Source organism: Streptococcus sp. Marseille-Q5619 (assembly GCF_946901205.1).
In the GTDB taxonomy this organism is placed as follows: Bacteria; Bacillota; Bacilli; order Lactobacillales; family Streptococcaceae; genus Streptococcus.
Window position 1 is genome coordinate 1 of sequence record NZ_CAMPPO010000001.1, and the last position, 57,671, is coordinate 57,671.

At 40.4% G+C, this 57,671-nt stretch carries 50 protein-coding genes, 1 tRNA gene and 3 pseudogenes (1 of these 54 running past the window's edge); 44 read left to right on the forward strand and 10 right to left on the reverse strand.

Annotated features, from left to right (window positions below; translation table 11 throughout):
* The 24 genes and pseudogenes from ply to ftsY all read left to right on the forward strand — a co-directional run.
* Window positions 1-809: pseudogene (gene ply / locus OC530_RS00005) on the forward strand (cholesterol-dependent cytolysin pneumolysin); the annotation flags it as partial.
* 9 nt (window positions 810-818) lie between these two features.
* Window positions 819-1,565: a peptidoglycan recognition family protein gene (locus OC530_RS00010; protein ID WP_262078421.1), complete on the forward strand. Its 747-nt coding sequence runs from the start codon at window positions 819-821 to the stop codon at window positions 1,563-1,565.
* Between the two features lie 19 nt (window positions 1,566-1,584).
* Entirely contained in the window at window positions 1,585-1,803 is a 219-nt protein-coding gene (locus tag OC530_RS00015) for a YSIRK-type signal peptide-containing protein (protein WP_014017271.1), read from the forward strand.
* A gap of 235 nt (window positions 1,804-2,038) precedes the next feature.
* Window positions 2,039-5,530: a DUF1542 domain-containing protein gene (locus tag OC530_RS00020; RefSeq protein ID WP_262078422.1), complete on the forward strand. Its 3,492-nt coding sequence runs from the start codon at window positions 2,039-2,041 to the stop codon at window positions 5,528-5,530.
* A 212-nt stretch (window positions 5,531-5,742) separates the two neighbouring features.
* Window positions 5,743-6,591: a DNA-processing protein DprA gene (gene dprA, locus OC530_RS00025; RefSeq protein ID WP_262078423.1), complete on the forward strand. Its 849-nt coding sequence runs from the start codon at window positions 5,743-5,745 to the stop codon at window positions 6,589-6,591.
* A 594-nt stretch (window positions 6,592-7,185) separates the two neighbouring features.
* A complete protein-coding gene (locus OC530_RS00030) occupies window positions 7,186-7,338 on the forward strand; it encodes a hypothetical protein (protein WP_031222468.1) in 153 nt (50 codons plus the stop codon).
* 68 nt (window positions 7,339-7,406) lie between these two features.
* A complete protein-coding gene (locus OC530_RS00035; RefSeq protein ID WP_262078424.1) occupies window positions 7,407-8,450 on the forward strand; it encodes a TIGR00341 family protein in 1,044 nt (347 codons plus the stop codon).
* Between the two features lie 166 nt (window positions 8,451-8,616).
* Window positions 8,617-10,704, forward strand: a complete 2,088-nt coding sequence (gene topA, locus OC530_RS00040; protein ID WP_112443772.1) for a type I DNA topoisomerase — start codon at window positions 8,617-8,619, stop codon at window positions 10,702-10,704.
* Window positions 10,705-10,808: 104 nt separating this feature from the next.
* Entirely contained in the window at window positions 10,809-11,168 is a 360-nt protein-coding gene (locus tag OC530_RS00045) for a YbaN family protein (RefSeq protein ID WP_054392652.1), read from the forward strand.
* A gap of 93 nt (window positions 11,169-11,261) precedes the next feature.
* On the forward strand, window positions 11,262-11,894 hold the full coding sequence (locus tag OC530_RS00050; RefSeq protein WP_262078425.1) for a copper homeostasis protein CutC: 633 nt from the start codon (window positions 11,262-11,264) through the stop codon (window positions 11,892-11,894).
* A gap of 43 nt (window positions 11,895-11,937) precedes the next feature.
* Complete coding sequence (locus OC530_RS00055; RefSeq protein ID WP_262078426.1) at window positions 11,938-12,594, forward strand: MmcQ/YjbR family DNA-binding protein; 657 nt, start codon at window positions 11,938-11,940, stop codon at window positions 12,592-12,594.
* A gap of 303 nt (window positions 12,595-12,897) precedes the next feature.
* Window positions 12,898-14,460 carry a 2-isopropylmalate synthase gene (locus OC530_RS00060; RefSeq protein ID WP_102211156.1) on the forward strand — a complete coding sequence of 521 codons (1,563 nt, stop codon included), beginning with the start codon at window positions 12,898-12,900 and terminating at the stop codon, window positions 14,458-14,460.
* Window positions 14,461-14,471: 11 nt separating this feature from the next.
* Window positions 14,472-15,509 (forward strand): 3-isopropylmalate dehydrogenase, encoded by a 1,038-nt coding sequence (gene leuB, locus OC530_RS00065; protein WP_262078429.1) that lies wholly within the window; start codon window positions 14,472-14,474, stop codon window positions 15,507-15,509.
* Window positions 15,506-15,775 (forward strand): DUF1294 domain-containing protein, encoded by a 270-nt coding sequence (locus tag OC530_RS00070; RefSeq protein ID WP_262078430.1) that lies wholly within the window; start codon window positions 15,506-15,508, stop codon window positions 15,773-15,775. The genes leuB and OC530_RS00070 overlap by 4 nt, the downstream gene beginning before the upstream one ends.
* A gap of 3 nt (window positions 15,776-15,778) precedes the next feature.
* Window positions 15,779-17,161: a 3-isopropylmalate dehydratase large subunit gene (gene leuC / locus OC530_RS00075; RefSeq protein ID WP_262078431.1), complete on the forward strand. Its 1,383-nt coding sequence runs from the start codon at window positions 15,779-15,781 to the stop codon at window positions 17,159-17,161.
* Between the two features lie 9 nt (window positions 17,162-17,170).
* Window positions 17,171-17,764: a 3-isopropylmalate dehydratase small subunit gene (gene leuD, locus OC530_RS00080; RefSeq protein ID WP_262078433.1), complete on the forward strand. Its 594-nt coding sequence runs from the start codon at window positions 17,171-17,173 to the stop codon at window positions 17,762-17,764.
* A gap of 27 nt (window positions 17,765-17,791) precedes the next feature.
* On the forward strand, window positions 17,792-18,571 hold the full coding sequence (locus tag OC530_RS00085; protein ID WP_262078434.1) for a Sua5/YciO/YrdC/YwlC family protein: 780 nt from the start codon (window positions 17,792-17,794) through the stop codon (window positions 18,569-18,571).
* Between the two features lie 200 nt (window positions 18,572-18,771).
* Window positions 18,772-19,758: a GMP reductase gene (locus OC530_RS00090; protein ID WP_000931164.1), complete on the forward strand. Its 987-nt coding sequence runs from the start codon at window positions 18,772-18,774 to the stop codon at window positions 19,756-19,758.
* Window positions 19,759-19,823: 65 nt separating this feature from the next.
* Window positions 19,824-19,895 (forward strand) — tRNA-Arg (locus tag OC530_RS00095).
* 179 nt (window positions 19,896-20,074) lie between these two features.
* Window positions 20,075-20,773, forward strand: a complete 699-nt coding sequence (gene rnc, locus OC530_RS00100; RefSeq protein WP_000661480.1) for a ribonuclease III — start codon at window positions 20,075-20,077, stop codon at window positions 20,771-20,773.
* Entirely contained in the window at window positions 20,764-24,303 is a 3,540-nt protein-coding gene (gene smc / locus OC530_RS00105; RefSeq protein ID WP_262078438.1) for a chromosome segregation protein SMC, read from the forward strand. The genes rnc and smc overlap by 10 nt, the downstream gene beginning before the upstream one ends.
* Window positions 24,300-25,094, forward strand: a complete 795-nt coding sequence (locus tag OC530_RS00110; RefSeq protein WP_262078440.1) for an HAD family hydrolase — start codon at window positions 24,300-24,302, stop codon at window positions 25,092-25,094. The genes smc and OC530_RS00110 overlap by 4 nt, the downstream gene beginning before the upstream one ends.
* Window positions 25,094-25,912 (forward strand): Cof-type HAD-IIB family hydrolase, encoded by an 819-nt coding sequence (locus OC530_RS00115; protein ID WP_000763438.1) that lies wholly within the window; start codon window positions 25,094-25,096, stop codon window positions 25,910-25,912. The genes OC530_RS00110 and OC530_RS00115 overlap by 1 nt, the downstream gene beginning before the upstream one ends.
* Window positions 25,913-25,915: 3 nt before the next feature.
* Window positions 25,916-27,178, forward strand: coding sequence for a signal recognition particle-docking protein FtsY (ftsY, locus tag OC530_RS00120; protein ID WP_262078443.1), 1,263 nt, complete (start codon window positions 25,916-25,918; stop codon window positions 27,176-27,178).
* 43 nt (window positions 27,179-27,221) lie between these two features.
* Here ftsY and zwf read toward each other — a convergent pair whose 3' ends face one another.
* The 3 genes from zwf to OC530_RS00135 form a co-directional block, all read right to left on the reverse strand.
* Entirely contained in the window at window positions 27,222-28,709 is a 1,488-nt protein-coding gene (gene zwf, locus OC530_RS00125; protein WP_262078445.1) for a glucose-6-phosphate dehydrogenase, read from the reverse strand.
* 150 nt (window positions 28,710-28,859) lie between these two features.
* Window positions 28,860-29,600, reverse strand: a complete 741-nt coding sequence (locus OC530_RS00130; protein WP_001096329.1) for an amino acid ABC transporter ATP-binding protein — start codon at window positions 29,598-29,600, stop codon at window positions 28,860-28,862.
* Window positions 29,600-31,765: an ABC transporter substrate-binding protein/permease gene (locus tag OC530_RS00135; RefSeq protein WP_262078449.1), complete on the reverse strand. Its 2,166-nt coding sequence runs from the start codon at window positions 31,763-31,765 to the stop codon at window positions 29,600-29,602. The genes OC530_RS00130 and OC530_RS00135 overlap by 1 nt, the downstream gene beginning before the upstream one ends.
* 171 nt (window positions 31,766-31,936) lie before the next feature.
* Here OC530_RS00135 and OC530_RS00140 point away from each other — a divergent pair, with 171 nt between their 5' ends.
* From OC530_RS00140 to OC530_RS00150, 3 genes are all read left to right on the forward strand, one after another.
* The gene (locus OC530_RS00140; RefSeq protein WP_262078451.1) at window positions 31,937-32,890 is read left to right on the forward strand and encodes a CPBP family intramembrane glutamic endopeptidase; all 954 of its coding nucleotides are present in this window, start codon (window positions 31,937-31,939) and stop codon (window positions 32,888-32,890) included.
* A gap of 76 nt (window positions 32,891-32,966) precedes the next feature.
* Window positions 32,967-34,955 carry an excinuclease ABC subunit UvrB gene (gene uvrB, locus OC530_RS00145; RefSeq protein WP_262078453.1) on the forward strand — a complete coding sequence of 663 codons (1,989 nt, stop codon included), beginning with the start codon at window positions 32,967-32,969 and terminating at the stop codon, window positions 34,953-34,955.
* Between the two features lie 22 nt (window positions 34,956-34,977).
* Entirely contained in the window at window positions 34,978-35,445 is a 468-nt protein-coding gene (locus OC530_RS00150; RefSeq protein ID WP_262078455.1) for an 8-oxo-dGTP diphosphatase, read from the forward strand.
* On the opposite strand, the pseudogene OC530_RS00155 reads toward OC530_RS00150, so the two are convergent.
* A pseudogene (locus tag OC530_RS00155) lies at window positions 35,442-35,519 on the reverse strand (DNA-binding transcriptional regulator); the annotation flags it as partial. The gene OC530_RS00150 and the pseudogene OC530_RS00155 overlap by 4 nt on opposite strands.
* 134 nt (window positions 35,520-35,653) lie before the next feature.
* Here OC530_RS00155 and OC530_RS00160 point away from each other — a divergent pair.
* The 7 genes and pseudogenes from OC530_RS00160 to OC530_RS00190 all read left to right on the forward strand — a co-directional run.
* Window positions 35,654-36,628 carry a LacI family DNA-binding transcriptional regulator gene (locus OC530_RS00160; protein ID WP_262078457.1) on the forward strand — a complete coding sequence of 325 codons (975 nt, stop codon included), beginning with the start codon at window positions 35,654-35,656 and terminating at the stop codon, window positions 36,626-36,628.
* Entirely contained in the window at window positions 36,628-37,539 is a 912-nt protein-coding gene (rbsK, locus tag OC530_RS00165; RefSeq protein ID WP_262078459.1) for a ribokinase, read from the forward strand. Before OC530_RS00160 ends, rbsK begins: the two co-directional genes overlap by 1 nt.
* Complete coding sequence (gene rbsD, locus OC530_RS00170; RefSeq protein ID WP_050971367.1) at window positions 37,514-37,912, forward strand: D-ribose pyranase; 399 nt, start codon at window positions 37,514-37,516, stop codon at window positions 37,910-37,912. The genes rbsK and rbsD overlap by 26 nt, the downstream gene beginning before the upstream one ends.
* 13 nt (window positions 37,913-37,925) lie before the next feature.
* Window positions 37,926-39,404, forward strand: a complete 1,479-nt coding sequence (locus tag OC530_RS00175) for a sugar ABC transporter ATP-binding protein (protein WP_000687781.1) — start codon at window positions 37,926-37,928, stop codon at window positions 39,402-39,404.
* 1 nt (window position 39,405) lies between these two features.
* Window positions 39,406-40,350 (forward strand): ABC transporter permease subunit, encoded by a 945-nt coding sequence (gene rbsC / locus OC530_RS00180; RefSeq protein ID WP_023938584.1) that lies wholly within the window; start codon window positions 39,406-39,408, stop codon window positions 40,348-40,350.
* A gap of 101 nt (window positions 40,351-40,451) precedes the next feature.
* A complete protein-coding gene (locus OC530_RS00185; RefSeq protein WP_000691495.1) occupies window positions 40,452-41,417 on the forward strand; it encodes a substrate-binding domain-containing protein in 966 nt (321 codons plus the stop codon).
* A gap of 77 nt (window positions 41,418-41,494) precedes the next feature.
* Window positions 41,495-41,635 (forward strand): annotated as a pseudogene (locus tag OC530_RS00190) (NUDIX hydrolase); the annotation flags it as partial.
* On the opposite strand, the gene OC530_RS00195 reads toward OC530_RS00190, so the two are convergent.
* From OC530_RS00195 to coaB, 5 genes are all read right to left on the reverse strand, one after another.
* A complete protein-coding gene (locus tag OC530_RS00195; protein WP_262078467.1) occupies window positions 41,632-42,147 on the reverse strand; it encodes a transcription repressor NadR in 516 nt (171 codons plus the stop codon). The pseudogene OC530_RS00190 and the gene OC530_RS00195 overlap by 4 nt on opposite strands.
* Before the next feature lie 11 nt (window positions 42,148-42,158).
* Window positions 42,159-42,686, reverse strand: a complete 528-nt coding sequence (locus tag OC530_RS00200) for a hypothetical protein (RefSeq protein WP_262078469.1) — start codon at window positions 42,684-42,686, stop codon at window positions 42,159-42,161.
* Window positions 42,687-42,864: 178 nt separating this feature from the next.
* Complete coding sequence (locus OC530_RS00205) at window positions 42,865-43,428, reverse strand: ECF transporter S component (protein ID WP_061424598.1); 564 nt, start codon at window positions 43,426-43,428, stop codon at window positions 42,865-42,867.
* A complete protein-coding gene (gene coaC, locus OC530_RS00210) occupies window positions 43,412-43,963 on the reverse strand; it encodes a phosphopantothenoylcysteine decarboxylase (protein ID WP_262078472.1) in 552 nt (183 codons plus the stop codon). The genes OC530_RS00205 and coaC overlap by 17 nt, the downstream gene beginning before the upstream one ends.
* An 11-nt stretch (window positions 43,964-43,974) precedes the next feature.
* Window positions 43,975-44,664, reverse strand: a complete 690-nt coding sequence (gene coaB, locus OC530_RS00215; protein ID WP_262078474.1) for a phosphopantothenate--cysteine ligase — start codon at window positions 44,662-44,664, stop codon at window positions 43,975-43,977.
* A gap of 232 nt (window positions 44,665-44,896) precedes the next feature.
* Here coaB and OC530_RS00220 point away from each other — a divergent pair, with 232 nt between their 5' ends.
* From OC530_RS00220 to OC530_RS00245, 6 genes are all read left to right on the forward strand, one after another.
* Window positions 44,897-46,567, forward strand: a complete 1,671-nt coding sequence (locus OC530_RS00220) for a formate--tetrahydrofolate ligase (protein ID WP_262078476.1) — start codon at window positions 44,897-44,899, stop codon at window positions 46,565-46,567.
* A 160-nt stretch (window positions 46,568-46,727) separates the two neighbouring features.
* Window positions 46,728-47,903 (forward strand): A/G-specific adenine glycosylase, encoded by a 1,176-nt coding sequence (gene mutY / locus OC530_RS00225; protein WP_262078478.1) that lies wholly within the window; start codon window positions 46,728-46,730, stop codon window positions 47,901-47,903.
* 55 nt (window positions 47,904-47,958) lie between these two features.
* Window positions 47,959-48,663 (forward strand): response regulator YycF, encoded by a 705-nt coding sequence (yycF, locus tag OC530_RS00230; RefSeq protein ID WP_050259789.1) that lies wholly within the window; start codon window positions 47,959-47,961, stop codon window positions 48,661-48,663.
* Window positions 48,656-50,005: a cell wall metabolism sensor histidine kinase VicK gene (gene vicK / locus OC530_RS00235; protein WP_175880781.1), complete on the forward strand. Its 1,350-nt coding sequence runs from the start codon at window positions 48,656-48,658 to the stop codon at window positions 50,003-50,005. The genes yycF and vicK overlap by 8 nt, the downstream gene beginning before the upstream one ends.
* A 1-nt stretch (window position 50,006) precedes the next feature.
* The gene (locus OC530_RS00240) at window positions 50,007-50,816 is read left to right on the forward strand and encodes an MBL fold metallo-hydrolase (RefSeq protein WP_050302726.1); all 810 of its coding nucleotides are present in this window, start codon (window positions 50,007-50,009) and stop codon (window positions 50,814-50,816) included.
* 83 nt (window positions 50,817-50,899) lie between these two features.
* Complete coding sequence (locus OC530_RS00245; RefSeq protein ID WP_262078494.1) at window positions 50,900-51,673, forward strand: ion channel; 774 nt, start codon at window positions 50,900-50,902, stop codon at window positions 51,671-51,673.
* Window positions 51,674-51,931: 258 nt separating this feature from the next.
* Here the strand turns inward: OC530_RS00245 and OC530_RS00250 are convergent, their stop codons facing one another.
* On the reverse strand, window positions 51,932-52,918 hold the full coding sequence (locus tag OC530_RS00250; RefSeq protein ID WP_000204727.1) for an L-lactate dehydrogenase: 987 nt from the start codon (window positions 52,916-52,918) through the stop codon (window positions 51,932-51,934).
* A gap of 193 nt (window positions 52,919-53,111) precedes the next feature.
* On the opposite strand from OC530_RS00250, the gene gyrA reads away from it, so the two are divergent.
* The 4 genes from gyrA to OC530_RS00270 all read left to right on the forward strand — a co-directional run.
* A complete protein-coding gene (gene gyrA / locus OC530_RS00255; RefSeq protein WP_262078502.1) occupies window positions 53,112-55,580 on the forward strand; it encodes a DNA gyrase subunit A in 2,469 nt (822 codons plus the stop codon).
* The gene (srtA, locus tag OC530_RS00260) at window positions 55,580-56,323 is read left to right on the forward strand and encodes a sortase SrtA (RefSeq protein WP_130886013.1); all 744 of its coding nucleotides are present in this window, start codon (window positions 55,580-55,582) and stop codon (window positions 56,321-56,323) included. The genes gyrA and srtA overlap by 1 nt, the downstream gene beginning before the upstream one ends.
* A gap of 139 nt (window positions 56,324-56,462) precedes the next feature.
* On the forward strand, window positions 56,463-57,260 hold the full coding sequence (locus OC530_RS00265) for a formate/nitrite transporter family protein (RefSeq protein ID WP_262078506.1): 798 nt from the start codon (window positions 56,463-56,465) through the stop codon (window positions 57,258-57,260).
* Between the two features lie 145 nt (window positions 57,261-57,405).
* On the forward strand, window positions 57,406-57,671 hold the start of the coding sequence (locus OC530_RS00270) for an O-acetylhomoserine aminocarboxypropyltransferase/cysteine synthase family protein (RefSeq protein WP_262078508.1). Its footprint extends 1,015 nt past the window's final position; only the first 266 of its 1,281 coding nucleotides appear in the window; the start codon lies at window positions 57,406-57,408; the stop codon falls past the right edge of the window.

Here is a 57,671-nt window from a genome sequence, read left to right on the forward strand (position 1 = left end):
GCGTAGATGCTGTTAAAAATCCAGGAGATGTATTTCAAGATACTGTAACGGTAGAGGATTTGAGGCAGAGAGGAATTTCTGCAGAGCGTCCTTTGGTCTATATTTCGAGTGTTGCTTATGGGCGCCAGGTCTATCTCAAGTTGGAAACCACGAGTAAGAGTGATGAAGTAGAGGCTGCTTTTGAAGCTTTGATAAAAGGAGTCAAGGTAGCTCCTCAGACAGAGTGGAAGCAGATTTTGGACAATACAGAAGTGAAGGCAGTTATTTTAGGGGGCGATCCAAGTTCGGGTGCCCGAGTTGTAACAGGCAAGGTGGATATGGTAGAGGACTTGATTCAAGAAGGCAGTCGCTTTACAGCCGATCATCCAGGTTTGCCGATTTCCTATACAACTTCTTTTTTACGGGACAATGTAGTTGCGACCTTTCAAAACAGTACAGACTATGTTGAGACTAAGGTGACAGCTTACAGAAACGGTGATTTACTGCTGGATCATAGTGGTGCCTATGTTGCCCAATATTACATTACTTGGGATGAATTATCCTATGATAATCAAGGTAAGGAAATCTTGACTGCTAAGGCTTGGGACAGAAATGGGCAGGATTTGACGGCTCACTTCACCACTAGTATTCCTTTAAAAGGGAATGTTCGCAATCTCTCTATCAAAATTAGAGAGTGTACCGGACTTGCCTGGGAATGGTGGCGTACGGTTTATGAAAAAACTGATTTGCCACTAGTGCGTAAGCGGACGATTTCTATTTGGGGAACGACTCTTTATCCTCAGGTAGAGGATAAGGTAGAAAATGATTAGGAGAGAAGAATGTTTGCGACAAAAAGAGTGAATGGCGATTTGTTTTCAGGACTTATCACAGATGTGGATGAGGAAATCATGAATAGCGATCAAAATCGCCTTGATATTGATACTATTGTCATCCACCATAATGGTGGGCTGAGTGATGAGGGGGCTAGAAGTACTTGGTATGTCTCTACAGGTCATGGCACATCTGCTCACTATCAGGTGACTCCTGATAAGATATGGGGGTGTGTTGGTGAAGAGAGCGTTGCCTATCATGCTGGCAACTATGAAGTCAATCAGCGTTCGATTGGTATTGAACACTTAAATAACCGTGGGGAACCTGACTGGACTATTGCAGAGGAAACCTACTGGAACTCAGCACGTTTGATTGCAGATATTTGTGATCGTTATAATTTGCCAATCAATCGTGAGACCATCCATCCTCACCAGGAATTTACTGCTACAGATTGCCCTGGGGGGATTGATCTAAATCGACTCATCCAGATGGCGGCTGAGATTCATGCTGGCGATAGTTTCCAAGTCTCAAAAGAGGAACAGCCTCGAGATGGGAATGGAGAGTATCTAGTGCGTGTGGTGGAGGATGATCTCTACATCCGAACAGGCCCAGGTCTGGCTTATCCTGACCAAGGTTTTTGTCCTCTTGGGACTTTTACCATCATGCAGGTAGAAGAAGCAGATGGCTATACTTGGGGCTTGTTGAAGTCGGGTAGGGGCTGGATCGCACTAGACTATACAGAAGAAATCAAATAGAAAAAGGAAGGAAGAATGAATGAAACTAAAAAGTAAAGAAGAGCGCAAAGGGGAAAAGGTTTTTCGTTACTCAATAAGGAAGTACCACTTTGGTGCTGCCAGCGTTGCCGTTGCTGCGCTGATGTTTTTTGCCAACGGGACAGTACAGGCACAAACACCTGACATTTCTCCAGCGACAGAAAGCGGAACGACTAGAACCAGCGCCCTTGTAAGCGATTCCTCGGGGGGGGGTATCTGAAGAGCTAAGTGAAGAAACTCCTGATACAGACCCTAGTCAGCCAGAGCAACCTATCCAAGGCAATCGAGAAAACCAAGAGGCTTCAGATAAAAACAAGTCTCTAGTAAAAGATAGCGAAGAAGGCAAGGGAGAAAAACAAGCAGAAGAAGCAAGCCGTCCTACTGTAGATAAGTCACTTGCCGAGTCGGCACAGACCAGTCTGCAAGCTCTACTTGCCAATCTGACACTGGACTCCATGAAAGAACTTCATGCTCGTGTAGAAGCAGGTCTAGCACAAGCGAAGGCTGTTCTTGACAATCCAAACTCTAGTCAAGAGGAGGTCAATGCCCAAGTTCAAGCCATGAAAACCTTGACTGAGGAAGTCAACAAGGCTTTGGCAGGTGGACTCACATCCCCAGCTCAGCTTGGAGAAGGAAGTGGTGTGACTCAGAGTGAACCAAGCCCGACTCCTAGACGAGGGCGAGGTCGTAGGGGGCAACTAACTCCTCCTACAGCACCAGTGTCAACAGAAAATCAAGAAACCAAGGAAAGGGCGGAGGAAGTTACAGACTACACAAATGGTCAGGGAAGCTATCCTCTATCGGACAAAATCCATCATCTCCTCCAAGAACTGAAGACCAGCACTGAAAATCCAGAACAAGTCCAAAAACTCAAGGAAGCTTACGATAAACTCAACGAAGCATTGGGGCAATCAGAAAATGGGCTTGTCAATCAGGAGGTCTTTAATGCTGCACTTGAGGAGTATAAAAAGACAACCCAATTAAAGAATGGTGTGGAAAAAGGTAGCAGCGATAGTCCTAAATCTAGGAAAGCGAGATCTGCTGATAATTCCTTGAAAATAGGATTCGGTAAGGGTACAACTAGTGTTCCACAATATAGTGAAGAAACTCTACGAACGCTAAGTACAGGTGAAGCCTATGGAAATAACCTCCGAGTAACCGTCAAATCTTTCAGTGGTAAGACCGTTAGGAGTATTACAGTTAATGGTCTGGAAGGCACAGGACTATCACAGACAGGATTAACTCTTACAAACGGATTGGGATATGTAGATTTGCGAGGAAGGATGCCTGCTGATAAACATGGTTACACCAGAGTAACGGTTGTTGCGACAGATTCTTCAGGAAATACAAATCAGACTACACTAACTATTGCTAGACCTTTACCTGATGCGAGGATTACGACAACTAATAAGGAGTTAGAAGGTAAAGCCGAGACTCAGCCGATAATTTCGGGAACTATTGGTGTAAGAGCGGAACCTGGTAACACACCAGATGGCGCTGAGTTGATGGCTTATTTAGTACGTGGTGGTTCAACTAATCCTTATAGCTATAACAATGAGGCTCAGGGCTACCATACTATAGCAAAGACACGTGTCTCCGTTTCTGGAACTTTTAATTTTGTTCCACCTGAATACCGAGATTCAAAACTTGGCGAAGGAGATGTCAGAGTAGTGGTTGCCTACGTGAGGAAAGGAACAGATGAAACATTCAGTGAAGGAATGAAGTCTGGATTCTCGACAAATAGCGTTAGAGCTACAGCACCAATTGATAGGGATGGGGCTAAGCAAGAACTACAGACAAAAGCTAACGAGAAGAAGGCTACGATTAATGGTATCCAACATCTTACGAAAGAGGAGAGGGATGCGGCAATCAACAAAGTTGAAGCAGCCTTACGTGATGCGAAATCTAAAGTTGATGCGGCAACCAATCAAACAGGTGTTGAACAAGCTAAGCAGAATGGTCTGACTGCGATTGATAGTGTTGATAATCCAACCCCAGCAACGCATACAGCAGCCTACGAAAAACTTGATCAAAAAGCTAACGAGAAGAAGGCTACGATTAATGGTATCCAACATCTTACGAAAGAGGAGAGGGATGCGGCAATCAACAAAGTTGAAGCAGCCTTACGTGATGCGAAATCTAAAGTTGATGCGGCAACCAATCAAACAGGTGTTGAACAAGCTAAGCAGAATGGTCTGACTGCGATTGATAGTGTTGATAATCCAACCCCAGCAACGCATACAGCAGCCTACGAAAAACTTGATCAAAAAGCTAACGAGAAGAAGGCTACGATTAATGGTATCCAACATCTTACGAAAGAGGAGAGGGATGCGGCAATCAACAAAGTTGAAGCAGCCTTACGTGATGCGAAATCTAAAGTTGATGCGGCAACCAATCAAACAGGTGTTGAACAAGCTAAGCAGAATGGTCTGACTGCGATTGATAGTGTTGATAATCCAACCCCAGCAACGCATACAGCAGCCTACGAAAAACTTGATCAAAAAGCTAACGAGAAGAAGGCTACGATTAATGGTATCCAACATCTTACGAAAGAGGAGAGGGATGCGGCAATCAACAAAGTTGAAGCAGCCTTACGTGATGCGAAATCTAAAGTTGATGCGGCAACCAATCAAACAGGTGTTGAACAAGCTAAGCAGAATGGTCTGACTGCGATTGATAGTGTTGATAATCCAACCCCAGCAACGCATACAGCAGCCTACGAAAAACTTGATCAAAAAGCTAACGAGAAGAAGGCTACGATTAATGGTATCCAACATCTTACGAAAGAGGAGAGGGATGCGGCAATCAACAAAGTTGAAGCAGCCTTACGTGATGCGAAATCTAAAGTTGATGCGGCAACCAATCAAACAGGTGTTGAACAAGCTAAGCAGAATGGTCTGACTGCGATTGATAGTGTTGATAATCCAACCCCAGCAACGCATACAGCAGCCTACGAAAAACTTGATCAAAAAGCTAATCTTACCCTTGCTCTTATTGACGAAAATGCGAATCTCTCTCTATTTGAAAAAGAGGAAGCTAAAAACCAAGTAAGACAGGTTCTTCAAGACGCGCTTAAGAGAATTGATCAAGCCAAAACACAAGATGAAATCGATCGAGCGAAGCAAGAAGCTTTATCTAGCATGGATCAGATTCTAGCCGAGGCTATTGCTAAAGCTAACGTTCGAAGACTGTCTAGTCAAGATAAGGATGGTAGTCAAACACTGGCTTCTCCTTCGGATACAGATCAGTCTGGGACAAGTCCTGTGAATCCGCCAGCTGCTACAAGAAATCGAAGAACTCCTCCGCGCCGCGCTCGTAGAAGCGTTGGATTTGCAGGGAATTCCCAAACAGGTACAATTCCATCGGCTGTGGACAAGTCAGAACTTCGTACTCTGGTAGAGGATCTGGAACGTCGCTTGCAAGACTTAGCAGGTCTATCTCCTGAAGTACTTGAAGAAGCACAGCGTATTTTGGGAGAGGCGCAAGCAGCTCTTGATAATGAAAACTTAACAGCTCAAGAATTGGCAGACCTCCTTGCTAAAGTTAGACAGGTTCTCAATTCTCTACAAACTGGCACATCAGCTGATAAGAGTCAGTCTGCGTCAAACTTAAATAAAGAAGCAGAAAGTGCCAAGGGAGCTAAAAATGAGACAGAAGTCCCTCTATATGGTGTCTTAGGAGCTGCAGTTCTTTCTCTTCTAGGAGCTCTCCTCTTTGCAGTAGCTCGTAAAAAATCCTCTCAACTAGATAAGCTTTCAAGAGAATTGAATCAGCTTGTAGTGGAGCTAGAGGCTAGCAACAAGGATAAAAAAGGTCTAGGTAAGGCTAAGAAATTAGCTGATGAAGCACGACTCTTTGTAGATAGCCATCAAAAAGATTCTCAAAAAGAAGCAGAACTAATTTCTGAAATCAAGACTGTTCTCAGTCAACTCAAAGAAGAAGTCTAGTTTTGAAGAAAATACTACTTTCAGGAACTGAGTGAGTAGCTTTGTAGCTATGATGAGGAAATAATAAAATCTCCAGATTAGGAACTATCAGTGAGTTCACTAGTCTGGAGATTTTTCAATATACTTCATTATTGGGGGATTACAAATAGTCGGATGTTTTTTTGATTTTTTTACGAATAGATAGATGAGTAGAAAAAGAAATGGAGCTATTTATGAAAATCACAAACTATGAAATCTATAAGTTAAAAAAATCAGGTTTGACCAATCAACAGATTTTGAATGTCCTAGAATACGGTGAAAATGTCGATCAGGAACTTTTGTTGGGTGATATTGCAGAAATTTCAGGTTGCCGAAATCCAGCTATTTTTATGGAACGTTATTTTCAGATAGACGATGCGCATTTGGAGAAGGAGTTTCAAAAATTTCCATCTTTCTCTATTTTAGACGACTGTTATCCTTGGGATTTGAGTGAAATATACGATGCTCCTGTGCTTTTATTTTACAAGGGAAATCTTGACCTCTTGAAATTTCCTAAGGTAGCGGTCGTAGGAAGTCGTGCTTGTAGCAAACAGGGAGCTAAGTCAGTTGAAAAAGTCATTCAGGGCTTGGAAAATGAACTGGTTATCGTCAGTGGCTTAGCCAAGGGCATTGACACAGCAGCTCATATGGCAGCTCTTCAGAATGGCGGAAAAACCATTGCAGTGATTGGAACAGGACTGGATGTGTTTTATCCTAAAGCCAATAAACGCTTGCAAGACTACATCGGCAATGACCATCTGGTTCTAAGTGAATACGGACCTGGTGAACAACCTCTGAAATTTCATTTTCCTGCCCGTAATCGTATCATTGCTGGACTTTGTCGTGGTGTGATTGTAGCAGAGGCTAAGATGCGTTCAGGTAGTCTCATTACCTGTGAGAGAGCAATGGAAGAAGGGCGCGATGTTTTTGCTATTCCTGGTAGCATTTTAGATGGACTATCAGACGGTTGCCATCATTTGATTCAAGAAGGTGCAAAATTGGTCACCAGCGGGCAGGATGTTCTTGCGGAATTTGAATTTTAAAAATGACCTAAGCTAGAATTCTGAGAAAAAATCAATTTCAAGATAAAATGAAGTAAATATCCCCACAATAAAATGCATAGTATCAGTTTTTTCAGCACTTGATATTATGCGTTTTTTCTAAGTGAATAAGTAGAGTGGAGGACTTTTCCCATAGGAAGGAAAGCAATTTAGTGTAATTGAGAAAGGAGGGTTGCTTGCGACTAATCTTGGTCAGCTTACTGTCAGAGGGGCTTATCATCTAAAATCTTGTCAGTAAGGAAAAATAAATTCTTCAAAAGTAGAGATTACAAGGCCTGTTTAAGAAAGAATTCAAAGACCTTGACAGATAAAAATAAAATGGTTATTATAAAAAATGGTCTGAAATTTATGATGATACTCTTCGAAAATCTTTTTACGTCAGTTCAGCTTTGCCTTGCTGTGTTTTGAGCAAGTTACGGTGAGCTTCCGAGTTTGATTTTCATTTACTAGAAATGAAACTGATGAGAGACATCAGTAGACATTTGCGTCAGGATGTGATGGAAAATGATAAAAAGACCTCATGAGATTGGCATATTAGGCTACTAAAGCATTGAGTTTGTTAGGATTTTATACTCAATGAAAATCAAAGAGCAAACTAGGAAGCTAGCCGCAGGTTGCTCAAAGCACTGCTTTGAGGTTGTAGATAAGACTGACGAAGTCAGCTCAAAACACTGTTTTGAGGTTGCAGATAGAACTGACGAAGTCAGTAACATCTATACGGCAAGGTGAAGCTGACGTGGTTTGAAGAGATTTTCGAAGAGTATTAGCGACTAGTTAGCTAGGAAAGGAAGATATTTGTGACAAATAATAAACTGTATTCGTTGGTAGAATTTAGAAATAAAATATACGAAGAATTAGAACTCTCCAGAAGTGATTTAGCGATTTTGCTATGTGCCATGCTTATCGCCTCTATCGGATTAAATATGGATTCGACTCCCGTGATTATTGGAGCCATGTTAATTTCTCCTTTGATGAGCCCCATTCTGGGAGTAGGACTCTCTCTAGCTATATTTGATTTTAAATTGTTAAGAAAATCTTTTAAAATCTTATCTATTCAAATTCTTGCTAGTTTAATAGCTTCAACACTTTATTTTTATCTCTCTCCCATTTCGTATGCTAGTTCGGAGATTGTTGCTAGAACCTCTCCGACTATTTGGGATGTTCTCATTGCTTTTGTAGGAGGGATAGCAGGTATTATTGGTGCTAGGAAAAAAGAGACCAATAATATTGTCCCTGGTGTCGCTATTGCAACCGCCTTGATGCCTCCTCTTTGTACGGTAGGTTATGCTATTGCTTCTGCTAATCTAAAATTTATCATAGGCTCCTCTTACCTATTCCTCATCAATTGTAGCTTTATTGTCATTGCGACTTATATAGGTGTCAGGTTGATGATGGTTAAGAAGCACTATTTTAGAGATAATGAAGAAGACTCTAAAATGCGCAGGATTTTGCTTTTAGTTGCTGTTTTGCTGATGATTCCGAGTTTCATCTCTGCAACGACTTTAGTCAGAGAAACGTTGAAAACAGAGTCCCTTAATAAATTTATATCAGAGCAATTTCAGGGGCATAATATTTTGAAAAAAACCTACTCTAAAAAGACTCATACTCTAAAGCTAACCATTTCAGGAAATTATTTGACAGAAGAAGAGCTTGATATGATTTCCAGTAAGAGGGGGGACTATGGTTTAAGTGATGTTTCTGTTCAAGTTTCCCAATTGTCTGATTCAGAACAGCTTAGCAAGGAAGAACTGGTGGAATATTTCTTCCAGTATATCAAGGATAAGGAAGCAAAAGAAAAGGAAAAAGCCAATAAATTTGATACAGAGTCTGAGGAGCAATAATTTCTTGAGAATAGCTGGTTTTTCTCGTGAGTCTTCTATGTATATCAAAGGAAGACTGAGGTCTTAAGCATAAAACTTTTCTTCTATTATAGTAGCTAAGTCTTGACAGGGTTCAAAAAATGGTTTACACTTTATAAAGTTTATTACTTTGAAAAGGTGTGATACTGTGGCTACGGCAACAAAAAAGAAAAAATCAACAGTTAAAAAAAATCTAGTAATCGTGGAGTCACCTGCTAAGGCCAAGACGATTGAAAAATACCTAGGCAGAAACTACAAGGTTTTAGCCAGTGTCGGGCATATCCGTGATTTGAAGAAATCCAGTATGTCAGTCGATATTGAAAATAATTATGAACCGCAATATATCAATATCCGAGGAAAAGGTCCTCTCATCAATGACTTGAAAAAAGAAGCTAAAAAAGCTAATAAAGTTTTTCTGGCGAGTGACCCGGACCGTGAAGGAGAAGCGATTTCTTGGCATTTGGCCCATATTCTCAACTTAGATGAAAATGATGCCAACCGTGTGGTCTTCAATGAAATCACGAAGGATGCGGTCAAAAATGCTTTTAAAGAACCGCGCAAGATTGATATGGACTTGGTCGATGCCCAACAGGCTCGTCGTGTTTTGGATCGCTTGGTAGGGTATTCGATTTCGCCTATTTTGTGGAAGAAGGTCAAGAAGGGCTTGTCAGCAGGTCGTGTTCAGTCTATTGCGCTTAAGTTAATCATTGACCGTGAGAATGAAATCAATGCCTTTCAGCCAGAAGAATACTGGACAATTGATGCTGTCTTTAAAAAGGGAACCAAGCAATTTCAGGCTTCCTTCTATGGAGTGGATGGTAAAAAGCTGAAACTGACTAGCAATGATGAGGTCAAGGAAGTCTTGTCTCGTCTGACTAGTAAAGACTTTTCAGTAGATCAGGTGGATAAGAAAGAGCGTAAGCGCAATGCTCCATTACCCTATACTACTTCATCTATGCAGATGGATGCTGCCAATAAAATTAACTTCCGTACTCGAAAGACCATGATGGTTGCCCAACAGCTCTATGAAGGGATCAATATCGGTTCTGGTGTTCAAGGTTTGATTACCTATATGCGTACCGATTCGACTCGTATCAGTCCTGTAGCGCAAAATGAAGCAGCAAGTTTCATTACGGACCGTTTTGGTAGCAAGTATTCTAAGCATGGTAGCAAGGTCAAAAATGCTTCAGGAGCTCAGGATGCCCACGAGGCGATTCGTCCGTCTAGTGTCTTTAATACACCTGAAAGCATCGCTAAGTATCTGGATAAGGATCAGCTTAAGCTTTATACCCTTATCTGGAATCGTTTTGTAGCGAGTCAGATGACAGCTGCTGTCTTTGATACAATGGCTGTTAAATTGTCTCAAAATGGAGTTCAATTTGCTGCCAATGGTAGTCAGGTTAAGTTTGATGGTTATCTTGCCATTTATAATGATTCTGACAAGAATAAGATGTTACCAGATATGGCTGTTGGAGATGTGGTTAAGCAGGTCAATAGCAAACCAGAGCAACATTTCACTCAACCGCCTGCTCGTTATTCTGAAGCGACCCTTATCAAGACCTTGGAAGAAAATGGGGTTGGACGTCCGTCAACCTACGCACCAACCATTGAAACTATTCAGAAACGTTATTATGTTCGCCTTGTAGCCAAACGTTTTGAACCGACAGAGCTGGGAGAAATTGTCAACAAGCTCATCGTTGAATATTTCCCAGATATCGTAAACGTGACCTTCACAGCTGAAATGGAAGGAAAACTGGATGATGTCGAAGTCGGAAAAGAGCAGTGGCAACGTGTCATTGATGCCTTTTACAAACCATTCTCTAAAGAAGTCGCCAAGGCTGAAGAAGAAATGGAGAAAATCCAAATCAAGGATGAACCAGCTGGATTTGATTGTGAAGTGTGTGGTAGTCCAATGGTTATTAAACTTGGTCGTTTTGGTAAGTTCTACGCTTGTAGCAATTTCCCAGATTGCCGTCATACCCAAGCAATTGTGAAAGAGATTGGTGTTGAGTGTCCAAGTTGTCATCAGGGACAAATCATTGAGCGAAAAACCAAACGCAATCGCCTTTTCTATGGTTGCAATCGCTATCCAGAATGTGAATTTACCTCTTGGGATAAGCCTGTTGGTCGTGACTGTCCAAAATGTGGCAACTTCCTCATGGAGAAAAAAGTCCGTGGTGGTGGCAAGCAGATTGTTTGTAGCAAGGGTGACTACGAAGAAGAAAAGATTAAATAAGAAGAGAGTCCTGAAAGTGAATTTCAGGCTCTTTTGGTTGGAACTTGACAAAATTCATCATTTTATGCGAAACTAGAAGAAGATTATTTTAATTAGGAGTAGTTATGCGTCTTATCTATCTGATAATTGGTTTTTTATCACTAGCCTTGGCTATTGTTGGGGTCGTCTTACCCTTGTTGCCGACAACGCCTTTCCTTTTGTTGTCTATTGCTTGTTTCTCCAGAAGTTCCAAGCGCTTCGAAGATTGGCTTTATCATACCAAGCTCTATCAAGCATATGTGGCTGATTTTCGCGAGACTAAGTCTATTGCGCGTGAACGCAAGAAAAAAATCATCGTCTCTATCTACATCTTGATGGGAATTTCTATTTATTTTGCCCCTCTCTTACCTGTCAAAATCAGTCTGGGAGCCTTGACCATCTTTATCACCTATTATCTCTTTAAGGTTATTCCAGACAAAGAATAAGTAAAATTTGTAACTATTTCCCTTGATAAAATTGAAAGCATATTTACAACAATATGATATAATAAATTCAAAGTAATACTCAAGGAGAAGCAAATGATTTACGAATTTTGTGCTGAAAATGTGACCTTGCTTGAAAAAGCGATGCAGGCTGGAGCTCGTCGAATCGAACTCTGTGATAATCTAGCAGTGGGAGGAACAACACCCAGCTATGGAGTGACCAAGGCAGCAGTTGAATTGGCAGCTAACTACGATACGACCATCATGACCATGATTCGTCCACGTGGTGGCGACTTTGTCTATAATGATATGGAAATTGCAATTATGCTAGAAGATATTCGGATGACTGCTCAGGCTGGAAGTCAAGGAGTTGTATTTGGTGCTTTAACTGCTGACAAAAAGTTGAGTAAAGCTAATCTGGAGAAGTTAATTGCGGCATCAAAAGGGATGGAAATTGTCTTTCACATGGCCTTTGATGAATTGAGTGATGAAGACCAGTTGGAGGCTATTGACTGGCTCAGCCAAGCTGGTGTCACCCGTATCCTAACTCGTGCGGGTGTGTCTGGAGATTCGCTAGAGAAACGCTTTGCTCACTATCACAGAATTTTGGAGCATGCTAAAGGTAAAATTGAAATTCTACCAGGTGGGGGGATTGACTTGGACAACCGTCAAACCTTTATTGACCTGTTGGGCGTGACACAATTGCACGGAACCAAGGTTGTCTTTTAAAAAATAGAAAGGAACTGCTAGCTTTGGGTAGCAGTTTTCACTTATGTTTGAAATTTTTAAATCCTATCAGTTTAATCAAGAAAAGGCTCGTGCCTATGGTTTTGTAGAAAATGGGGAAGTCTGGACTTATAGTTGCCAGATTTTGCAGGGTGACTTTGTCATGACTGTGTCCATTACTGCTGATAATGTGAGCTTTCAAGTCTTTGACCAGGAAACCGGTGACCTCTATCCACAAGTCCATATGGAAAGCATGAGGGGAAGTTTTGTCGGAAATGTCCGTGAGGCTTGTCTGGAGATTCTTTACCAGATTCGGAAGGCTTGTTTTGAGGTACAAGATTTTATCTGTCCTCAGACTAAGCGAATCCTGACTCAAGTTCAGGAACAATATGGTAATCAGTTGGAATATTTGTGGGAGAAATCGCCTGATACAGCAGTGTTAAGACACGAAGGCAATAAAAAGTGGTATGCCGTCTTGATGAAAATCTCTTGGGATAAGCTGGAAAAGGGCAGAGAAGGACAGGTGGAAGCAGTCAATCTCAAACATGACCAAGTAGCTGATTTGCTTTCAAAAAGGGGCATTTATCCAGCCTTTCATATGAATAAACTCTACTGGATTAGTGTGGCGCTTGATGATACTTTATCAGATGAAGAAGTACTGGAATTGATAGAAAAAAGTTGGAACTTAACCACTAGAAAATGAAACATTTCAAGAATTTTCAATTAGCAAAATATTCTCTACTGAAGAAATTTTCAGAAAATATTGGATTTTTTCTTGACAAGTGCTTTTTCCTATGCTAAAATACTAAACAAGATATCAAACGAAGGAGAAAGTCAAACATGAAAACAGCTAAGTTTAATCAATTTGCTTTGTTGTTGAGGTACTCGGGCTAGTGCAAAAAGCATTAGTCCTGTTTGGCTTACCAAGCGGGAGTAAATCAACATCTCGCTTGGGTTTCTGAGCGAGATGTTTTTTTAAAACCACATTTGGAAAAGGGGAAATCTTATGAGAAGAGTTGAATTTCTAGATACCAGCCTTCGGGATGGAGAGCAGACACCTGGTGTTAACTTCTCAATCAAGGAAAAAATTGCCATTGCAAGGCAACTGGAGAAATGGGGCATTTCAGCCATCGAGGCTGGTTTTCCAGCGGCGAGTCCTGATTCATTCACGGCAGTTCAGGAGATTGCTAAGGTCTTGAAGAAAACAGCAGTGACTGGTTTGGCCCGTTCTGTCAGGTCTGATATTGATGCTTGTTACGAGGCCCTCAAGGACGCCAAGTATCCACAGGTTCACGTTTTTATCGCTACCAGTCCGATTCACCGCAAGTATAAGCTCAATAAGAGCAAGGAAGAGATTTTGGAAGCTATTAAGGAGCATGTCTCTTATGCACGTTCTAAGTTTGAAGTGGTCGAATTCTCTCCAGAGGATGCGACTAGAACAGAGTTGGATTTCCTCTTGCAAGTTGTTCAAACAGCGGTTGATGCAGGGGCGTCTTATATCAATATCCCTGATACGGTTGGATTTACCACGCCAGAAGAGTACGGAGCTATCTTCAAATACTTGATTGAGAATGTTAAGACAGATCGTCAGATTATCTATTCGCCTCACTGTCACGATGACCTCGGAATGGCAGTGGCAAATAGCCTTGCTGCTGTCAAGAATGGAGCAGGACGTGTTGAAGGAACCATCAACGGTATTGGTGAGCGAGCTGGAAATGCTGCCCTTGAAGAAATTGCAGTGGCCCTCAATATTCGCCAAGATTACTATCAAGCAGAAACAAGTATTGTCCTAAATGAAACAATAAATACGTCAGAAATGGTTTCTCGCTTCTCAGGTATTCCGGTTCCTAAAAACAAGGCTGTGGTTGGTGGTAATGCCTTTTCTCACGAATCTGGTATTCACCAAGACGGAGTCCTTAAAAATCCTCTTACTTATGAGATTATCACCCCTGAATTGGTTGGTGTTAAGAGCAATAGCCTTCCTCTTGGAAAATTGTCAGGTCGCCATGCCTTTGTTGAAAAACTAAGAGAATTGGCCCTAGACTTTTCAGAAGAGGATATCAAACCACTCTTTGCCAAGTTCAAGGCGCTGGCAGACAAGAAACAAGAAATCACAGATGCAGATATTCGTGCTCTGGTAGCTGGAACCATGGTTGAAAACCCAGAAGGTTTCCACTTTGATGATTTACAACTTCAAACTCATGCAGATAATGACATTGAAGCACTCGTTAGCCTAGCCAATATGGATGGTGAGAAGGTCGAATTTAATGCGACAGGTCAAGGTTCCGTTGAAGCGATCTTTAACGCTATCGACAAGTTCTTTAACCAATCCGTCCGCTTGGTGTCCTATACTATTGACGCGGTAACGGATGGAATTGATGCCCAGGCTCGAGTCTTGGTCACTGTTGAAAACAGAGATACAGAAACCATCTTTAACGCAGCAGGTCTTGATTTCGATGTGTTGAAGGCTTCTGCTATTGCCTATACCAATGCTAATACCTTTGTTCAAAAAGAGAATGCTGGTGAGATGGGACGTAGTGTTTCCTATCGCGATATGCCTAGTGTGTAAAGGAGAAGGCTATGACAAAGAAAATAGTAGCTCTAGCAGGGGACGGAATTGGCCCAGAAATCATGGAGGCTGGTTTAGATGTTCTGGAAGCCCTAGCTAAAAAAACAGGCTTTGTCTATGAAATAGACAGACGACCTTTTGGAGGTGCAGGTATTGATGCTGCAGGGCATCCCTTACCTGATGAAACCCTCAAGGTATGTCGTGAAGCAGATGCCATTCTCCTAGCGGCTATCGGTAGTCCTCAGTATGATGGAGCAGCGGTTCGCCCTGAACAAGGCCTGCTGGCTCTCCGTAAGGAACTCAATCTCTATGCCAATATTCGCCCGGTAAAAATCTTTGATAGTCTCAAGCATTTGTCACCACTCAAACCAGAACGAATTGCTGGTGTAGACTTTGTCGTGGTGCGTGAGTTGACAGGTGGTATCTACTTTGGGGACCATATCCTTGGAGAGCAAAAAGCACGTGATATCAATGACTATAGCTATGAAGAAGTAGAGCGGATTATTCGTAAGGCATTTGAAATCGCAAGAAGTCGGAGAAAAATCGTTACTAGTATCGATAAGCAAAATGTTCTAGCGACCTCAAAACTCTGGCGCAGAGTAGCTGAGGAAGTCGCGCAGGATTTTCCAGATGTAACCTTGGAGCACCAGCTAGTCGACTCAGCTGCCATGCTTATGATTACCAATCCTGCTAAGTTTGATGTCATCGTGACGGAGAATCTTTTTGGAGATATCTTATCTGATGAATCAAGTGTCCTATCTGGCACACTTGGAGTCATGCCATCAGCCAGTCACTCTGAAAAGGGTCCAAGTCTCTATGAACCCATTCATGGTTCGGCACCCGATATTGCAGGTCAAGGAATTGCAAATCCTATCTCCATGATTTTATCAGTTGCCATGATGTTGAGAGACAGTTTTGGACGTTATGAGGATGCGGAACGTATCGAGCGTGCTGTTGAGGCAAGTTTGGCAGCTGGTGTTTTAACAAGAGATATAGGTGGACAGGCTTCGACCAAGGAAATGACAGAAGCTATCATTGCAAGGTTATGAAGTTAGACGAAAAAATTACTCTAGTCCTTTTGATTTGGAATGTCATGGTTTTCGTGATTTATGGTATTGACAAATCTAAGGCAAGGAGAAGAGCTTGGCGCATCCCAGAGAAAATCTTACTCATTTTAGCCTTTACTTGTGGTGGTTTTGGTGCTTGGTTAGCAGGAATTACTTTTCACCACAAGACTAGAAAATGGTACTTTAAAACAGTTTGGTTTCTTGGGATGGTGACCACACTAGTAGCCTTATATATTATTTGGAGGTAATGGATGGCAGGAAAATCGATTTTTGATAAATTATGGGACCGTCATGTCATCACAGGAGAAGAGGGGCAGCCGCAACTCATGTATGTGGATCAGCACTATATCCACGAGGTGACCAGTCCTCAGGCTTTTCAAGGATTACGAGATGCAGGACGCAGATTGAGACGACCAGACTTGACATTTGGAACCTTTGACCACAATGTCCCGACAGTCAATATCTACGATATTCGAGATGTGATTTCTAAGGCTCAAATTGATAAGCTAGCTGAGAATGTTGAGGAATTTGGAATTGAGCATGCGGCCCACGGTTCTGAAAAACAGGGAATCGTTCACATGGTGGGTCCAGAAACAGGACGAACCCAACCAGGAAAATTCATTGTCTGTGGAGACAGCCATACGGCAACCCACGGGGCTTTCGGAGCGATCGCCTTTGGAATTGGAACTAGTGAGGTCGAACATGTCTTTGCGACACAGACCCTCTGGCAGGTCAAACCTAAGAAAATGCTGGTGGAATTCACAGGAGTTCCTCAAAAAGGAGTTTATTCCAAGGATTTCATTTTAGCCTTGATTGCCAAGTACGGCGTTGCTTGCGGCGTTGGCTACGTGGTGGAATATCGTGGACAAGCTATTGATGCACTGAGCATGGAAGAGCGAATGACCATCTGCAATATGTCTATCGAGTTTGGATCTAAGATGGGAATTATGAATCCAGATCAAACCACCTATGATTATCTCAAGGGACGGGAATGTGTTCCAGAGGACTTTGAAGAGGCTGTGGCGGATTGGAAAACAATTGTCAGTGATGATAATGCCGTTTACGATAAGGTTATCCAGATGGATGTCTCAGACCTTGCTCCTATGGTGACCTGGGGAACCAACCCTGCTATGGGGGTTGACTTTGACAGTAGTTTCCCAGAAATTAAGGATATGAATGATGAGCGAGCCTACAATTACATGGACTTGGAGCCTGGTCAAAAGCCAGCTGATATTGAACTAGGCTATATCTTTATCGGTTCTTGTACCAATGCTCGTCTCAGTGACTTGCAACTAGCTGCGCGATTTGTTAAAGGGAAGAAAATTGCTCCTAATCTAACAGCTATCGTGGTTCCAGGCTCTCGTCCTGTGAAACGAGCTGCTGAGAAGTTGGGCTTGGACAAGGTCTTTCTAGATGCTGGATTTGAGTGGAGAGACCCAGGTTGCTCTATGTGCCTAGGGATGAATCCTGACAAGGTTCCAGATGGCGTTCACTGTGCCTCAACCAGCAATCGAAACTTTGAAGACAGGCAAGGATTTGGTGCTAAGACCCATCTCTGCAGTCCAGCCATGGCAGCTGCGGCTGCTATCGCAGGGCGCTTCGTAGATGTTCGGAAAATGCCCGAAGCCCAGTAAGGAGAGGATATGGAGAAATTTACAGTTTATACGGGAACGACTGTTCCTCTCATGAATGATAACATTGACACCGATCAAATCCTTCCCAAGCAGTTTCTCAAGTTAATTGATAAAAAAGGATTTGGGAAGTATCTCATGTATGCTTGGCGATATCTGGACGATAAGTATACTGAGGATCCAGACTTTGTCTTTAACCGACCTGAATATCGGAAAGCCAGTATTCTCATCTCAGGGGATAACTTTGGGGCAGGATCTTCGAGGGAGCATGCCGCTTGGGCTTTAGCTGACTACGGTTTTAAAGTCGTAATTGCAGGGTCTTTCGGTGATATTCATTACAATAATGAACTCAATAATGGCATGTTGCCTATTGTACAGCCTAGAGAGATTCGAGAGAAACTAGCCCAGCTAAAACCAAGTGACCAGGTAACTGTGGACTTGGAACAACAAAAAATCATCTCACCAATTGGAGAATTCACTTTTGAAATCGATAGCGAATGGAAACACAAACTCTTAAATGGTTTGGATGATATAGGAATTACCTTGCAGTATGAAGATTTGATTGCTGCTTATGAAAAACAACGACCAGCCTATTGGCAGGATTAGAAGAAAAATAGAAAAGGAAATAGAACTATGACAAAACACATTCAATGGAACGGAACACTTTCACAAGAAGGCTATGATATTTTAAAAGGTGAGGGCGGATGTATCGTTTGTCCTACAAAAGTTGGTTACATCATCATGACTAGCGACAAGGCAGGTCTTGAACGTAAGTTTGAAGCCAAAGAACGTAACCGTAACAAACCAGGTGTTGTTCTCTGCGGTAGTATGGATGAGCTTCGTGCTTTAGCACAGCTCAACCAAGAAATTGAAGCCTTTTACCAAAAACATTGGGATGAAGATATTCTTCTTGGTTGTATCCTTCCTTGGAAACCAGAAGCCTTTGAAAAACTCAAAGCGTATGGGGATGGCCGTGAAGAGCTGATGACGGACGTGCGTGGTACTAGCTGTTTTGTTATCAAATTTGGGAAAGCTGGTGAACAATTGGCTGCCAAACTTTGGGAAGAAGGCAAGATGGTTTATGCCTCATCAGCTAACCCATCTGGAAAAGGAAACCGTGGTAAGGTAGAAGGTATCGGAGAACGTATCGAAGGAGCAGTAGATCTTGTCATTGAAGCAGACGACTATGTGGCATCTATCCAGCCTGACAAAACGATTGAAACTCGCTACGAGCAAGGCGTGATGGTCTCTATGGTCGATAAGGACGGCAAACTCATCCCGGAACAAGGAGGAGCTCGCTCAACTTCACCAGCACCAGTGGTTATCCGCAAAGGGCTTGACATTGATAAAATCATGATGCACCTGTCAGACACATTTAACTCATGGGACTACCGTCAGGGCGAGTATTATTAGGATAGAGAAGAAGTGGGGAGACAATAATCTCTCCTCTTTATTTTGTTATTTACATAATAAAATCCGAACGATATATTTTAATTTATAAAATTATTTGACAAAAACTGTACTTTAGTTTATAATAAATTAAGGAAACGTCGGAAAAGACGTAGTGATGCGCAAGCATAGGTAGGTCATTACAAAAGAAACGAGACATCGATATGTTAAATGAATTTCCAATTTTTGATTACGAAGATATTCAATTGATTCCAAATAAATGTGTGATTAAAAGCCGTGCAGAAGCGGATACAAGTGTCACTCTAGGAAATCACACCTTTAAACTACCTGTTGTGCCAGCTAATATGCAGACGATTTTGGATGAAAATGTAGCAGAGCAACTGGCTAAAGGTGGTTATTTCTACATTATGCATCGTTTTGATGAGGCAGGACGAATTCCTTTTATTAAACGCATGCATGATCAAGGGCTCATTGCTTCTATCTCTGTCGGTGTTAAGGATTATGAGTATGATTTTGTCAGCCAGCTCAAGGCTGATGCTCCTGAGTACATCACGATTGACATTGCCCACGGTCATGCGGATAGCGTGATTTCTATGATTCAACACATCAAGAAAGAATTGCCAGATACTTTTGTTATTGCTGGAAATGTGGGAACACCAGAAGCTGTGCGTGAATTGGAAAATGCTGGTGCGGATGCCACTAAGGTCGGAATTGGTCCTGGTAAGGTTTGTATCACCAAGGTCAAGACAGGTTTTGGTACAGGTGGTTGGCAGTTGGCTGCTCTCCGTTGGTGTGCCAAGGCTGCGCGTAAACCGATTATCGCTGATGGAGGAATTCGTACTCACGGCGACATTGCCAAGTCTATCCGTTTCGGTGCCAGCATGGTCATGATTGGTTCCCTCTTTGCAGGACATATCGAAAGTCCAGGGAAAACGATTGAAGTTGATGGTGAACAGTTCAAAGAATATTACGGTTCAGCTTCACAATATCAAAAGGGTGCTTATAAGAACGTGGAGGGCAAACGCATCTTGCTTCCTGCCAAAGGTCATCTGCAAGACACTTTAACTGAGATGGAACAAGACCTTCAAAGTGCTATTTCTTATGCAGGTGGACGTCAGGTTGCTGACCTTAAACACGTTGATTATGTGATCGTGAAAAACTCCATCTGGAATGGGGATGCTTCCCACTAAGACGGGCTATTTGGCCAGAAAAAACTTGTTATTAGAGCAAATTTCTGTTATAATAAAACAAGTTTCCACCCTTAGTGTAATGGATATCACGTAAGATTCCGGTTCTTGAGATGGGGGTTCGATTCCCTCAGGGTGGATATAAACATCCTAAAAAGCCTTTAATAGGGCTTTTTTTATCTTGCCCCCAATTTGCCTCTAAGACTGAAAACTTCATTCTAAAGAATGCCCAAATGCTCTCCAGTCCCGTTTTAGAGTGACTCAGGAGGCTTTTTTTGATATAATAAAAAGGACTGTTATCAGTTAGAAAGAGGTTGGTATGAAAGAATTACAAACTGTACTTAAAAACCATTTTGCAATCGAATTTGCAGACAAAAAGTTACTGGAGACTGCCTTTACTCATACGAGTTATGCCAATGAGCACCGCCTCTTAAAAATTTCACACAATGAGCGCTTGGAATTTTTAGGAGACGCTGTTCTACAGTTATTGATTTCAGAATATCTGTATAAAAAATATCCTAAAAAGCCTGAGGGTGACCTGTCTAAACTACGTGCTATGATTGTCCGTGAGGAGAGTTTGGCTGGTTTTGCGCGTGATTGCCAGTTTGATCAGTTTATCAAACTTGGTAAAGGGGAAGAAAAGTCTGGTGGGCGCAATCGTGATACCATTCTTGGTGATGCCTTCGAAGCCTTTCTTGGTGCCCTTCTTTTGGACAAGGATGTGGCCAAGGTTAAGGAATTTATCTATCAAGTCATGATTCCTAAGGTTGAAGCAGGCGAGTTTGAGATGATTACAGACTACAAAACCCATCTCCAAGAGTTACTTCAGGTCAATGGCGATGTGGCTATTCGTTATCAGGTGATTTCTGAAACGGGTCCTGCCCACGATAAGGTCTTTGATGTAGAAGTTCTTGTCGAAGGTAAGAGCATTGGTCAAGGTCAAGGTCGTTCTAAGAAATTAGCAGAGCAGGAAGCTGCCAAAAATGCCGTTGAGAAAGGGCTGGATTCATGTATTTAAAGGAAATCGAAATTCAGGGATTCAAGTCTTTTGCTGACAAGACTAAGGTCGTCTTTGACCAAGGTGTGACGGCAGTTGTTGGACCCAATGGCTCTGGGAAGTCTAATATTACAGAAAGTCTGCGTTGGGCCTTGGGGGAGTCCAGTGTTAAGAGTCTCCGTGGTGGTAAGATGCCGGACGTTATCTTTGCTGGGACCGAAAGTCGCAAACCGCTCAATTATGCTTCTGTAGTTGTGACTCTGGATAATCATGACGGATTTATAAAGGATGTAGGCCAAGAAATCAGGGTGGAACGCCATATCTATCGTAGTGGAGATAGCGAATACAAGATTGACGGCAAGAAAGTCCGTCTGCGTGATATTCATGACCTCTTCTTGGATACTGGATTGGGACGAGATTCCTTCTCCATCATTTCCCAAGGTAAGGTTGAGGAGATTTTCAACTCCAAGCCTGAAGAACGCCGAGCTATTTTTGAAGAAGCTGCAGGTGTTTTGAAATACAAGACTCGCAGAAAAGAAACTGAGAGTAAACTGCAGCAAACTCAGGATAATCTAGACCGCTTAGAGGACATTATCTACGAGTTGGACAATCAAATCAAGCCTCTTGAGAAGCAAGCTGAGAATGCCCGTAAGTTTTTAGACTTGGAAGGTCAACGTAAGGCTATTTATTTAGACGTTCTGGTTGCTCAAATCAAGGAAAATAAGGCTGAACTAGAGTTGACAGAAGAAGAGTTGGCACAAGTTCAGGAACTCTTGACGAGCTACTACCAAAAGCGTGAAAAATTAGAAGAAGAAAATCAAACTCTTAAAAAGCAACGCCAAGATTTACAGGCTGAAATGGCCAAAGATCAGGGCAGTTTGATGGACTTGACTAGTCTGATTAGTGATTTAGAGAGAAAATTAGCCCTATCGAAATTAGAATCTGAGCAAGTAGCCCTGAATCAACAGGAAGCACAAGCTCGTTTGGCTGTTTTGGAGGATAAGAGAAATTCACTCAGCAAAGAAAAATCTGATAAGGAAAGCTCTTTAGCTCTCTTAGAAGAAAATCTAGTCCAAAATAATCAAAAACTTAATCGTTTAGAAGCTGAATTGCTGGCTTTTTCAGATGATCCTGATCAGATGATTGAGCTCTTGCGTGAACGCTTTGTAGTTCTTTTACAAGAAGAAGCGGATGTCTCAAACCAGTTGACCCGTATCGAAAACGAGTTGGAAAATAGTCGTCAGCTTTCTCAAAAACAAGCAGATCAACTAGAAAAGCTGAAAGAACAGTTGGCTACAGCTAAAGAGAAGTCTAGTCAGCAAAAAGACGAGCTTGAAACTGCCAAGGAGCAGGTTCAGAAATTATTGGCCGACTATCAAGCTATTGCCAAGGAGCAAGAGGAGCAGAAAGCTTCCTATCAAGCTCAACAAAGTCAACTCTTTGACCGTCTGGATAGCCTCAAAAACAAGCAGGCTAGAGCCCAAAGTTTGGAAAATATCCTTAGAAATCACAGTAACTTTTATGCAGGTGTTAAGAGTGTTCTCCAAGAAAAAGCCCGCCTTGGTGGAATTATTGGTGCAGTCAGTGAGCACCTGACCTTTGATGTGCATTATCAAACTGCACTAGAGATTGCGCTTGGAGCCAGCAGTCAACATATCATCGTAGAAGATGAAGAGTCGGCAACCAAAGCTATTGATTTTCTCAAACGGAACAGAGCTGGTCGTGCAACTTTCCTTCCTTTGACAACGATCAAGGCGCGTACGATTTCTAGTCAGAACCAAGATGCTATCTCTGCAAGTCCAGGATTTCTGGGTATGGCAGATGAGCTGGTGACCTTTGATCAGAGACTGGAAGCCATTTTTAAAAACTTGCTAGCTACGACGGCTATCTTTGATACCGTAGAACATGCGCGTGTAGCAGCTCGTCAGGTTCGTTATCAGGTTCGCATGGTGACACTGGATGGGACAGAGCTGCGCACGGGTGGTTCCTATGCGGGTGGTACCAATCGCCAGAACAACAGCATCTTCATCAAGCCAGAACTGGAGCAATTACAAAAAGAAATTGCTAAAGAGGAAGCAAGTCTGCGTTCAGAAGAGTCGACTTTGAAGACCTTACAAGATGAGATGGCTAGATTGACCGAATCATTAGAAACCATCAAATCTCAAGGAGAGCAGGCTCGTATTCAGGAGCAGGGCTTGTCCCTAGCTTATCAGCAGACCAGTCAGCAAGTTGAAGAGCTAGAAACTCTTTGGAAACTCCAAGAAGAGGAATTAGATCGTCTTTCTGAAGGAGATTGGCAAGCAGATAAGGAAAAATGCCAAGAGCACCTTGCTACTATTGCCAGTGATAAGCAAAATCTGGAAGCTGAGATTGAAGAGATCAAGTCTAACAAAAATGCCATCCAAGAACGCTATCAAAACTTGCAGGAAGAGCTAGCGCAAGCTCGCCTGCTTAAGACAGAACTACAAGGGCAAAAACGTTATGAAGTAGCTGATATTGAGCGTTTAGGCAAAGAATTGGACAATTTAGATATAGAACAAGAGGAAATCCAGCGTCTTCTTCAAGAAAAGGTTGACAATCTTGAGAAAGTTGATACGAATTTGCTCAGTCAACAGGTAGAAGAAGCCAAAACTCAGAAAACAAATCTCCAACAAGGTTTGATTCGCAAGCAGTTTGAGTTGGATGATATTGAAGGTCAACTGGATGATATTGCCAGTCATTTGGATCAGGCTCGCCAGCAGAATGAGGAGTGGATTCGCAAGCAAACGCGTGCTGAAGCCAAGAAAGAAAAGGTCAGCGAGCGCTTACGCCATTTACAAATTCAATTAACAGACCAGTATCAGATTAGCTATACTGAAGCACTAGAAAAGGCACATGAATTGGAAAACCTCAATCTGGCAGAGCAAGAGGTGCAAGATTTAGAGAAGGCTATTCGCTCACTGGGTCCTGTCAATTTGGAAGCTATTGAACAGTATGAAGAAGTGCACAACCGTCTGAACTTTCTAAATAGTCAGCGAGATGATATTTTGTCAGCGAAAAATCTGCTCCTAGAGACTATCACAGAGATGAATGATGAGGTCAAGGAACGCTTTAAATCAACCTTTGAAGCCATTCGTGAGTCCTTTAAAGTGACCTTCAAGCAGATGTTTGGTGGAGGTCAAGCAGATCTGATTTTGACTGAAGGAGACCTGCTGACAGCTGGGGTTGAGATTTCTGTTCAACCTCCAGGTAAGAAAATCCAGTCCCTTAATCTGATGAGTGGTGGTGAAAAAGCTTTATCGGCTCTTGCCTTGCTTTTCTCCATTATTCGTGTCAAGACCATTCCATTTGTCATCTTGGATGAGGTGGAAGCTGCGCTGGATGAAGCCAATGTTAAACGTTTTGGGGATTACCTCAACCGCTTTGATAAGGACAGCCAGTTTATCGTCGTAACCCATCGTAAGGGGACTATGGCAGCGGCCGATTCTATCTATGGAGTGACTATGCAAGAATCAGGTGTCTCAAAAATTGTTTCGGTTAAGTTAAAAGATTTAGAAAGTATTGAAGGATGACAATTAAACTAGTAGCAACAGATATGGACGGAACCTTCCTAGATGAGAATGGACGCTTTGATATGGACCGCCTCAAGTCTCTCTTGGGTTCTTACAAGGAAAAAGGGATTTACTTTGCGGTGGCTTCGGGGCGCGGATTTCTATCCTTAGAAAAATTATTTGCTGATGTTCGTGATGATATTATTTTCATCGCGGAAAATGGCAGTTTGGTAGAGTATCAAGGTCAGGACTTGTATGAAGCGACCATGTCTCGTGACTTTTACCTGGCAACTTTTGAAAAGCTGAAAACGTCACCTTATGTAGATATCAATAAGCTCCTTTTGACGGGTAAAAAGGGCTCTTATGTTCTGGATACGGTTGATGAGACCTATTTGAAAGAGAGCCAGCACTATAATGAAAATATCCAAAAAGTAGCGAGTTTGGAAGATATCACAGATGATATTTTCAAATTTACAACCAACTTTACAGAAGAAACGCTGGAAGCTGGGGAAGCTTGGGTTAATGAACATGTTCCTGGTGTTAAGGCTATGACAACTGGCTTTGAATCCATTGATATTGTTCTGGACTATGTCGATAAGGGAGTGGCCATTGTTGAATTAGCTAAAAAACTTGGTATCACAATGGATCAGGTCATGGCTTTTGGAGACAATCTAAATGACTTGCATATGTTGCAGGTTGTGGGACATCCTGTGGCTCCTGAAAATGCACGACCAGAGATTTTAGAATTAGCAGAAACTGTGATTGGTCACCATAAGGACCAGTCGGTTATAGCTTATATGGAGGGCTTATAATGGCAGATATAAAATTGATTGCATTGGACTTGGACGGGACCTTGCTGACTACTGATAAAAGGCTGACGGATCGTACCAAGGCAACCTTGAAAGCTGCGCGTGATCGTGGTATCAAGGTCGTATTGACAACTGGTCGTCCTTTAAAAGCTATGGATTTCTTTCTCCATGAGCTAGGGACTGACGGCCATGAAGATGAGTATACGATTACTTTTAATGGTGGTTTGGTTCAGAAAAATACAGGTGAAATCCTTGATAAAACAGTCTTTTCATATGATGATGTGGCACGCTTGTATGAGGAAACAGAGAAATTATCACTGCCTCTTGATGCTATCTCAGAAGGAACAGTTTATCAAATTCAATCGGACCAAGAAAGTCTTTATGCCAAATTCAATCCAGCATTGACCTTTGTTCCAGTGGACTTTGAAGACCTATCTAGTCAAATGACTTATAATAAATGCGTGACTGCCTTTGCTCAAGAACCCTTGGATGCAGCTATTCAGAAGATTTCTCCAGAATTGTTTGATCAATATGAAATCTTTAAATCACGGGAAATGTTGCTAGAATGGTCACCAAAGAATGTTCATAAAGCAACAGGTTTGGCAAAACTAATCAGCCATCTTGGAATCGATCAAAGCCAAGTGATGGCCTGTGGTGATGAGGCCAATGACCTCTCTATGATTGAGTGGGCGGGACTCGGTGTTGCCATGCAAAATGCTGTTCCTGAAGTCAAGGCAGTCGCAAATGTAGTGACGCCAATGACCAATGATGAAGAAGCTGTCGCCTGGGCTATCGAAGAATACGTGCTAAAGGAGAACTAAGATATGGGATTATTTGACCGTCTATTCGGAAAAAAAGAAGAACCTAAAATCGAAGAAATTGTAAAAGAAGCTCTGGAAAATCTTGATTTGTCTGAAGATACTGATCCAGCTCTTACAGAGGTTGAGGAAGTTTCTCAAGAAGAAGCAGAGGTTGAAAGTTCTGAATCAGCTGTGTTTGAAGAAGAGGAAAATCAAGAGACAGTTGAAGAAAATAACAATTTAGAGCCAGTTGTAGAAGTTCAACAAGAAGAAGTCGAAGAGAAAGAGAATCCTGAACTTGAAGAATCTGTAGAAGAAAATAGTTCTGAAGTTCTTGAAGCAGAAACGCCTCAAGTAGAAGAAACTGTTCAGGAAAAATATGACCGCAGTCTTAAGAAAACTCGTACAGGATTTGGTGCTCGTTTGAATGCCTTCTTTGCCAATTTCCGCTCTGTTGACGAAGAATTCTTCGAGGAACTGGAAGAACTGCTGATTATGAGTGATGTTGGTGTCCAGGTCGCTTCTAACTTAACAGAGGAGCTACGCTACGAAGCCAAGCTTGAAAACGCCAAGAAACCTGACGCACTTCGCCGTGTCATTATTGAGAAATTGGTTGAGCTTTATGAAAAGGATGGCAACTACGATGAAAGTATCCACTTCCAAGATGGCTTGACAGTCATGCTCTTTGTCGGGGTCAATGGTGTTGGGAAAACAACTTCTATCGGAAAATTAGCCCACCGCTACAAACAAGAAGGCAAGAAGGTCATGCTGGTTGCGGCAGATACCTTCCGTGCAGGGGCGGTAGCCCAGCTTGCTGAATGGGGCCGTCGTGTGGATGTTCCAGTTGTGACTGGACCTGAAAAAGCTGACCCAGCCAGCGTAGTCTTTGATGGCATGGAACGTGCCGTAGCTGAAGGTATTGATATTCTCATGATTGATACCGCTGGTCGTCTGCAAAATAAGGACAATCTTATGGCTGAGTTGGAAAAGATTGGTCGTATCATCAAACGTGTTGTGCCAGAAGCACCGCATGAAACCTTCTTGGCTCTGGATGCATCAACAGGTCAAAATGCCCTGGTACAGGCCAAAGAATTTTCAAAAATTACACCTTTAACGGCAATTGTCTTGACTAAGATTGATGGAACTGCTCGAGGTGGTGTTGTTCTAGCCATCCGTGAAGAACTCAATATTCCTGTAAAATTGATTGGTTTTGGTGAAAAAATCGATGATATTGGAGAGTTTAACTCAGAAAACTTTATGAAGGGTCTCTTGGAAGGCTTAATCTAATCAGAAGCAAAAATCCTGCAAGGTACAAACTTGCAGGATTTTTTTATTCTAAACGACCATCTTGACGATAGGCGATATCTGGTTGCCAAGTCCATTTGGCATCGAATTTTTCAAGTAAGTCAAAGCTGGCTTGAGGTCCCATGCTTCCAGCTTTATAATCATGAAGTGGGGCACCATTTTCAGCCCAGAGCTCTTCGATACGGTCAATCAATTTCCATGACGCACCTACTTCATCCCAGTGGCTAAAGTTAGTTGAGTTGTTATTTAAGACATCATAAATCAATTTCTCGTATGGTTCTGGAGAAGCACCAGTTGCGGTTGCATCTGTACGGTAATCAAGTGAGTTAGGAGCCAAGTTAAATTCTTCTCCTACTTGCTTCCCATTTAGGCTAAGAGAGAAGCCTTCTGTTGGTTGGATATAGATGGTCAAAATATTTGGAGCAAGTGGTTCTCCAAAGATAGAGTCCATTTGTTTAAAGACGATGTTGACATGAGTTCCTTTTTCAGTCAGACGTTTACCAGTACGGAAGAAGAAAGGAACACCACGGAAGCGATCGCTATTTACAAAGAAGGCACCAGATGCAAAGGTTTCAGTTGTTGATTCTGGATTTACATTTGGCTCGCTACGGTAAGAGATGTATTTCATGCCATCAATCTTACCAGAACGGTATTGACCACGGATAAAGTGTTCTTTAAGTTCTTCATCAGTTGGATGATAGAGGTTTTTAAAGACCTTAATCTTTTCAGCACGGATCTCATCTTTTGTGAAGCTTGCTGGTTTGTCCATGGCGAGGAGCGAAAGGAGTTGTAGAGTGTGGTTTTGTACCATGTCACGGAGGGCACCAGATTCATCATAATAGCCACCACGTTCTTCTACACCCAAGCGCTCCGCAAAGGTAATTTGAACATTGTCGATAAAGTCCTTATTCCAAACATTTTCAAAAATCAAGTTTGCAAAGCGAACTGCAAAGATGCTTTGGATCATTTCCTTACCAAGATAATGGTCAATACGGAAAATTTGTTCTTCGTCAAATGTTGCTAGGAGTTCGTCATTCAACTTGCTTGCAGTTGCGTAATCTGTACCAAATGGTTTTTCAACGATTAAGCGTTCAAAACCTTTACCATCCACAATGTTTTCAGACTTGAGGTGTTTGGCGATAGTTCCAAAGAACTGAGGTGCCATAGACAAGAAGAAGAGCTTGTTGTGTTCAGCTTGGTACTTGTCATTTAGTTCAGCCTGCAATTGACGTAAAGCAATGTAGTGCTCTGTATCATTGACATCATGACTTTGATAGTAGAAGTGACTAGCAAACTCTTGAGCTTGTTCAGTACTATCTGCCAAATCAAGGATTGATTCGACTACAACAGATTCAAAATATTCCTTGCTCCAAGGACGACGAGCAGTGCCAATAACTGCAAAGTGCTCGGAAAGATTGCCGGATTTATATAGTCTAAAAAGGGAAGGGTAGAGCTTGCGTTTAGCCAGGTCTCCACTCGCACCGAAAATTGTAACAATAACCTTAGATGACATCTAGCTACCTAATTTCTATTTTTATTCCTAGTCTTGCTAGGTATGAGGAAACCTCATTTCATAAACTTAATTCTAACATAATTTTCCGAAAAATCAAAAAATCCAATACGAGATAGAAAAAAACTGCAAGGAAATCCTTACAGTTTGAGTTTAGACGTTTAAGACCTTGTCCAAGAAATCTTTCAGACGTGGGTGTTGTGGGTTGTCAAAGATTTGATCAGGTGTTCCATCTTCAAGGAATTCACCGTCCGCAGTAAAGATAACGCGGTTGGCAACCTGACGAGCAAATCCCATCTCATGGGTTACGATAATCATGGTCATGCCTTGCTCAGCCAATTCCTTCATAACGTTTAGTACGTCTCCAACCATCTCAGGGTCAAGGGCAGAAGTTGGTTCATCAAAGAGCATGATGTCTGGATTCATTGCAAGTCCACGAGCGATGGCCACACGTTGTTTTTGACCACCTGACAGGCTATCTGGACAGGCCTTAGCCTTATCTGCTAGCCCAACCTTTTCAAGCAACTCCATTCCCAATTTCTCAGCTTCTTCCTTAGTCATCAACTTGTGCTCAATTGGAGCAAAGGTGATGTTGTCCAATACAGACATGTGTGGGAAGAGGTTGAAGTGTTGGAAAACCATTCCGATATTTTCACGGACGTGGTCAACGTTGGTTGTTTTTTCAGTTAAGTCATAACCGTTCACAGTGATGTGACCGCTAGTGACTTCTTCTAAAAGATTGAGGCTACGGAGGAAAGTTGACTTACCAGAACCTGAAGGACCAATGATACAAACCACATCTCCTTCATAGAACTTGGTCGTAATTCCTTTTAAAACTTCGTTTTTTCCGTAGCTTTTGTGTAAATCATTTACATCAATTTTTAATTTTGCCATTAACGAATCCTCTTTTCTAAGCGTTTCGCTAGTTTAGTCAAAAGTGTGATAATTACAAGATAAAAGATAGCAAGGATTGCATACATCTTGAAACTTTGGTAGTTACGGGCAATGATAATCTTACCAGTTTGGAAGAGTTCCACCAAACCGATAGCAGATACGATAGTTGTATCTTTCAGAGCGATAACGAATTGGTTAACAAAGTTTGGCAACATCAATTTAGTTGCTTGTGGCAAGATAATCTTACGCATAGTTTTTCCATAAGAGATACCCAAGCTGCGGCTGGCTTCCATTTGTCCAACTGGAACGGCCTGAATACCACCACGAACAATCTCAGCTATATAAGCTGCTGCATTGAGGGATAGGGCAATAGTACCAGCTACAAAGTCGTTAATTGGACTTTGTTGTCCTGTGATAGACTCAATGAAGTTTGGAATTCCCCAGAAGATGAAGGCTGCAAGAATCATCAATGGAATACCACGGATAACGTCTACGAAAATCTCAGAGATTACGCGAAGAGATTTGTAGGGGCTAACGCTGAACATACCGAAGATAATTCCAATGACAATGGCAATAGCAAATGAGATAAGAGCTAGAGTAAGAGTGATACCAAGCCCGCTAAGGAGTTGTTTGTAGTTGTTTTGAAGCAAGCCCCAGATAGTTGTTTCGTCAACAGTACTTGTTGAAGTAGTTGATGACTCACTAGCTAGGTATTTATCAAGAATCTTTTGGAATTCTCCGTTTGATTTAAGGTTTGCCAGTCCGTTGTTGAACATTTCAATCAATTCTGGATTTGCTCCTTTTTTAACGGCAAAGGCTGTTTCACCGATTGGAGTTCCAGCGATTGGAGTTTTCAATTTTTGTCCTTGGCTGATAGAATATTTGAGAACAGGTTCATCATCCATAACGGCATCAATGGCACCAGTGTTTAAACTGTCATACATTGATGAACCATCAGCGAAGGTTTTAATTTGATAACCGTATTTGCTTTGATTTTCTGTTAGGAAGGTTTGAGAAGCAGTTCCGTTTTTAACACCGACCGTCTTTCCTTTCAAATCTTCATAAGAAGCAATGGTACTTGATTCTTTGACACCAAGGATAGTATTGGCAGTGTAGTAGGATTCTGAGAAATCAAAAGTCGCCTTACGAGCATCTGTGACAGACATACCAGCAATGATACCATCTGCTTGACCAGCTTGGACAGCACTGATAGCAGCATCAAAACCAGGGTTGATGATTTCAATTTCAAAACCTTGGTCTTTAGCGATTGCCTTAATCAATTCCATATCAATACCAGTAAATTGGTTACTTGAGTTTTGGAAAACAAAAGGTGCAAAAGAAGAATCGCTGGCAATGATGTATTTAGCTTTAACAGGAATGGCTTTTAATCCTGCTAGAGTAGTTGTGGTTGGCACTGCTGAAGATGATGAAGCAGTCCATTTCTTGATGATTTTATCAAGACTACCATCTTTTTTCATTTCAGCCAAGGCTTGGTTAAATTCAGTAACCAGGTGCTCGTATTTGCTTCCTTTTTTCACACCGAAAGCAAAGCTACCTACAGCTTCACCATCCATTTCAATATGGAGGTCTTGCCCTTGGTTAATGGCATATTCGATAACAGGTTTGTCATCCATCATGGCATCGATGGCACCAGCACTCAAGCTGTTGTTCATCAAATCACTAGTGTCAAATGTTTTAATAGTAAAGCCGTATTTATCTTTAATCGTTTCTAGGAAACGTTGAGCGGCTGTTCCGTTTTTAACACCAACAGTTTTACCAGACAATTGGTCGTATTTACTAATCTTATGTGATTTTGTAGTAGCAATGACAACTTTTGTGTCATAGTAAGTATCAGACATGGTGAAAACTTTTTCACGTTCTTTCGTCTTTGTCATCCCTGCCATGATAGCGTCAGCTTGACCAGCTTGAACCGCATTGACCGCTGCGTCAAATCCAGGATAGGACATCTGAATGTTCCATCCTTTAATCTCAGCGACTTTGTTGATAATGTCAACATCAATTCCTTTATAAGTTTGATCTGAATCTTTAAACTCAAAAGGTGCATAGGCAGTATCAGACACAATCTTAATCGTCTCTGCTTTCGCAATACCTAATGAGAAAATTGGGAATAAAATTAGCAAAAATGCTAGAAATTTTTTCTTCATTTTTAGTCTCCTTTTCCGAATATTTTCCCATTATATCAGAAAAATTAAAAAAAGGCAAATTTTTATATTTTTGTGTTAGAAAATATAACATTGTTTTTTCCTTTTCTTTCTTGAATTGCTACTATAAAGTGCTATAATAATAGTATATATAGAAGAAAAGAGGACAGGGATATGAAGAACAAAAGAATATTTAAAGACTTCCAAGCTTCAAAAATGAGTTTAAACATTTACACAAGCCCCTTGTTAGCCTTTGCTTTTGTCTTCATAGGAGAGTTTGTGGCTTATACTCTGTATGGTATTAGTTTGTTAGCTCTCATCGGACTTGCTAGAAATTTTGGAGAGGCTGGTCAAAATCTTGCAACGTACTTGCAGACCTTGCATCAGAGCTTGACGGATAAAACAAGTGACTTTCATTTAATTTTAGAATTGCTGGCCTTTGGTTTCGTTCTCAACACTGTGTTTAGATGGACTAGAAAAGTTGAGAAAAGACCTATTCGAACTTTAGGATTTTATAAAGAAAATTTCCTCAGCAATCTTCTTAAAGGGTTTGGGCTAGGTCTGGCACTTTTTCTTCTGACCTTGTTAGGTTTAGTAGCCTTGGGGCAATATCGTTTGGAATCCATTCACTTGAATCTTTACTCGCTTGTCTTTGTAGTCTTTACTATCCCATTTTGGATTTTACAGGGGACAACAGAAGAAGTGGTGTCCCGTGCTTGGCTCCTTCCCCAATTGGCCTCAAGAACCAATCTAAAACTTGCTGTTCTTATATCTAGCCTATTCTTTACTTTGCTCCATGCTGGGAATTCTGGTCTTACACCTTTATCTCTAGTGAATCTCTTTTTATTCGGAGTTGCCATGGCTCTTTACCTTCTCAAAACCGATACAGTTTGGGGTGTAGCAGGTATTCACGGCGCCTGGAATTTTGCTCAGGGAAATTTATTTGGGATTTTAGTTAGCGGTCAGCCGTCTGGGACATCGCTGATGACCTTTTTACCACAAGGAGATCAAGGCTGGCTATCAGGTGGGTCTTTTGGTATTGAGGGTTCCATCGTGTCCAGTATTATTTTGCTGTTGCTGATTGTCTATCTCGCTTATCAATTAAAGAAAGAAAATGAAAGGATGTGACTTCGGTCCGTCCTTTTCTTCGTGAAAATGCTACAAGTATGCTAAAATAGGAATAGCACATCGAGAGAGGATTCTTATGATTAACCGCATTACAGATAATCAATTTAAACTAGTATCAAAATATCAACCATCAGGAGATCAACCCCAAGCTATCGAGCAGTTGGTTGATAATATCGAGGGTGGAGAAAAAGCTCAGATTCTGATGGGGGCGACCGGAACAGGGAAGACCTATACCATGAGTCAGGTCATTTCCAAGGTCAATAAACCAACTCTGGTCATCGCCCACAATAAAACTCTAGCAGGCCAGCTATATGGAGAGTTTAAGGAATTTTTCCCTGAAAATGCAGTTGAGTACTTCGTATCTTACTATGATTATTACCAACCTGAGGCCTATGTCCCTTCCAGTGATACCTATATTGAAAAGGATAGCTCTGTCAATGACGAGATTGACAAACTCCGCCACTCAGCGACTTCAGCCCTATTGGAGCGCAATGATGTTATTGTCGTGGCCTCGGTCTCTTGTATCTATGGTTTGGGTTCACCCAAGGAATACGCTGACAGTGTCGTTAGTCTCCGTCCAGGTCTTGAAATTTCTCGTGATAAACTCTTGAATGACTTGGTTGATATCCAGTTTGAACGAAACGATACTGATTTTCAACGGGGAAGATTTCGTGTGCGTGGGGATGTGGTAGAGATTTTCCCAGCCTCTCGTGATGAACACGCCTTTCGAGTAGAATTTTTTGGAGACGAAATTGATCGTATTCGTGAAGTGGAGGCTTTGACTGGTCAAGTACTAGGAGAAGTGGATCATTTAGCGATTTTCCCAGCCACTCACTTTGTGACTAATGAAGACTACATGGAAGTTGCCATTGCAAAGATTCAGACCGAATTGGAAGAGCAGTTAGCCGTCTTTGAGAAGGAAGGTAAACTGCTTGAAGCCCAACGTTTGAAACAGCGGACAGAGTATGATATTGAGATGCTGCGTGAGATGGGTTATACCAATGGGGTTGAAAATTATTCTCGTCACATGGATGGGCGTAGCGAAGGTGAGCCTCCTTATACGCTTCTCGACTTCTTCCCAGATGATTTCTTAATCATGATTGACGAGAGTCACATGACTATGGGACAAATAAAAGGTATGTATAATGGAGACCGTTCGCGTAAGGAAATGCTAGTCAATTATGGTTTCCGTTTGCCATCAGCTTTGGACAATCGACCTTTACGTCGGGAGGAGTTTGAAAGCCATGTGCATCAGATTGTTTACGTTTCAGCGACACCTGGTGACTATGAAAATGAACAGACCGAGACAGTGATTGAGCAAATCATTCGTCCGACAGGTCTTTTGGATCCTGAGGTGGAAGTCCGTCCGACTATGGGACAGATTGATGATCTCTTAGGTGAAATCAATGCCCGTGTAGAAAAGAATGAGCGTACCTTTATTACCACTTTAACCAAGAAAATGGCAGAGGATTTAACCGACTACTTTAAAGAAATGGGCATTAAGGTCAAGTACATGCACTCAGACATCAAGACCTTGGAACGGACGGAGATTATCCGTGACCTGCGCTTGGGTGTCTTTGATGTCTTGGTCGGAATCAACTTGCTCCGTGAAGGGATTGACGTTCCTGAAGTAAGCTTGGTAGCCATTCTCGATGCTGACAAGGAAGGTTTCCTTCGTAACGAACGTGGCCTCATCCAAACTATTGGTCGTGCTGCTCGTAATAGTGAGGGACATGTCATTATGTATGCGGACACTGTGACCCAGTCTATGCAACGTGCTATCGATGAAACTGCCCGTCGTCGCAAAATCCAGATGGTTTATAATGAAGAACACGGTATTGTGCCTCAGACAATCAAGAAAGAAATCCGTGACCTGATTGCTGTGACCAAGGCAGTTGCCAAGGAAGAAGAAAAAGAAGTCGACATCAATAGCCTCAACAAACAAGAGCGCAAAGAACTTGTTAAGAAACTCGAAAAACAAATGCAAGAAGCCGTCGAAGTGCTTGACTTTGAACTAGCAGCTCAGATACGTGATATGATGTTGGAAGTGAAGGCTTTGGATTAGAATAGTACCTAAAGGAGAAAATATGGCTCGTTCCCAATTAACGATTTTAACAAATATTTGTCTGATTGAAGACATCGAAACTCAGCGCGTGGTTATGCAGTATCGCTCTCCTGAAACCAATCGCTGGTCTGGTTATGCCTTTCCTGGAGGTCATGTTGAAAATGGTGAGGCTTTTGCGGAGTCTGTCATTCGTGAAATCTACGAAGAAACAGGATTGACTATCCAAAATCCTCAACTTGTCGGCATTAAAAATTGGCCACTAGATACAGGTGGGCGCTATATTGTCATTTGTTATAAGGCGACTGAGTTCTCTGGTAGACTGCGCTCTTCAGATGAAGGAGAAGTTTCTTGGGTTCAAAAAGACCAGATTCCAAACTTGGATATGGCCTATGATATGCTACCCTTGATGGAAATGATGGAAGCTCCTGACAAGTCAGAGTTTTTCTACCCTCGCCGTACAGAAGATGGATGGGAAAAGAAAATTTTCTAGTCTTTTACTAAATAACCAAGCTGATCCAAGGCCTCCTCGATATAGTGGAGGTCTTGTTGTGTTTCTTGTGTAATAGTAATAATATATTTGGAAAAATATATGTACTATGAAATAAATTTAAAATATTTTTAGAAAAGTATTGACAAATCAAAAGAAAACGTTTACTATAGAATAAGGGAACGGTTCCACAACATAAGAAGGAGGAGTGGTGACTACAATAAAACAGGTTGCTGAAGAAGCTGGAGTATCAAAATCAACGGTTTCAAGATATATATCAAAAAAAGGTTATGTTGGAGATGATGCGAGAGAGAAAATAAAAAATGCGATTAAAAAATTAAATTACACACCAAATGTATTAGCGCAATCTTTGAAAACCAAAAAAAACCAAATGGTAGGACTTTTATTGCCAGATATTTCAAATCCCTTCTTCCCAAGATTGGTTCGAGGCGCTGAATCATATTTGAAAGATAAAGGTTATAGAATTATGGTTGGTACGATTTCAGACCAAGAATCTTTGAGTGAATATGTTAACTTGCTGTTGAAAACAAATGCTGCTGGCATTATTACTACACATGACTTCACAAAAGAATATCCAGATTTATCATTACCTGTTGTTGTGGTTGACCGAATTAGTAAAGATACAGGTTACGGTGTCTTTTCTGATAATCAGTTGGGTGGACGTTTGGCTGCTAAAGCAATTTGGAATGCTGGCGCTAAGCAAGTTATGATTATTAAAGTTTTAGATGATAAAGCTGAGAACATTGCGGAACGATTTGAAGCAAGTTTAAACTATTTGAGGGATAAATCTTTAGAGATTCGTATTGAAGAAAGTGAAACGTTTGAGTTTGAAAAAATTCAAAAAGAAGCTAAAGAGAATCTAAAAAGAAATCCAAATATTGATAGTATTATAGCACCTTCTGATATTCATGCGATAGCTTATATTCATGAAATTTTAGCAATTGGTAAAAAAATTCCAGATGATATTCAAATCATTGGTTATGATGATATTGTACTTAGTCAATTTATTTATCCTTCTTTATCAACTATTCACCAATCATCATATAAAATGGGAGAACAGGCTGCAAAGCTAATCTATAATATGGCAAATAAGTTCTCTATAGATGAAGTTAAAATTAAACTACCTGTTAGATACGTAGAAAGAAATACATTAAGGAGAAAGTAATGAGTAAAATTGTTGTTGTTGGAAGTATTTCAATGGACTTAGTTATGAGAACAAAAAGGATTCCAGAAGGAGGTGAAACGATTTTTGGGGATTCATTTAATATAGTTCCAGGGGGAAAAGGTGCAAATCAGGCTGTAGCTATTGGTAGATTATCCAGTGTAGAAGATAATATTTACATATTTGGGAACGTTGGGGAAGATATTTTTTCAGCAGATTTACTAAGTAATCTGCAAAATAATAATATTTCTATAGAACATGTGGGAACGGTACCACAATCTACAGGAGTTGCACAAATTACTTTATATGGAGGTGATAATAGGATTATTTATTATCCTGGAGCGAATAATTTAGTTAAAACAAATGATTGGAAAAATGAGTGGGAATTGATTAGTGATGCAAGTATTGTTGTATTACAAAATGAAATACCACATGAAGCCAACTTATCTATAGCTAAATTTTGTCAAGAAAATAAAGTTAAGGTACTTTACAATCCTGCACCAGCTAGAGAAACAGACATAGAGATGATTCCTTTTTGTGATTTTATTACTCCTAATGAGCATGAATGTTCAGAGCTTTTTCCAGGTAAGAAATTAGAAGAAATTATTAAAATTTATCCTAATAAAATGATTGTGACCTTAGGAGTTGAAGGTTCTATTTATTATGATGGGACAGCAGTTCAGAAGATTCCTGCTATAAAAGCAGAAGTAGTTGATACTACAGGAGCAGGAGATACGTTTAATGGTGCTTTTGCTTATGCTATCTCAAAAGGAAAAGAGATGAATGTTGCATTGTCCTTTGCAACGATTGCTTCACATCTTTCTGTTCAAAGATTTGGAGCGCAAGGAGGCATGCCGAGTTTGAAAGAAGTAAAGGAGCATTCAGGATATGAAGAAATATGGGATTTTAAATAGTAATATAGCAAAACTAGCTGATGATTTAGGTCATATGGATTTGGTTTGTATCGGAGATTTAGGATTGCCAGTTCCAAAAGGTGTTGATAAAATTGATTTAGCATTAAGAAAAGGTAGTCCAAGTTTTTTAGAGGTTTTAAAAGAATATTCAGATCATGTACTTATTGAAAAAATTTTCTTAGCAGAAGAAATTAAGGAAAAAAACAAAGAACAGTGGCATGCAGTTCTAGATCTTTTAGGATCGAATATAATTATTGAATATATTAGTCATGAAGAATTGAAAGCTATGAATACTAAAGTTAAAGCAGTTATTCGCACTGGGGAAGATACACCATATTCGAATATAATCTTGCAATCAGGAGTTATTATTTAGAAGGGGGTTGCCTATGAAAATTGAAATGAAGAACATTTCAAAATCTTTTGGGAATAATCGTGTTTTAGAAAGTATTGATTTGGTTCTTAATTCAGGAGAAGTTCATGCTTTAATGGGAGAGAATGGTGCAGGCAAATCAACCTTAATGAATATTTTAACTGGACTTTTTCCAGCTACTTCAGGAACTATTTTTATTGATGGAAAAGAAAAAACATTTTCTAATCCTCAAGAGGCAGAACGGTTTGGACTGAGTTTTATTCATCAGGAAATGAATACTTGGCCAGATATGACTGTACTTGATAATCTTTTTTTAGGAAGAGAAATAAAAAATTCGATTGGGTTTTTAGATAAAGCTAGTATGGAAAGGAAAGCTAAAGAAGCATTTAAACGTCTTAATATCTCTATTCCTCTTGATGCAATCATTGGTCAATTATCAGTCGGACAACAACAAATGATAGAAATAGCAAAATGTTTATTATCAGAAGTTTCCTTGTTAATTATGGATGAACCCACAGCAGCTTTAACTGATCGTGAAACTGAAACACTTTTTAAAGTGATAGAAGGATTAAAATCTGATGGTGTAGGTATTGTGTATATTTCACATCGGATGGAAGAAATCTTTAAGATTACAGATCTTATAACTGTTATGAGGGATGGGTTTGTAATTGATACCAAGAAAACGAAGTTAACTAATGCGGATGAATTAGTTCAAAAGATGGTGGGGCGTGAATTAGAAGATTATTATCCAGAAAAAAAGGCTGAGATTGGGAATATTGTTTTTCAAGCTAAGAATCTTTCTGGTGATGCTTTTACGGATATTTCTTTCTATGTACGTCAAGGGGAAATTCTTGGTTTTTCTGGTTTGATGGGTGCTGGTCGTACTGAAATAATGCGAGCAATTTTTGGAATTGATTCTTTAAAATCTGGTCAAATTATAATAAACGAAGAACAACTGATAATTAAAAATCCTTTTGAAGCAATTAAGCATGGAATTGGTTTCTTAACAGAAGATCGTAAAGATGAGGGATTGATTTTAGATTTTTCTATTAAAGATAATATGACTTTACCTAGTACTCGTGATTTTGTTAAAAATGGCATTTTCGATAATAAAACAAGTGATATATTTGTACAACGTTTAATAGATAGGCTACGAATTAAATCAGGTTATCCAGATAAGGAAGTTGGAACACTTTCTGGTGGTAATCAACAGAAAGTAGTTTTAGCAAAATGGATAGGTATTGCTCCAAAAGTACTGATTCTAGATGAGCCAACTCGTGGGGTAGATGTTGGTGCTAAGCGTGAAATTTACCAATTAATGAATGAATTGGCTGAACGAGGTGTGCCGATTATTATGGTATCTTCAGATTTACCAGAAGTGATCGGAGTCAGTGATCGCATTATGGTCATGCATGAAGGAAGAATTAGTGGAGAATTAACACGTCAAGAAGCTACACAAGAAAAAGTTATGCAACTAGCTACAGGGGGACAATAGTGTGAAAAATACTATGAAGTATATGTCAGAATTGACAACAGTAATAGCATTGATAATTTTAATGGCTGTCATCACTATTATCAATTCAAATTTTTTAACAGCAAATAATCTGTTAAATTTACTATTGCAAGTAACATCAAATGCACTGATCGCTTTTGGAATGACCTTTGTTATTCTAACAGGTGGAATTGATTTATCAGTTGGATCAATTTTAGCCTTATCCAGTGCGCTCACAGCGGGCCTATTAGGATCTGGAATGCCTGTTACATTAGCAATTCTCATCTCTTTAATTTTGGGTTGCATTCTGGGGATGATGAATGGTTTATTGATTTCCTATGGGAAATTAGCTCCATTTATCGTTACTTTAGCAACTATGACTATTTTTAGAGGCGCAACACTTGTTTATACAAATGGGAATCCTATTACAAAAGGATTAAGTGATACATTCTTATTTCAATTTTTGGGGCAAGGTTACATAGTCGGAATTCCATTTCCTGTAATTATTATGTTTATTGTATTTATTGTTTTATATGTTTTACTTCATAAAACAGCATTTGGTAAATCTGTGTATGCTATAGGGGGGAATGAAAAAGCAGCATATATATCAGGTGTGAAACTAAATAAAGTGAAAATTATCATTTATTCAATTTCAGGTATGATGGCTTCAATTTCTGGATTGATTATAACATCACGCTTAAGTTCTGCTCAACCAACAGCAGGTGCTAGTTATGAAATGGATGCTATTGCAGCTGTTGTTCTTGGGGGAACCTCATTATCAGGAGGTAAAGGTCGTATACTGGGGACTCTAATAGGTGCTTTAATTATTGGAGTTTTGAATAATGGACTTAATATTATTGGTGTTTCAGCATTTTGGCAGCAAGTAGTAAAAGGAGTTGTAATTTTAATTGCTGTTCTGATTGATCGTTTTAAAGTTGTAAAACAGTAGAATCATTTTCAATTTTTTTGGAAATAGTAACAATTTATTAGATGACGAACAATAGTTGGGATGGAAACTATCCCTATAGATATATTACGAGGAGTAATAACATGAAAATTATTAAAAAAATTAGCATTTTTGCTTTGTTTGTAACATTTATTTTTGCTTTAGTAGCTTGTGGAAAAACTGGTTTAGGAAATTCATCAAATGATAATAAATCTACGACTCAAAAGTCGGCAAAAGAATTAAAATTAGGAGTTTCTATTTCGACTACTAACAATCCCTATTTTGTAGCTATGAAAGATGGTCTTGAAAAAGCTGCAGGAGAAAAAGAAGTAACTTTGAAGATAGCAGATGCACAAGATGATGCTGCTAGACAAGCAGATGATATTCAAAATTTTATTAGTCAAAATGTAGATGCTTTACTAATTAATCCAGTTGATTCTGATGCAATTGTTACATCTATTAAAGCTGCTAATAATGCAAATATTCCAGTAATCTTAATTGACCGCGGTAGTAATGGTGGTGAAGTCTTGACAACTGTTGCTTCTGATAACGTAGAAGCAGGTAAAATGGCTGCCGAATTTATTACCAAGCAATTGGGAGAAAAAGCAAAAACTTTTGAATTGTCAGGAGTCCCTGGCGCTTCTGCAACAGTAGATAGAGGTAAAGGATTTGAACAAATTTCAAAGACAAATTTAGATGTTCTTTCTAGTCAATCCGCTAATTTTGATCGTGCAAAAGCTTTGAATACAGCGCAAAATATGATTCAAGGAAACAAAGAAGTACAAGCAATCTTTGCACAGAATGATGAGATGGCATTAGGAGCTGCACAAGCAGTAAAAGCAGCTGGTCTTAGCAATGTATTAATTGTTGGTATTGATGGTCAACCAGATGCACATGACGCTATTGCAAAAGGTGATATTACTGCCACTATTGCTCAGCAACCAGCTAAGATGGGTGAAATCGCTATTCAATCAGCAATCGATCATTATCAAGGGAAAAAACTAGAAAAAGAAACAGTTTCTCCAATTTATCTTGTGACTAAGGATAATGTTGATCAACATAACTGGTGATATATTTTTAGTAAGTAGATAGTTGTTAATTTTCATTCAATGTAGTTTTTAAATATTATTGTTAGTATTTGAGCTTTTGGGTACAAAAAGACCAGATTCCAAACTTGGATCTGGCCTATGATATGTTACCCTTGATGGAAATGATGGAAGCTCCTGACAAGTCTGAATTTTTCTATCCTCGCCGTACAGAAGACGATTGGGAGAAGAAAATCGTCTAGTCTTTTACTAAATAACCAAGTTTATCCAAGGCCTCCTCGATATAGTGGAGGTCTTGTTGTGTTTCAGCTTCGACTAGGTGGTAGTGGATGCCATCTGTTAATTCAGACAGAGGTCTAAAGTCAGAATGCTCGACTTGTTCTAGAAAATGCTGAACATCTCTGCGACAAGACAGTTTCAGCAAGGTTTCAATTTCTCCATAAACGGGATGGTCAATCAAGGTATTCTGGACACGCCCTCCATTATCGACGATAGCAAGGAGTTCTTGACCGATTTCTTCAACTTCATGTTTCACTTTAAAAAGTTTATGGACATAAGGGTTAGTATCAATTTGCTTATAGACGTAGCCACGGTTGGTGGATAGGATAGGAGCGCCATCGGCTCTCAAAATTGCAATGTCCTGTACAATGACCTGACGTGTGACATGAAAATGTTCCGCCAAACTTTGACCGTTGAGGGCTTTAGGAGCTTCTTTTAAGAGTTGGAGCAGGGCTTGTTTGCGATCTTTTTTCATAGTTCTTCCTTTTAACGGCGTTTTCGAAGCACTTTATAGACAGCTAGTGCTAATGTATAGTCTACCATACTATGGATAATTGTACCAAATCCAACTAGCACAAATAGAACATAAAACATATTTTCTACATTGGTACCAGAAGTTGCGTAAAAAATAACACAGGCTAATACTTCAGCAAGGGCATGGATAAGCGCTAAAACAAAGTTAAAAATCCAGGAAGATTTTGGTTTATCTAAGGTATCGGGGAATTTTTGTAGGTAAAGAGCTCCCAAAGTCCCAAAAAAGATATGGGAAAAAGCTCGAAATACGATAACCATAGGATAGCCAGCCATCAAAAATCCAAAACTAGAGGCTATGATGACAAAAATTGCCATCGAGGGTGATAAGAACATAGCAATAAAAATAGCGATGTGACTTCCTAAAGTGTAAGAAGCAGGAGGAATGACAATCTTGAAAGGCATAACAATTGGAATCAAAATTGCAATAGCCGTTAAGAGGGCAGTCATTGTCATAAATTGTGTCTTTTTCCGTGTATTCATAAGAATCTCCTTTTTAATTGTATATACACTAGTATAGTACAATAAACAAGACAATAAAGCAAGGATTTACTTAGGTTTGTAGGTCATTTTTAAGTTAAAGACTAGTAAACATTTCACTAATAATAGTAACGATATAGAGCGAAATCTCCACCTTCAAGTATGAAAGCGGAGATTGTTTTTATTTCTTCAAAGTTTGCAGTCTTGGAACAATGGCTAGGGTTAGAACTGCGGAAATGACTAATTCGGCAATGGAGTTTGTTGAAATAACAGTTGCCAGAAGAAGTTGGATATTTCCATTATAAACATTTCCAAATAGGAAGAAGATTCCTCCAAGGACAAAGACAGTATTTGTCAAGGAACCAAGGGCACCAGCTAAAATCAGACCAGTTTTATTTTTCATCAGTTTATAGACTAGATAAGGAGTTAAACCAATCAAAATACGTGGGACAATGGCAATGATAGCTGAGTAGATATTTCCGTTTGGTACGAAAGGTGAGAAGAGATAGCTTGTCGGTAGAATCGTAATTGTGTTAACGGTCAAGCTAAGTAGTCCCATCAAAAATCCAAGTGTAACCCCAACTCGTGGACCGTAAATAATACTGGCAATAATGACAGGAATATGAACGATGGTCGGTTTGATTGGGAATGGAAAAAGATTAAAGATAAGTGAGCTTAGAAAGTGAATCACAAGCATGGTTGCAAAAAAGATAGCAATGGGCGCAATATTAGAGCGTTTTTTCATCGAGAGTTTCCTTTATTCTTTCTAAAATAATTGTGAGGTCGGCTAAGGCTCCTCGTCCATGGTCTCCGCAAGCTAGTAGGGATTCTTTTGGAGCAATCAGATGATAGCCGTAGGTTTCTAATGTTTTCAGATTAGCCTGAGTTGCCGGATGGTCATACATTTTTGTATTCATAGCTGGTGCGATGAGTTTGGGAATATGACTTGGCAGGGCTAGAGCCGTACTGGTCACCATATTGTCCGCAAAGCCGTGGGCTAGTTTTGCAATAGTGTTAGCAGTTGCAGGTGCTACGATAAATAAATCTGCTTTTTTTCCAAGTTCAATATGATTGACTTGATCGGGATAAGGTTCTTTCATGACATCCAAGTGAACAGGATTCTGAGATAAGACCTGTAGTGTCAAAGGTTGGATAAACTCTGTAGCAGCCTGAGTCATTAAGACAGTGACTTGATGGCCTTGTTTTTTTAGAGAACTGACTAAATCTGCCGACTTGTAAGAGGCGATTGACCCCGTTACAGCCAAGAGAATGTTTGCCATAGCTTTCCTTTCTAAGATTGGTAGGCTTGAATTTTTTCAAGGAGGAGTTCTGCAATTTCTTCTTTAGTGTTAACAGTTTGAAGATGATCCTTCTCAACAAAGATAGCTCGGTGCTGATCTGCTGAGATTTGAGTGAGATCATTTGCAATAATCAAGTCTGCTTGGTTTTTGATAAGACTTTTTCTAGCAATGTCAACCAGATGTTCTTCGGTAACATCAACCAGAAGCTTAAAGCCAATCAGATGAATAGCAGGATTCCATTCTTTGACTAGAGAGATGATTTTGGGTGTCTTTTTCAGGAATAAAACCTGAACATCGTTAGTTGAAGAAATCTTAGCTTGATGATTCTGCTTGTTTAAAAATTCTTCCAAATTGGAGCTAGCCTTAACTTCCTCTAGCCCCGTCATATAAACAGGTGTGTAGTCAGACACAGCCATAGAATGAATCAAGACTTGATAATCCTGAACACGTTCTTGCATTTCCAGTAGGAGTTCGTTTGTATTGTTGATTTCTCTAATGCTTAGGTTAGGATGAACTTCTGGCTTCACGGCTCGTTTTGTCGTAATTAAACAAACTTCATGCCCTGCAGCAAGCAGGGTTTCTGTGATGATTTTCCCCAAGCGACCTGTGGAATGGTTAGTGATAGAGCGGACGCTATCGATGGCTTCACTGGTACCACCCGATGTAACTAAAATTTTCATAGCACTATTGTACCAAAAAAAAAATAATAAGCAAAAGAAAGCGCTTGAATATACATAAAAAATAAAAAGAATCTACTATAGTTTCAAACTATAAAGCCATATAAAATTTAAGAAAGGACTTTAAAAACCTTAAAAACAGGGATATTTACGAACGTTTAGAGAGTTTAAGGATGTTAAAAATCTTGTTTTGTGTTATAATGAATTATCATATAAGAGGTTAGAGGAGTTTTGAATGAAAACAGATATTGAAATCGCACAGAGTATTGAGTTGAAGCCAATCGTTGATGTTGTAGAGAAACTTGGAATTTCTTACGACGATTTGGAGTTGTATGGAAAGTACAAGGCTAAGCTCAGCTTTGATAAAATTCGTGCAGTTGAGAGCAATCCAGTTGGAAAATTGATTCTGGTTACTGCCATCAATCCAACACCTGCAGGTGAAGGAAAATCAACCATTACCATTGGTCTGGCGGATGCCTTGAATAAGATTGGCAAGAAAACGATGATTGCTATTCGCGAACCGTCCCTTGGTCCAGTAATGGGGATTAAGGGTGGTGCTGCTGGTGGTGGTTATGCCCAAGTTCTGCCAATGGAAGACATCAATCTCCACTTTACTGGAGACATGCATGCCATTACAACTGCCAACAATGCGCTTTCTGCCTTGATTGACAACCACTTGCACCAAGGCAATGAGCTGGGAATTGACCAACGTCGTATCCTCTGGAAACGTGTTGTAGACTTGAACGACCGTGCACTTCGTCATGTAACAGTTGGACTTGGTGGCCCTCTAAATGGTATTCCACGTGAGGATGGCTTTGATATTACAGTTGCTTCCGAAATCATGGCAATTCTTTGCTTGGCAACGGACATCGAGGACTTGAAACGTCGTTTGGCTAATATCGTTATCGGTTATCGTTATGACCGTACCCCTGTTTATGTAGGTGATTTGCAGGTTGAAGGTGCCTTAGCTTTGATTTTGAAGGATGCTATTAAGCCGAACCTGGTTCAGACAATTTATGGAACGCCTGCCTTTGTGCATGGTGGTCCATTTGCCAATATCGCTCACGGATGTAACTCTGTCTTGGCAACGACAACAGCCCTTCACTTGGCTGATTACACAGTTACTGAAGCTGGTTTTGGTGCAGACCTTGGTGCCGAGAAATTCCTTGATATCAAGACACCAAACTTGCCAACTTCTCCAGATGCAGTAGTTATCGTCGCAACCCTTCGTGCCCTTAAGATGAATGGTGGTGTGGCTAAAGATGCTCTGACAGAGGAAAATGTGGAGGCGGTTCGTGCAGGTTTTGCTAACTTGAAACGCCATGTAGAAAATATTCGTAAGTTCGGTATTCCAGCAGTCGTAGCTATTAACGAATTTGTATCTGATACAGAAGCTGAAATTGCAGCCTTGAAAGAACTTTGTGCCTCAATCGATGTACCAGTTGAATTGGCAAGTGTCTGGGCTGATGGTGCAGAAGGTGGAGTAGCGCTTGCCGAAACGGTTGTCAAGACTATCGCTGAAAATCCATCTAACTATAAACGTTTGTATGACAATGGCCTTTCTGTCCAAGAAAAGATTGAAAAGATTGTTACTGAGATCTACCGTGGTAGCAAAGTGAACTTTGAAAAGAAAGCTCAAACACAAATCGCTCAAATCGTTCAAAATGGTTGGGACAAATTGCCAATCTGTATGGCAAAAACTCAATATAGCTTCTCAGACAATCCAAATGCACTTGGGGCACCTGAAAACTTTGAAATTACCATTCGTGAATTGGTACCAAAATTAGGTGCAGGCTTCATCGTTGCCTTAACTGGAGATGTCATGACCATGCCAGGACTTCCCAAACGACCAGCAGCCCTCAACATGGATGTTGAAAGCGATGGAACCGTTCTAGGCTTGTTCTAGTATATTGCAATTGACTTTAAATGAGTTTGGAAATACTATCCAAGCTCATTTTTTCTCAGACTGCAAGCAGTTCATCAATAAAATTTAGTCCTCTTTCCTTTGGGAAGAGTATTAATACTAGGAAAAGGACAGTTAGAATCTTCTGTGTTATACTAGAGATATGTTAGATTTGAAAGAATATGGTATTGCCATGTGGCCAGAGGAGAAGATTGTTTCTTTTCGTAAGAAACTCCTCACTTGGTATGATGAAAACAAAAGAGATTTACCTTGGAGGAGAAGTAAAAATCCTTATCACATCTGGGTATCTGAAATCATGCTCCAGCAGACCAGAGTAGATACGGTTATTCCTTATTACGAACGATTCTTGGACTGGTTTCCAACAGTGGAAAGTTTGGCAACTGCGCCTGAGGAGAGTTTACTGAAAGCTTGGGAGGGCTTGGGCTATTATTCTCGAGTTCGCAATATGCAGGCTGCAGCCCAGCAGATTATGACTGATTTTGGTGGCCAATTTCCAAACACCTATGAAGGAATTTCCAGCTTGAAAGGGATTGGCCCTTACACAGCAGGAGCCATTTCCAGTATCGCTTTTAACTTGCCTGAGCCAGCTGTAGATGGTAATGTCATGCGTGTTTTGGCGCGTCTATTTGAAGTCAACCACGATATTGGGATTCCAAGTAATCGTAAAATTTTTCAGGCAATGATGGAAATCTTGATTGACCCAGAACGTCCGGGTGATTTTAACCAAGCTTTGATGGATTTGGGTTCAGATATTGAGGCTCCTGTAAATCCCAGACCAGAAGAAAGCCCAGTTAAGGACTTTAGTGCGGCATATCAGAATGGCACAATGGACCGTTATCCAATCAAGGCTCCCAAGAAAAAGCCGGTCCCTATTTATCTTAAAGCCTTGGTGGTAAAGAATAGTCAAGGACAATTTTTGCTTGAAAAAAATGAAAGTGAAAAGCTCTTGGCAGGTTTTTGGCATTTCCCACTGGTAGAAGTTGATAACTTTTCGCAAGAAGAGCAGTTTGACCTCTTTCATCAGGTTGCAGAAGAAAGTGTGAATTTTGGACCCAGTCCAGAAGAGAGTTTCCAGCAGGACTATGACCTAGATGTTGCTTGGCTTGATGTTTATTTTGAGACTGTCAAGCATGTCTTTAGTCATCGTAAATGGCATGTTCAAATTGTAACAGGTCAGGTGACTGACTACCATGACTTTTCCGATAGAGAAGTTCGCTGGCTTTCACCAGAAGAGTTCAAGAATTACCCACTTGCCAAACCCCAACAAAAAATCTGGCAGGCTTATGCAAAAGCCAATATAGACACTAACAAAGACTAGCTATCGTGTCTTCTTGCTATTTTTTTGGTATAATAGTAGAGAAAAAGGTGAACATATGAAAAAAATACTAATTGTAGATGATGAGAAACCAATCTCGGATATTATCAAGTTTAATATGACCAAGGAAGGTTACGAAGTTGTAACTGCTTTTAACGGTCGTGAAGCGCTAGAGCAATTTGAAGCAGAGCAACCAGATATTATTATTCTGGACTTGATGCTTCCGGAAATTGATGGTTTAGAAGTTGCTAAGACCATTCGCAAGACCAGCAGTGTGCCTATTATCATGCTGTCGGCTAAAGACAGTGAATTTGATAAGGTTATCGGTTTAGAGCTTGGAGCAGATGACTATGTAACCAAACCCTTCTCCAATCGTGAGTTACAGGCGCGTGTTAAAGCTTTGCTGCGTCGTTCTCAACCTATGCCAGTAGATGGGCAGGAAGCAGATAGCAAACCTCAGCCTATCCAAATTGGGGATTTAGAAATTGTTCCAGACGCCTACGTGGCTAAAAAATATGGCGAAGAACTAGACTTAACCCACCGTGAGTTTGAGCTTTTGTATCATTTGGCATCGCATACAGGTCAAGTCATTACGCGCGAACACTTGCTTGAGACTGTCTGGGGCTATGACTATTTTGGTGATGTCCGTACAGTTGATGTGACTGTCCGACGTCTGCGTGAGAAGATTGAAGATACGCCCAGCCGACCAGAGTATATCTTGACGCGCCGTGGTGTAGGGTATTACATGAGAAATAATGCTTGATTTACTGAAACAAACCATTTTTACCAGAGATTTTATCTTTATCCTGATTTTGTTAGGTTTCATCCTTGTTGTGACCCTCCTATTACTGGAGAATAGACGTGATAATATTCGATTGAAGCAAATCAATCAAAAGGTTAAAGATTTGATTGCAGGAGATTATTCCAAGGTTCTTGATATGCAAGGTGGGTCTGAAATCACCAATATTACCAATAATTTGAATGACTTGTCGGAGGTTATTCGTCTCACTCAGGAAAATCTAGAACAAGAGAGTAAGAGACTAAATAGTATTCTGTTTTATATGACAGATGGGGTCCTTGCGACCAATCGTCGGGGTCAGATTATCATGATTAACGATACAGCCAAGAAGCAACTGGGGTTGGTTAAAGAAGATGTCCTGAATAGAAGCATTTTGGAAGTACTCAAGATAGAAGAAGACTATGAATTGCGTGATTTGATTACCCAAAGTCCAGAATTGTTGCTAGATTCCCAAGACATCAATGGCGAATATTTGAACCTTCGAGTTCGCTTTGCCTTGATACGTCGAGAGTCTGGTTTTATTTCGGGTCTGGTGGCTGTTTTGCATGATACGACGGAGCAGGAGAAGGAAGAACGCGAACGAAGACTCTTTGTTTCCAATGTTAGCCATGAGTTACGGACTCCTTTAACCAGCGTGAAATCTTATCTTGAAGCCTTGGATGAGGGAGCTTTGTGTGAAACTGTAGCACCAGACTTTATCAAGGTATCACTAGACGAAACCAACCGTATGATGCGCATGGTGACGGACCTCCTTCATCTTTCACGGATTGATAACGCCACCAGTCACTTGGATGTGGAACTGATTAACTTCACTGCCTTTATTACCTTTATCCTCAACCGTTTTGACAAGATGAAAGGACAGGAAAAGGAGAAAAAATATGAGTTGGTGAGAGATTATCCCATCAATTCTATCTGGATGGAAATTGATACAGATAAGATGACGCAGGTTGTCGACAATATTTTAAATAATGCCATTAAGTATTCGCCAGATGGAGGTAAAATCACTGTCAGAATGAAGACAACTGAAGACCAGATGATTTTATCCATTTCAGACCATGGTTTAGGTATTCCTAAGCAGGATTTACCACGTATCTTTGACCGTTTTTATCGTGTGGATCGTGCTAGAAGTCGTGCCCAAGGTGGTACAGGTTTGGGACTGTCTATTGCCAAAGAAATTATCAAACAACATAAGGGCTTTATTTGGGCCAAGAGTGAATACGGTAAGGGATCAACCTTTACCATTGTGCTCCCTTATGATAAGGATGCAGTGAAAGAAGAAGTATGGGAGGATGAAGTAGAAGACTAGAATGAGTGAAATAGGCTTTAAATATAGTATTTTAGCGTCAGGTTCCAGTGGAAATTCCTTTTATCTGGAAACCCCAAAAAAGAAGCTTTTAGTGGATGCCGGTTTGTCTGGTAAGAAAATTACCAGTCTCCTTGCTGAAATTAACCGCAAACCAGAAGACTTGGATGCCATCTTGATTACACATGAGCATTCAGACCATATCCATGGAGTGGGTGTTTTGGCTCGCAAGTATGGTATGGATCTTTATGCCAATGAAAAGACCTGGCAAGCTATGGAAAATAGTAAATATCTTGGCAAGGTGGATTCTTCGCAAAAGCATATCTTTGAGATGGGCAAAACCAAAACCTTTGGAGATATTGACATCGAGAGTTTCGGTGTAAGCCATGATGCAGTCGCACCGCAGTTCTATCGCTTTATGAAAGATGATAAAAGTTTTGTCCTTTTGACAGATACAGGTTATGTCAGTGACCGTATGGCAGGAATTGTCGAAAATGCGGACGGCTATCTTATCGAGTCCAACCATGATGTAGAGATTTTGCGAGCAGGATCTTATGCTTGGCGACTCAAACAACGAATCCTATCGGATCTCGGTCATCTTTCTAATGAGGACGGTGCTGAAGCTATGATTCGCACCTTAGGAAATCGCACTAAGAAAATCTACTTAGGACATTTGTCTAAAGAGAACAATATCAAGGAGCTGGCTCACATGACCATGGTCAACCAGCTAGCACAAGCTGATCTGGGAGTTGGAGTAGACTTTAAGGTTTATGATACCTCACCAGATACCGCAACACCATTGACAGAGATATAAAAAGAAGGCGAGTGCCTTCTTTTTTATAAATTAGTAGATATTTGTTGTGGTATAATGTTTAAAAATGACATAGGAGAAGTAGTGTGAAAAGAAAATGGTTATTTAAGGATTACTATGACACAACAATTATTTTACTTGCTTTAATCTCTGTTATTCTGGTATTGCTTGGATTTTCTGAGATGATTGATTTGGACAATCCGCCTTATAGTATTATTGATTTAGCAATCTGGAGCGTTTTTGTAATTGATTATAGTTGGCGCTTTTTTATTACTAAAAGAAAATGGCGCTTTATTCTTGAAAATATTTTTGATTTATTGGCTATTCTCCCTTTAAATGCTATTTTTACAGTGTTTCGATTAGGGCGTATCTTTCGTTTAGTTAAACTAACAAAATTACTGAAACTGACTCGTTTACTCAGAATAATTGGACTTACAGGTAAATTAGAAAGAAAAATTAGTAGATTCTTACGGACAAATGGCCTGATTTATATCTTTTATGTTAATATTTTTATCGTTCTAGTAGGAAGTTCAATTTTATCTGTAGTTGAAGAAAAATCTTTCTCAGATAGTCTTTGGTGGGCTCTTGTGACAGTAACTACTGTTGGTTATGGTGATATTGTTCCAGTTTCCCTTTTTGGGAAATGGCTAGCAGTTTTACTGATGCTTGTCGGTATTGGAACAATAGGGATGTTAACAAGTGCCTTGACGAACTTTTTTGTAAAGGATAATCCAGATGAACAGATAAAACTTAATCAACTTCAAGATGAATTATCTAGTCAGAGAATATTACTAGAGAAGCAATCTGAGAAAATCGAAGAACTGCATCGGATGATACAAGATTTGCTTGAAAAAACATAATAAAAATAAAGATGAGACAAAGTTGGAGTTGAGGAGAAACCAAGTAGATCTTGACACAATAAAACGCATATTATTAGGTATAAAAACTTGATACTATGCGTTTTATAGAGAAATGAAATAAAATCTGAACAAATCAATTAGGAATTTAAAGCATTTTATAACAACGTTTTAGAGTAATGGGGTGCTATTTCAACTTTAACCTACTATAATACAGAAAAAACAACTCCCTGAGTACTCAAGGAGTTGTTTCTATCTAAATTAGTTTTTAGAAGCTTCTTGGAATTCTGGGTTTTTCCATGCTTCGTCAATGATAGCTTGCAATTCTTTAGCAGATGCTTGCATTTTTTGAGTTTCTGCGTCGTTCAATGGGATATTTACTGGACGAACAATACCATGTGCACCAACAACAGCTGGTTGACCGATAAAGACGTTCTCAACTCCGTATTGACCTTCTTGGAATACTGAAAGTGGAAGTACTGCATTTTCATCGTCAAGGATTGCTTTAGTGATACGAGCAAGGGCTACTGCGATACCGTAGTATGTTGCACCTTTTTTGTTGATGATTGTGTAGGCTGCATCACGAACACCTTCGAACAATTCAATCAATTCAGCTTCTTGAACATTTTGAGTGTCTTTAAGGAATTCTTCAAGGTTTACACCAGCGATGTTTGCGTGTGACCAAACAGCGAACTCAGAGTCACCGTGTTCACCCATGATGTAGGCGTGAACTGAACGAGCATCTACATCCAATTTTTCAGCAAGTGCTTGACGGAAACGAGCTGAGTCAAGTGAAGTACCTGAACCGATAACGCGTTCTTTAGGGAAACCAGAGAATTTCCAAGTTGAGTAAGTCAAAACGTCAACTGGGTTAGCAGCAACAAGGAAGATACCTTTGAAACCTGATTCAACAACTTGAGTTACGATTGATTTGTTGATAGCAAGGTTTTTACCTACAAGGTCAAGACGAGTTTCACCTGGTTTTTGAGGCGCACCTGCAGTGATCACAACAAGGTCAGCGTCTGCACAGTCAGAGTATTGAGCTGCATAGATTTTTTTAGGTGAAGTGAAGGCAAGGGCGTGGCTAAGGTCAAGCGCGTCACCAACAGCTTTTTCATGCAATTGTGGAATTTCGATAATTCCAAGCTCTTGTGCAATTCCTTGGTTAACCAGTGCAAAAGCGTAAGATGAACCTACAGCACCATCTCCGACAAGGATAACTTTTTTGTGTTGTTTAGTTGAAGTCATTGTTCTAAACATCTCCTTAATTTTATTAGGGGATTTTCCCCAGACAACTTCATTCTATCACTTTTAAAAAACTTTGTCACGAATATGCCTTATAGTTCTCAATGTAAACGTTTTAGTGGTTTAGAGGCTGAAATAGATGGGAATTTATGGTATAATGTTGTTACTTACTAATTGTGAAATGAGGCATTTATTAATGCAGGATAAAAATTTAGTGAATGTCAATCTGACAAAGGAGATGAAGACGAGCTTTATCGATTACGCCATGAGTGTTATCGTAGCCCGGGCTCTTCCTGATGTTCGAGATGGCTTGAAACCTGTTCACCGTCGCATTCTCTACGGAATGAATGAATTGGGTGTTACTCCAGACAAACCTCATAAAAAATCTGCTCGTATTACAGGGGATGTCATGGGTAAATATCACCCACACGGGGATTCCTCTATTTATGAAGCCATGGTCCGTATGGCTCAATGGTGGAGCTACCGTTACATGCTTGTAGATGGGCATGGAAACTTTGGTTCCATGGATGGAGATGGTGCTGCCGCCCAGCGTTATACTGAGGCACGTATGAGCAAGATTGCTCTAGAAATGCTTCGAGATATCAATAAGAATACGGTTGATTTCGTCGATAACTATGATGCCAATGAACGGGAACCCTTGGTCTTGCCTGCACGTTTTCCAAACCTTTTGGTCAATGGAGCAACTGGTATTGCCGTTGGGATGGCTACCAACATTCCTCCTCACAATCTAGGTGAGACCATTGATGCAGTCAAGCTCGTCATGGACAATCCTGAAGTGACTACCAAGGACTTGATGGAAGTCTTGCCTGGTCCAGATTTTCCAACAGGTGCCCTTGTCATGGGGAAATCAGGTATCCATAAGGCTTATGAAACAGGTAAAGGTTCTATTGTTCTTCGTTCTCGTACTGAAATCGAAGAAACTAAGACTGGCCGTGAGCGCATTGTTGTAACAGAATTTCCTTATATGGTCAACAAAACCAAGGTGCATGAGCATATTGTTCGTTTGGTTCAGGAAAAACGCATTGAGGGGATCACAGCAGTACGTGATGAGTCAAACCGTGAAGGTGTTCGATTTGTTATCGAAGTTAAGCGTGATGCCTCAGCCAATGTTATCCTCAATAATCTTTTCAAGATGACCCAAATGCAAACCAATTTTGGTTTTAATATGCTGGCTATCCAAAATGGTGTACCGAAGATTTTATCCCTTCGTCAGATTTTGTATGCTTATATCGAGCACCAAAAAGAAGTGGTTGTTCGTCGTACTCGTTTTGATAAGGAAAAAGCGGAAGCGCGCGCTCATATCTTAGAAGGTCTCTTAATTGCACTAGACCATATCGATGAAGTGATTCGTATCATCCGTGCTAGTGAAACGGATGCGGAAGCACAAGCTGAGTTGATGAGCAAGTTTAAGCTTTCTGAACGTCAAAGTCAAGCCATCCTTGATATGCGCCTTCGTCGTTTGACAGGTTTGGAACGTGATAAGATTCAGTCCGAGTATGATGACCTCTTGGCTCTGATTGCAGATTTAGCAGATATTCTAGCTAAGCCGGAACGTGTTTCTCAAATCATTAAAGATGAATTAGACGAAGTCAAGCGTAAGTTTGGTGACCAACGTCGTACTGAATTGATGGTTGGTGAAGTCTTGAGTCTTGAAGATGAAGATTTGATTGAAGAATCGGATGTCTTGATTACCCTTTCTAACAAAGGATACATTAAACGTTTGGATCAGGACGAGTTCACTGCTCAAAAACGTGGGGGTCGTGGTGTCCAAGGAACGGGAGTGAAAGATGACGACTTTGTTCGTGAGTTAGTGTCAACTAGCACCCATGATCACCTACTCTTCTTTACAAATAAAGGACGTGTCTATCGTCTGAAAGGTTATGAAATTCCTGAGTATGGTCGGACGGCCAAAGGACTACCAGTAGTTAATCTCTTGAAATTGGATGAAGACGAAAATATTCAGACGATTATCAATGTTGAGTCTGAACGCAGTGATGATGCTTACCTCTTCTTCACAACTCGTTATGGTATTGTGAAGAGAACCAGTGTTAAGGAATTTGCTAACATTCGTCAAAATGGTCTCAAAGCACTGAATCTAAAGGATGAAGATGAGCTAATTAATGTCTTGTTGACGGAAGAAGATACGGATATTATTATTGGTACCAAGTTTGGTTATGCAGTTCGCTTTAATCAATCAGCCGTTCGCGGCATGAGTCGTATCGCCACAGGTGTGAAAGGTGTGAATCTCCGTGAGGGAGACACAGTAGTTGGTGCTAGTGTGATTACAGATCAAGACGAGGTTCTTATCATCACAGAAAAGGGGTATGGTAAGCGCACAGTTGCGACCGAATATCCAACTAAAGGTCGTGGTGGTAAGGGAATGCAGACAGCTAAAATTACCGAAAAAAATGGCTTACTGGCTGGTCTTATGACCGTTAAAGGCGATGAAGATTTGATGATTATCACTGATACAGGTGTCATGATTCGAACCAATCTTGCCAATATTTCACAAACAGGACGCGCAACTATGGGAGTTAAAGTAATGCGCCTGGATCAAGATGCTCAGATAGTGACCTTCACAACGGTTGCAGCGGCAGAAAAAGAAGAAGTTGGGACAGAAAATGAAACAGAAGGTGAAGCATAATGTCTCAAAAAAATAATAAAAAGAAAAACAAGCGAAAAAATCTGCTGACAAATATCCTAGCAGGATTTCTGATAGTACTGTCACTGGCTTTGATTTTTAATGCGCAAATTCGAAATATTTTCATGGTCTGGAATACCAATAAGTATCAAGTTAGCCAGGTATCAAAAGAAAAAATAGAAGAAAATCAGGATACAGAAGGAAATTTTGATTTTGATTCGGTCAAAGCGATTTCTTCGGAAGCTGTTCTAGCTTCTCAATGGGATGCTCAAAAATTACCAGTTATTGGGGGAATTGCAATTCCTGAATTGGAAATGAATTTGCCGATTTTTAAAGGACTTGATAATGTTAATCTCTTCTATGGTGCTGGTACAATGAAACGCGAGCAAGTAATGGGAGAAGGAAATTATTCACTAGCTAGTCACCATATCTTTGGTGTTGATAATGCTAATAAAATGTTATTTTCTCCTTTAGATAATGCTAAAAATGGTATGAAAATTTATCTAACTGATAAAAATAAAGTTTATACCTATGAAATCCGTGAAGTCAAACGTGTGACACCGGATCGTGTTGATGAGGTTGATGATAGAGATGGGGTCAATGAAATCACATTAGTAACCTGTGAAGACCTTGCTGCTACAGAACGTATTATTGTAAAAGGTGATTTGAAAGAAACAAAAGATTATTCACAAACATCTGATGAAATCCTAACAGCTTTCAATCAACCGTATAAACAATTTTATTAATACAAATCAGTGAAATCCAGAATTTCACTGATTTTTTTTAGATTTTCATAAAAATAAACTTTTATGAAATACAGAAAACGCTTCCTAAAATCTAAAGTTTGTGATATAATTATCAAGAAAAAAGATTTAGGAGTTTATAATGGTTTCTTCAGAATTTATCTCAAAGATTGAATTTGCTTGCAAGAAGAAAGAAAGTCTTTATAGCCAAAGCAAATTTAAGTATGCTATTCGTTCTATGTTCGCAGGTGCATTTTTAACCTTCAGTACTGCTGCAGGTGCAGTTGGGGCTGACTTGATTAATAAAATCGCACCAGGTAGTGGACGTTTCCTCTTCCCATTTGTCTTCGCTTGGGGCTTGGCCTACATTGTTTTCTTGAATGCCGAGTTGGTAACATCAAACATGATGTTCTTGACTGCAGGTAGTTTCTTGAAAAAAATCTCTTGGAGAAAAACAGCTGAGATTTTATTTTACTGTACCTTCTTCAACCTTATCGGGGCTTTGATAGCAGGTTGGGGCTTTGCTCATTCGGCAGCCTATGCACATCTGACACACGATAGTTTCATCTCAGGGGTTGTTGAGATGAAGTTGGGCCGTTCAAATGAATTAATCTTGCTTGAGGCGATTTTGGCAAATATTTTCGTAAATATTGCGATTCTTTCATTTGTTTTGGTCAAAGATGGTGGTGCCAAACTTTGGCTTGTGTTGTCAGCGATTTACATGTTTGTATTCTTAACAAACGAGCACATTGCGGCGAACTTTGCTTCTTTCGCGATTGTGAAATTCAGTGTTGCTGCGGATTCAATTGCTAACTTCGGTGTTGGAAATATGCTTCGTCACTGGGGTGTAACCTTCGTTGGAAACTTGATTGGTGGAGGTCTTTTGATGGGTCTTCCATATGCCTTCCTCAATAAAAATGAAGATACTTATGTAGATTAAGAAAATGAGCACGATTGATTCGTGCTTTTTTTGTTTCGTAAGAAGTAATAGCCACTTCTTATATCAAAATATAAAAAAGAGGTATTAGTCAAGATAGGTCGATAGTGCTACAATATCCTTAATGAAACTATATGGAGGTCGCCTTATGACTCGTGATTTTAAATTTGAAACCTTGCAACTGCATGCTGGTCAAGTTGTGGATCCAGCTACCAAGTCTCGTGCAGTGCCGATTTATCAAACAACATCTTTTGTTTTTGATGACACGCAGGAAGGTGCAGATCTTTTTGCCTTGAGAAAACCAGGGAACATTTATACTCGTATCACCAACCCTACAACAGCTGCCTTTGAAGAAAGAATTGCTGCCCTTGAAGGTGGTGTTGGAGCTCTTGCAACAGCGTCAGGTATGGCTGC

Excerpts from the sequence above, each read along its gene's own strand:
- OC530_RS00010 (WP_262078421.1), top strand. The coding sequence starts at position 819 with ATGTTTGCGACAAAAAGAGTGAATGGCGATTTGTTTTCAGGACTTATC.
- OC530_RS00015 (WP_014017271.1), top strand. The coding sequence starts at position 1,585 with ATGAAACTAAAAAGTAAAGAAGAGCGCAAAGGGGAAAAGGTTTTTCGT.
- OC530_RS00020 (WP_262078422.1), top strand. The coding sequence starts at position 2,039 with ATGAAAGAACTTCATGCTCGTGTAGAAGCAGGTCTAGCACAAGCGAAG.
- dprA (WP_262078423.1), top strand. The coding sequence starts at position 5,743 with ATGAAAATCACAAACTATGAAATCTATAAGTTAAAAAAATCAGGTTTG.
- OC530_RS00030 (WP_031222468.1), top strand. The coding sequence starts at position 7,186 with ATGAAAATCAAAGAGCAAACTAGGAAGCTAGCCGCAGGTTGCTCAAAG.
- OC530_RS00045 (WP_054392652.1), top strand. The coding sequence starts at position 10,809 with ATGCGTCTTATCTATCTGATAATTGGTTTTTTATCACTAGCCTTGGCT.
- OC530_RS00050 (WP_262078425.1), top strand. The coding sequence starts at position 11,262 with ATGATTTACGAATTTTGTGCTGAAAATGTGACCTTGCTTGAAAAAGCG.
- OC530_RS00055 (WP_262078426.1), top strand. The coding sequence starts at position 11,938 with ATGTTTGAAATTTTTAAATCCTATCAGTTTAATCAAGAAAAGGCTCGT.
- OC530_RS00060 (WP_102211156.1), top strand. The coding sequence starts at position 12,898 with ATGAGAAGAGTTGAATTTCTAGATACCAGCCTTCGGGATGGAGAGCAG.
- leuB (WP_262078429.1), top strand. The coding sequence starts at position 14,472 with ATGACAAAGAAAATAGTAGCTCTAGCAGGGGACGGAATTGGCCCAGAA.
- OC530_RS00070 (WP_262078430.1), top strand. The coding sequence starts at position 15,506 with ATGAAGTTAGACGAAAAAATTACTCTAGTCCTTTTGATTTGGAATGTC.
- leuC (WP_262078431.1), top strand. The coding sequence starts at position 15,779 with ATGGCAGGAAAATCGATTTTTGATAAATTATGGGACCGTCATGTCATC.
- leuD (WP_262078433.1), top strand. The coding sequence starts at position 17,171 with ATGGAGAAATTTACAGTTTATACGGGAACGACTGTTCCTCTCATGAAT.
- OC530_RS00085 (WP_262078434.1), top strand. The coding sequence starts at position 17,792 with ATGACAAAACACATTCAATGGAACGGAACACTTTCACAAGAAGGCTAT.
- OC530_RS00090 (WP_000931164.1), top strand. The coding sequence starts at position 18,772 with ATGTTAAATGAATTTCCAATTTTTGATTACGAAGATATTCAATTGATT.
- rnc (WP_000661480.1), top strand. The coding sequence starts at position 20,075 with ATGAAAGAATTACAAACTGTACTTAAAAACCATTTTGCAATCGAATTT.
- smc (WP_262078438.1), top strand. The coding sequence starts at position 20,764 with ATGTATTTAAAGGAAATCGAAATTCAGGGATTCAAGTCTTTTGCTGAC.
- OC530_RS00110 (WP_262078440.1), top strand. The coding sequence starts at position 24,300 with ATGACAATTAAACTAGTAGCAACAGATATGGACGGAACCTTCCTAGAT.
- OC530_RS00115 (WP_000763438.1), top strand. The coding sequence starts at position 25,094 with ATGGCAGATATAAAATTGATTGCATTGGACTTGGACGGGACCTTGCTG.
- ftsY (WP_262078443.1), top strand. The coding sequence starts at position 25,916 with ATGGGATTATTTGACCGTCTATTCGGAAAAAAAGAAGAACCTAAAATC.
- zwf (WP_262078445.1), bottom strand. The coding sequence starts at position 28,709 with ATGTCATCTAAGGTTATTGTTACAATTTTCGGTGCGAGTGGAGACCTG.
- OC530_RS00130 (WP_001096329.1), bottom strand. The coding sequence starts at position 29,600 with ATGGCAAAATTAAAAATTGATGTAAATGATTTACACAAAAGCTACGGA.
- OC530_RS00135 (WP_262078449.1), bottom strand. The coding sequence starts at position 31,765 with ATGAAGAAAAAATTTCTAGCATTTTTGCTAATTTTATTCCCAATTTTC.
- OC530_RS00140 (WP_262078451.1), top strand. The coding sequence starts at position 31,937 with ATGAAGAACAAAAGAATATTTAAAGACTTCCAAGCTTCAAAAATGAGT.
- uvrB (WP_262078453.1), top strand. The coding sequence starts at position 32,967 with ATGATTAACCGCATTACAGATAATCAATTTAAACTAGTATCAAAATAT.
- OC530_RS00150 (WP_262078455.1), top strand. The coding sequence starts at position 34,978 with ATGGCTCGTTCCCAATTAACGATTTTAACAAATATTTGTCTGATTGAA.
- rbsK (WP_262078459.1), top strand. The coding sequence starts at position 36,628 with ATGAGTAAAATTGTTGTTGTTGGAAGTATTTCAATGGACTTAGTTATG.
- rbsD (WP_050971367.1), top strand. The coding sequence starts at position 37,514 with ATGAAGAAATATGGGATTTTAAATAGTAATATAGCAAAACTAGCTGAT.
- OC530_RS00175 (WP_000687781.1), top strand. The coding sequence starts at position 37,926 with ATGAAAATTGAAATGAAGAACATTTCAAAATCTTTTGGGAATAATCGT.
- OC530_RS00185 (WP_000691495.1), top strand. The coding sequence starts at position 40,452 with ATGAAAATTATTAAAAAAATTAGCATTTTTGCTTTGTTTGTAACATTT.
- OC530_RS00195 (WP_262078467.1), bottom strand. The coding sequence starts at position 42,147 with ATGAAAAAAGATCGCAAACAAGCCCTGCTCCAACTCTTAAAAGAAGCT.
- OC530_RS00200 (WP_262078469.1), bottom strand. The coding sequence starts at position 42,686 with ATGAATACACGGAAAAAGACACAATTTATGACAATGACTGCCCTCTTA.
- OC530_RS00205 (WP_061424598.1), bottom strand. The coding sequence starts at position 43,428 with ATGAAAAAACGCTCTAATATTGCGCCCATTGCTATCTTTTTTGCAACC.
- coaC (WP_262078472.1), bottom strand. The coding sequence starts at position 43,963 with ATGGCAAACATTCTCTTGGCTGTAACGGGGTCAATCGCCTCTTACAAG.
- coaB (WP_262078474.1), bottom strand. The coding sequence starts at position 44,664 with ATGAAAATTTTAGTTACATCGGGTGGTACCAGTGAAGCCATCGATAGC.
- OC530_RS00220 (WP_262078476.1), top strand. The coding sequence starts at position 44,897 with ATGAAAACAGATATTGAAATCGCACAGAGTATTGAGTTGAAGCCAATC.
- mutY (WP_262078478.1), top strand. The coding sequence starts at position 46,728 with ATGTTAGATTTGAAAGAATATGGTATTGCCATGTGGCCAGAGGAGAAG.
- yycF (WP_050259789.1), top strand. The coding sequence starts at position 47,959 with ATGAAAAAAATACTAATTGTAGATGATGAGAAACCAATCTCGGATATT.
- vicK (WP_175880781.1), top strand. The coding sequence starts at position 48,656 with ATGCTTGATTTACTGAAACAAACCATTTTTACCAGAGATTTTATCTTT.
- OC530_RS00240 (WP_050302726.1), top strand. The coding sequence starts at position 50,007 with ATGAGTGAAATAGGCTTTAAATATAGTATTTTAGCGTCAGGTTCCAGT.
- OC530_RS00250 (WP_000204727.1), bottom strand. The coding sequence starts at position 52,918 with ATGACTTCAACTAAACAACACAAAAAAGTTATCCTTGTCGGAGATGGT.
- gyrA (WP_262078502.1), top strand. The coding sequence starts at position 53,112 with ATGCAGGATAAAAATTTAGTGAATGTCAATCTGACAAAGGAGATGAAG.
- srtA (WP_130886013.1), top strand. The coding sequence starts at position 55,580 with ATGTCTCAAAAAAATAATAAAAAGAAAAACAAGCGAAAAAATCTGCTG.
- OC530_RS00265 (WP_262078506.1), top strand. The coding sequence starts at position 56,463 with ATGGTTTCTTCAGAATTTATCTCAAAGATTGAATTTGCTTGCAAGAAG.